Source organism: Chthoniobacterales bacterium, from assembly GCA_039930045.1.
GTDB lineage: Bacteria > Verrucomicrobiota > Verrucomicrobiia > Chthoniobacterales > DASVRZ01 > DASVRZ01.
Genome location: JBDSQB010000003.1, coordinates 230687 through 287035, shown reverse-complemented (window position 1 = coordinate 287035; position 56349 = coordinate 230687). Strand labels below are relative to the sequence as shown.

The window sequence follows — 56349 nt, the reverse complement described above, 5'->3', positions numbered from 1 at the left end:
ATGACACCGCAGCCGACTTGAAGCCGTATGGCCTCGACCAGCCGGTGCTAACCATCCGACTGAGTAGTTATTCCAGCGAGAACACGGCGGAAGCAGCCAAGGGAGAAACTCCGCTCGCGACCGTGCAATTTGGCAAAACCGAGGGCGATGTCGTTTACGCGCATCTCGCGGAGGAGCCGTTCATCGTTTCGGTTGGCGCGGGCATTCTCACCAATATCAATGCAACTCCCGACGCTTTCAAAAAACCTGAGCCACTCAAGCCATGATCGACATTCTTACTAACAAATCGCGAACCTTGCGCATCCAAGTCAGCCGCATGGGAGCGGAATTGGTTAGTCTGGCTCGGAAAAACGCCGCTGGAGAATGGGTCGGATTTCTCTTTCGCGATGGCGATTTGAGCAAAAACCCCAACGGCTGGAATAATCATTCCACAGTCATGGGCTACTACGTTCACCGGATTTTGAACGAGGTCTCCAGCTATCGCGGAATGCCCGTGAAAGGCAGCACGCACAGCTTTCTCCGGCACAAAATCTTCGCGGCTCCTGAGCTAGGCGAGGGGAGTCTCACCCATCATTGGAGTTTCAATGATATTGCGGCGGAGGAATATCCGTTTCGGGTCGATTTTGCGATCACTTATGCGCTCACGGACACGGAGTTGAAGGTCACTTTTCGCTTTGAAAACCGGGATGACTTTGAGACACACGTTTCCTTCGGACTGCACCCGGGTTTTGCCGTTTCTGATCTGACTTCCATGCGAATCATGCTCCCGCCAGGTCGCTACAAGCGCCATCTCGCCCCCGGAAATTTCCTCTCCGGTGAAACGGAAACAATCGATTTTCCCGGCGGCCTGATGCCGTTTCCCGTGGCGGAACTTCCCGGCTCCTTTCTCCTCGATCTGGCCGACGTGCCCCAGCGGATCTTCGTCGTGGAAGACCCCGTTTCCGGCCGCAAAACGACGCTCGATTATTCCCAGGCTCCCTATCTCACGCTCTGGTCCGACGGTGAAGCCTTCATCTGCGTCGAGCCCTGCTGGGGCCTGCCGGATCATCACGAGCAGCGTCCCTTCGAGGAAAAACTCGGCATCCAAACCATCGCCGCTCACGGAGTTCTGGAGAGGAGCTTCACCGTCCAGCCAGACTGCTAAGATTTTTTTTCACATCGCGAATATTGCATTGCCGCCGTGGTCCTTTAATCTCCGCCCATGACTGAAACTTGGGACATTCCCTCCGCCATTTCCCTTTATAATATCGACCGCTGGGGGACCGGTTATTTTAACATCAATGCCAAGGGCCATGTCGAGGTGATGCCCACTCGCGAGAAGTCGAGTTCGATTGATATCATGGAGGTGGTGGATGCGGCGAAGAAGCGCGGGCTGACGTTTCCGATGGTGATCCGGTTTCAGGATTTGCTGCGGCATCGGGTGGAGACGATCAACAAGGCGTTTCAGGGTGCGATCGCGGATGCGGGTTACAAGAATGTCTATAACGGCGTGTTTCCGATCAAGGTGAACCAGCTACGTGAGGTCGTGGAGGAAATCGTGGATGCGGGACTTCCATTCCACTTTGGGCTGGAAGCGGGGAGCAAGCCGGAGTTGCTGGCGGCTCTGGCGGCACATGAAGACCCGGAGAGTCTGATCATTTGCAACGGCTACAAGGATTCGTCGTTCATCCAGAATGCGCTGCTCGGCATTCGCCTGGGCAAAAAAGTCATCATGGTGGTGGAAAAACTGGAGGAGGTTCGGCAGATTTTAACCGTTTCCAAGGAAATGAAAGTCGAGCCGATGATCGGACTGCGAGTCCGCTTGCAGGCAAAAGGCTCGGGCAAATGGGCGACGAGCGGGGGCGAGAATGCGAAGTTTGGCCTGAGCACGGCGGATTTGGTAGCGGCGTCGGAAATGCTCAAGAAAGAAGGGCTGGCGCATTGTCTGCGGCTGGTTCATTTCCACGTCGGATCGCAGGTGCCGGACATCGGGGTGATCAAGCGGGCGGTGCGCGAGGCGACTCGGTTTTACGCCAAGCTGGCGAAGATGGGCCATCCGATGGGTTACATGGATGTCGGCGGCGGCTTGGGGATCGATTACGATGGAAGTCGAACGGCGTTCGAGTCGTCGATGAATTACACGACGCAGGAATATGCGCGCGACATTGTTTACAACATCATGGAGGTCTGCGACTCGGAGGAGGTGGCGCATCCGGTAATCGTGAGCGAAAGCGGTCGCGCCATCGTGGCGCATCACAGCATCCTGCTGGTGGAGGCGTTTGGGGCGATTGAGAAAAGCAAAACGAGCGCACCAGTCGAGTTGGAAGCGGATGACATCAAACTGGTGTCCGACGTTCTGGAAATTCAGCGAAATCTTTCCCGCCAGAATCGCATGGAGAGTCTCCACGATGCGGTGCAAATCCGCGATCAGGCACTCTCGATGTTCGACCTTGGCCTGTTGGAACTCGAGCACAAGGCGAAGATCGAGACGGTCTATTGGCAGATCGCGACCGAGATCGTGCAGCATTGCAAGGGACTGCGCTACGTCCCCGAAGAGGTGAAGGATCTGGAGACCGCCCTCGGCGACCAATACCTCTGCAACTTCTCCGTTTTCCAGTCGCTCCTCGACCACTGGGCGCTCGGGCAATTGTTCCCGATCATGCCGATCCATCACCTCGACAAACACCCCGAGCGCAACGGGACTTTGGTCGATATCACCTGCGATTCCGACGGAAAAGTGAGCAAATTCATTGACCTCGAAGACGTGAAAGGCACGCTGCCGCTGCACAAATTGCAGCCCGGCCAGCCGTATTATCTCGGGTTCTTTCTGATGGGTGCCTACCAGGACATCATGGGCGATCTGCACAACCTTTTCGGTCGCGTGAACGAGGCCCACGTCTTCCTCGACGAGGACGAGGAAGATGGTTTCTACATCGAGGAAACCATCGAAGGCAGCACGATCGGCAACGTTCTCGGCATGACGCAATGGAACACCAACGAGCTGATGCGCCTCGTTAAAGCCCAGGTCGATGCCGCAATTAAGTCCGACCGGCTCAAGCCCAACGAAGCCATGCGCTTGCTCGGCCACTACGAAAAAGGGCTGAAGGATTACACCTATCTAACCTTCCCCTAAGAAAATAATCCGCATCCCCGGGCGGCTCAGCAACGATTCCTTTGCAACCATGGAAAAGAAACGAGTCATCATCATCGGGGGCGGATTTGCCGGCCTCGCCACTGCGAAAGGTTTGGCCGACAAGGACGTCGATGTCACCCTCATCGACCGGACGAACCATCACCTTTTTCAGCCGCTGCTCTATCAGGTGGCCACGGCGGGACTGTCTCCGGCGAACATCGCCCAGCCGCTGCGGTTCATCCTGCGCGAGGCGGAAAACATCCGCGTGCTCTGGTCTGAGGTGACTTCCATTGATATCAACGCCCGGACGGTCACGACGAAGGACGACGCGTTTTCCTACGACTTCCTCGTCGTCGCCACCGGGGCCCGCCACTCGTATTTTGGCCACCCGGAATGGGAGCAATTTGCTCCCGGCTTGAAAACTTTGGAGGACGCGGTCGAGATTCGGCGGCGGATTTTCACGGCCTTTGAGGTCGCCGAAAAAGCGAAAACTCCCGAGGAACAGCAGGCTGCGCTGACTTTCATCGTTATCGGCGGCGGCCCGACCGGCGTCGAAATGGCCGGGGCTATCGGCGAACTTTCGCGACAGGCGCTGAAGCGCGATTTCCGAAAAATCGATCCGAGTGTGAGTCGTATCATCCTCATCGACGCCGCGCCGCGTGTCCTCGGGATGTTTGATGAAGACCTCTCCGCCGCCGCCTACGACGATCTCGCGGAACTCGGTGTCGATGTGCGCGTGCATCAGAAAGTGACCAACGTCGATGCCTCCGGCGTCACCGTCGAAGGCGAGCACATCAACGCCAACACCGTCATCTGGGCCGCGGGCAACGCCGCCTCGCCACTGGCGAAAATGCTCGGCGAAGTGGATCGTCCCGGACGCGTCCTGGTGCAGCCCGATTTATCCATTGCCGGTCACCCGGAAATCTTCGCGCTAGGCGACATGGCGCATTTCACTGACAAAAAAGGCCAGCCGCTGCCCGGAGTTTCGCCCGTCGCCATTCAAATGGGACAGCATGCGGCGAAGAACGTCCTCGCGCTCGCCAGCGGTCGGGCGACGACTCCATTCGAGTATTGGGACAAGGGCAGCATGGCCACCATCGGGCGCAACCGGGCCGTCGCCGACCTGCATTGGATTAAATTCACGGGCTTACCCGCATGGCTGGCATGGCTCTTCGTCCACCTGGCGTTTCTCGTCGGATTTCGCAATCAGTTCCTCGTTTTCGCCCAGTGGACTTACTCCTACTTCACCTTCGGAAAAGCGGCCCGCCTGATCACGAACAACTTCCAACCCGCCGTTCCGCCCAAAGTCGAATCGGCTCTCACCGAAATGCCGAAACTCGCCGACGCCGTTTAAAAAACTCAGTTTCTCTTCAGCAATCGCGTGATGCTCGCCGCCGCGTACGCCGCTCCAAAGCCGTTGTCGATGTTCACCACCGTCACGCCGCTGCCGCAGCTATTCAGCATCCCGAGGAGCGCGGCCAAACCACCGAAATTCGCCCCGTAGCCGACGCTTGTCGGCACGGCGATCACCGGTTTGCTGGTCAACCCCGAGACGGCACTGGGCAGCGCGCCCTCCATTCCGGCGACCACAATGATCACGTCGCAGGCCTCGATTTCGTCGCGAACGGACAGCAGCCGATGCAGGCCCGCGATCCCGATGTCGGTGAAAGATTTCGTGGCGTTGCCAAACGCCTCCAGAGTCACGCGCGCTTCCTCGGCGACCGGCAAATCGGACGTTCCCGCGCAGACCACGGCCACAGTGGCATGGAACTCGACTGTGTTTTTTTGCCAGGTAATGCAGCGGGCCAGTTCGTGGTAAATCGCCTCCGGCAGACGGCCAGCGACCGCTGCAAAATGCTCGCGACTCGTCCGCGTGCCGAGAAAAAGCCCGTTTTTCTCCACCAGCACCATCGCAATGTCGGCCACCTGCTCCGGCGTCTTGCTTTCGCAAAAGACCACCTCGGGAAATCCGCAGCGCGCTTCCCGGGCGACATCCACCCGGGTATGTCCGAGATCGACGAAATCCGTCATTCGCCCGCGCGTTTGATCCAGTAACGCATCGGGACCATGTCCGACGTGACGAACCCGTGTTTCTGATAAAATTTGATCGTCGCCTCGTTGATTCGATCGGTCAGCAGGGTGATGCGTAGGAAATTTTTCTGCCGGGCGAAGTTAAAAGCGTATTCGAGGAGCTGCGTGCCGTAACCCTGGCCGCGATGCTGCTGCCGCACGACCAAATCTTCGAGGAGGATGACCATTCCACCCTCGGCGGTGCTGATGGTAAAGAGCAGGTTGATCATGCCGATGATCGCGTTCTGACTCCGCAGGACGAAAATGCGACCGCGATTGGGCTGTTCGAGAATCATTTTCAGGCCATGCATCTGCAATTCGGTGTCGGGCCGGAAGTCGGGTTCCTGCGAAAACAGGTCATAAAGCAGCTCGGTGAGTTGCGGGATGTCCTCCAACACGGCGGGCTCGATTTGCGTTTGTGGAGTCATCGCATGCAGTTATGGCAGATGGCGAAGCCGGTGCAAAGCGCGGAATGCCTGCCGACGCGTAGGGGATACCATTCCGGCTGCGGGAGGAGTGTTTTCGGCACGGTTGGCGGCATTCCCGCACTCGAAATGGGCTTTTCCCACGAATTCGGCTCTGGCACGTGGGCGTTTCCCGGTTCAGGATGCGGGCGCATGAACAGCCTCCATTTATTGGGCATCGCCTTTGGCCTGGCCATGCTTTCCGGGCTCAATCTGTATCTCACCGTCTTCGCCAGCGGGCTGGCGATCCGCATGCATTGGATCACGTTGAGCGGCGACTTCCAGCAGCTCGCCTTCCTCGGCGACGACTGGATTCTCGGCATCTCGGGCGTCTTTTTCGCGCTAGAGTTTTTCGCGGATAAAATCCCTTGGGTCGATACGTTTTGGGACACGCTGCACACGGTGATTCGTCCGCTCGGCGGCGCGCTGCTGGCCACGCGCGTGCTCGGAGATGCCTCGCCGACCTTCCTTGTGATCGTCGGCTTGATGGCCGGAACGATGAGTTTCGCCACCCACAGCGCCAAGGCCGGGACTCGGATTATTGCCAACGGATCGCCCGAGCCATTCACCAACATCGGGCTCAGTCTCGGCGAGGATTTCGCGGTGCTCGGCGGGCTGGCGCTCTTGCACTTCAATCCGATTCTGGCGCTGGTGGTTTTTCTGCTCGTGCTGATGACGACGCTCTACTTCGCGCCCAAACTCTTCCGCGCCGTGAAGGCGAAGCTCTGGCTGGCCTACCGAAAACTCAATCTGCCCGCGTTCGGACGCGCCGAGGAAGGTCTCTCCGACGAACTCTCGGGCCGCGTCGCGGAAGGCTTTGCGGAACTAAATTTGCTCCACGAAAAAGTCCTTTGGTCCGTGCCGTGCCTGACTCGAAAAGGGCTGCCCGCCAACCATTTCGGCGCGCTCATCGCCACCGTGGAGGAACCGGGCCGCCTCTATTTCGTGGGCGAATCGCGGTGGAAAAAAGTGCGCGAGACATTGGAACTCGATGGCGGCACCGTGGAGCGGATTCCGGGTTTTCTCTTCGACGAAATCCGCCTGGCCGACGCTGTAAACAAGCGCCGCTATGCGTTTGCCTTTGATCGGAGTCGCAGTCGAATCGTCGAGAAAATGGCCGACTCGATCCGCAACCGGCTCGCCCCCATTTCCATGGAAGTCGAATGAAGGCCGACGCGGATTGGATGCAACTCGCGTTGCAAGAAGCACGCAAAGGCCTCGGAAAAACCTCACCGAATCCCGCTGTCGGAGCGGTGATCGTGAAAGACGGTCAGCTCCTGTCGAAAGGGTGGCACCGGCGCGCGGGTCGTCCGCACGCCGAGATCGAGGCAATTCGCGCGCTGCCCGACCCGGCTGCGGCTCGCGGCGCGACGATCTTTATCACACTCGAACCGTGCTCGACCCATGGCCTTACGCCGCCGTGTGTGGAGGCGATTCTGGCGCACGGTTTCGTCCGCGTGGTAGTGGGCACGACCGACCCTAACCCCGCTCACGCCGGACGCGGATTGGAGATTTTACGCCGTGCTGGAGTGGAGGTGGTGAGCGGCGTTCTGGAAGACGAATGCCGCAGGCTGAACGAAGCCTTCAACCATTGGATTGTGACTCGAATGCCGCTGGTCATCGCCAAATGCGCGATGTCGCTCGATGGCCGCATCACGCGTCCGCCCGGCGAAAGCCAGTGGCTCACCTCGGCTCCAGCGCGGAAACGAGCGCACCAGATTCGAGCACAAGTCGATGCCATTCTGGTCGGCGCAGAAACCGTTCGCCGCGACAATCCCCAACTCACCATTCGCGGTCTCGGCCCGCGCGCGACGCGACGCCAGCCCTGGCGCGTGGTCGTTTCGCGGAGCGGAAATCTGCCTGCGAGTTCCAATTTGTTCACCGACGAATGGAAGGAGCGGACGCTGGTTTTCGACGACTTGGACACGGCTCTGGAGGAACTCGGCCAACGCCAGGCGACCAGCGTGCTGATCGAGGGTGGGGGAGAAATTCTGGGAGCCGCCTTCGACAAAAAGCTCGTGGATCGCGTGGCCTTTTTCTACGCGCCCATGCTCGTCGGCGGCGACAAGCCAGCCGTGGCCGGACTCGGCGTCGAATCGAATGAAAGCGCGATCCAGCTGGAGCAGGTTAGCTATGAAAAACTCGGGCCCGATCTTTTTTGCCAGGCGAGCGTCCGCTATTAGCGCGAAAGACGAAATCTCTTTTGAATGAATTGAAAATGGCTCCGTCCATTTCTCTGTAACTCACTTCTTCACCATGAAAAAATTGATCCTTCTACTAGTTGCATTTACTGCCATGGCCAGCTTCGCCAGCGAAGCAAAAGCAGGGCTGAATCTCTCCATCGGATTGGGCCTTCCCGTGCGGGTCTATGATCGCTGCGATTATGGTTATCGCCGGACGTATTATCGCCCAGTGACCTACTACAACGACGAAGTCCGCTACTATCGCCCGCGCACCCGGGTGGTGTATTACGACGCGCCCGTTTATTACTCGCGGCCTCGGTATTACCGGTCTTACGGCTGCAGGTAAACGCGGCGGACGCTTGCACGAGGCGGGGTTCCGGTCCATTTTTTGACTGTGAATCCCATCATCCTCTTCGACGGCGTCTGCAACCTGTGCGACGGGTTTGTGCAATTCGTCATCCGGCACGATGCAGCGGGGCAGTTTCGATTCACCTCGCTGCAATCGACCGCCGGGGCGGAAATCCTCGAGAAACATCACCTTCCCACGCAGCAACTGTCGTCCATCGTCCTAAGCGTGGGCGACTCGCATTACACTCGGAGCGACGCGGCGTTGCAGATTTTGCGCCGCCTGTCGGCCCCATGGAAATGGATGGGACTCTTCCTCGTGCTGCCGCGTTTTCTACGGGATGCGATCTATGATTTTATCGCCCGAAACCGCTATCGTTGGTTTGGTCAAAAAGATGCCTGCATGATTCCAACGCCCGAGCTTCGGGAGCGTTTTCTCTAACACTAGCCATTTTGGAAAACGCCTCTGCCGGATCCGCTGATCCCAATCTAACTCGAATCTATTTTTTAGCCCGGACTTCCATTGCACTCGCGTGGATATACCACGGGCTGGTGCCGAAAGTCATCTGGCGCGACTGGTCGGAAATGACCCTGCTCCACGATATGAGCGTGGACATTCAATTCGTTCCCGCGCTCCTGCAAACCATGGGCATGGGGGAGATATTGTTTGGAGTGTTAGTACTAGCGATTCCTCGTCTGCGCTGGCCGCTCTGGGCCACCATTGGAATCATGCTCGGCGGAGTGCTGGGAATCGCCAGTCATTCCCCGGCGATGTTGCACGCGGCCTTCAATCCCGTGAGTCTAAACGGGCTGATGGTCGTCATGGCGGTGATTGCATTAATCTCGCAACCACCGCCGGTGACAAAAGCTAGCTAACTATTAGCGCAAGGCCTTGCCCTTGCGGCGCTCGGCGGCGACTTGGAGGACGCGCTTGGTCTTGTCGGTCAACTTTGTTTTCCGTTTGCGCAACTGGCCGGCAACTTTGTCCACGACCTTGTCGATCGCGGCATAGAGATCGTTTTCCTTGTCCTCGGCGTGAATGTCCGGGCCGGGCACAGCGAGGTGAACTTTGACGCTATAAGCCTTGGTCGCCGTCTCGTCATGCAGGAGCACGACGTGGGCCGCTACGATTTCACCGGCGAGATGTTCCAGATGCTCTACCTTTTCGGCGACGTATCCGTGAATGGCTGCGGTGAGTTTGAGATGACGGGGGCTAACATGGATTTGCATATAAGGAACTGTGGGACGATTTCCTCGTCTGACAACTGGTAAATATCCGCAAAGGCGAGATAATTTTACCAGCCGATCCCTTTGTGCAAGCAGTGCAGCGGTCTGCCGTCGATGAGGTTGATGACGTTGTTGGCGGAAAAAAGCGCCACATTGATCACGAAAGTCACCGCCGCCGCCGCGAGAATGAACGAGGGCTTGCGCCGGACGAGGTGGTGTCTAGCGAAAATGAGCAGCACCATCAGATTCACGACGAGCAGCGGATAATACAGCTTCATCGCGAGCAGGTAGGCGAGAGCGCGCCAGCTGTGCCATTCGTTTTGATACATCCCGCTTTCCTTCACAAAGGTGAGGAAAGTCATCGTCAGAGTGGCGGTGAGAAGCAGGAGATTGTAGGGGATCACCCGGCGGGCTGGCAGATAAGCGGCTTGACTGATCATTCAACTAAATGCCGCAAGTTACGTGCCTAACTCGGTGGCGTTGTGCGCCCGGTAATTTCCAACGAACGCCTTCCTAAATTCATCAAACTTCCCCGCCTCCAGCGCTGTCCGCACCCGTTTCATGAGGTTCAAATAGTAATGGAGATTGTGCAGGCTGAGAAGCCGCAGACCGAGGATTTCCTCCGCCTTGATCAGGTGCCGCAGGTAGCCGCGGGTGAAATTGCGGCACGCGTAACATTCGCAACCGCCTTCGATTGGGCCCTTGTCCATGATGAACTGCGCGTTCTTCAAATTAATCGTTCCCTCATCGGTAAACGCCGTCCCATTTCGTGCGATCCGCGTCGGCAGCACGCAGTCAAACATATCGATCCCGCGCGCAATCATCTCCACCATTTGCGGCGGCGTCCCGAGTCCCATCGCATAACGCGGCTTGCTCGCCGGCAGATAGGGCGTGCTGTATTCCACGGCCGCCATCATGCCCTCCTCTGGCTCGCCCACACTCACGCCGCCGACCGAGTAGCCGGGGAAATCCATCTCCGCCAGAGCCTCCGCGCTGCGCCGCCGCAACTCAGGAAACGACGAGCCCTGCACGATCCCGAAGACGCGTTGATGCGCCGGGGCATGTTGGGCCGACCAGTCGCGGCAGCGTTTCGCCCAGCGCAAAGTCCGGTCGAGCGAAGTCGCGGCGTAGTCATACTCGCAGGGATACGGAGGGCATTCGTCGAAACACATCGCGATGTCCGACCCGAGCGTGGCCTGGATTTGCATCGAAGTCTCCGGTCCGATGAAACACGGCGCACCGTCGAGATGACTCTGAAACGCGACACCTTCCTCGGTGATCTTCCGTAGTTTCGCCAGCGAGAACACCTGGTAACCGCCGCTGTCGGTCAGGATTGGCCCGTCCCAATTCATGAACTTGTGCAACCCGTCGAAATGCCGGATCACCTCCATGCCGGGTCGGATAAAAAGGTGATACGTGTTCCCCAAAATGATTTGCGCCTGAAGCGACCGCAACTCGTCAGGCGAGACCGCTTTCACCGTCGCCTGCGTGCCGACTGGCATGAAAATCGGCGTTTCGATCACTCCATGCGCCGTCGTCACCCGCCCGCGCCGGGCCATGGATTTTGGATCCGTTCCTAGTAATTCAAACATTGGCCGTGAATGATAAGGGCCGCTTCCACCCTCGCAACTCCATTCTTTCCCGGTTGCGCAACGCCGCGACTTCCCGCATTTTCCCCGTCCCGTGCCCGATTCTTCGATCATCAAAGAAACCCTCCTCCCGCTTTTTCTGCTGGCGGGCGAGTCCGATACCCTGCGCGCAGAATCCCTCGGCTTCTGGCGTGTCGGCGAGGAACGTTTCTGGCTGCCGCGCTTCACCTTTCGACGCACGCGGATCAAGAAAACACGCATTAAGATCGGCCTCTTCGCCACCATTCACGGCGACGAACCCGCCGGGCTCCACGCGCTCATCGCGTTCGTTAAATTGCTCTCCGAAGACCCGATGTTAGGACGCGATTACGACTTGCGCATCTATCCACTTTGCAACCCCACCGGCTTCATCGATGGCACGCGGCATTCGCGCAGCGGAGTCGATCTCAACCGCGAGTTTTGGCGCGGCTCGACCGAGCCCGAAGTCGGTCTGCTGGAGCACGAACTTCTCACGCAACATTTTGACGGCCTCATCGCCCTGCACAGCGACGACACCAGCGAGGGCGTCTATGGATTCGTCAAGGGCGCCATGCTCACCGAGCACCTGCTAAAGCCCTCGCTCGCCGCCGCGTCGCACCTTCTCCCGACTAACCTCTCCAACCAAATCGACGGATTTCACGCCGTCGAAGGCGTCATCCGCAGCGGCTACGCCGGCATCCTCTCCGCGCCGCATGATGTGAATCCCGCGCCGTTCGAGATCGTCCTGGAAACCCCGGCCCTCGCGCCACTCGACTTGCAGCGCGATGTCTTCGTTCTGGCGCTCAGCGAGATACTTGGCGAATACCGCAAGCTCATCTCCTACGGCGGCGATTTGTAGGTTTTCGGGAGCGCACGCGTCTCGCGTGTTCCCTTTTGCGTCTCGCGAAAGGGCCGGTTCTCGCCATCGGACGAGGCATCCGCTGGAACACGCGGGACGCGTGTGCTCCCGGAAGATGGCTAGTTTACACCCACGATTCGTGAGCTCACTTGGGCAATGTCGAGTCCTAACAACACGGCCGCCGCACGTTGATAGGTAGAAATCTGGCCCGCGTGCTTTGTTTGCAGACTCTGCGAATCGCCTTTTTCCGTCTTGAAATCGACCACGTCCGCCGCCACGGGAGTTCCATTCGTATCTAGGTGAATCAGTACCCGATCAAAAATGCCTGCGACCCATGCGTCATTCAGCACGCACTCAAATGCGCGCTCGCGCCAGAGCAGAAACGGACCGGCTGGCTTGGAGAAAACCGCTTTCACCTCAGGGCTAACCAACAACTTCCGCGTACTCGCTGGCAGCGCCGCCCCATCCTCCAGCCATTCGATCTGCGCCAGCGCCGAGTGGACTTCCGTTCCTATGCGCGCGGCTTCCGCAGAAAAGAAAACCGGGTTGGCTTTTGCCGAGGGGCCGAGTGAGTGCGGAGTCCCATGCAAAGGCTTCGGCAGGATGGGAATGCTAACATCCTCCACATCCGCAGTTTTTCCTAACAACGGTCGAGTTAGATACCAATCACGGTCTCCCAACTCATAGGAAGTCTCTGTGTAACCCAGACTCAGTTCCAGCAGCTTCGCAAAGTTTTTACAAGTGGAGTTCGGCTTGATCTTTTTGGTTAGCAAATAGAGTCCATGTCGGGGCCGCGTCATCGCCACATAAGCCGTGCAGAGTTCCCCGTAAGCCGACGTCGACAGCAAATCCATTCGCGCCTCGTTTAGCACCGGATCATTCTTGGAAATTTCACCACCGGGCAGCAGCATTCCCCAGAGTTCTCCGAGTCGATTCTTCTCCAGTGCGAGCGACCCTGCGGAGTCGTCCTTCGCCAGCGGTTCGGCGTCCAGACCAGAGACAATCGTCATGTCCAGCGTCAGACCTTTCGCCTGGTGGACAGTCATTACGCGAACCACCCCGGCTCCCTCGGGTTCCTGACGCTGATAGTTCTCGATGTGATGCACAAAACTTCCGATGTCATCACTCATTTGCCGGGTCGCATCGAACTGCGTGGCCGCTGTTAGGAAATCGTGCGCGCGCGATGTTAGAAATGGCTCAGATCTGAGTTCCATTCGATTCAGCCAGGCCTGTGTCGCGCCGGTAAAACCTTCCCGCGCAATCGTCGCCAAAGCCTGCTCCCGAAACTTAAACTCACCCTCATCTAACATCGCCGCCGCAAACATCCCGGAAAGCTTGTCCTCTGGCGACGCCACAAAACGAAACGCCGATAACAATGCGACTCCCAATGGATTGTCGGTGCACGGGTTCGCCTTGCCTTCCACCGCGACGGGAATGCCGTGCGACTGCAACAGAGCAGCCAGCGCCTCGACCGACTTGTTGCTGCGCTTCAATGCGGCGCAACTCCAGCCGCGTTCCCAAGGTCGCGTTTCCTGCAAAATGCTAACAATCTCCCGGTCTATCGGATTTCCAGTGTCCTCGTCGTCATCGTCCTTTTCCACCGGCTGCCAGCGCACATAGCCGGTGTTGTTAGACAGGTGTTCGGCCACTTCGTGCGCGACCCAGGCCTGAGTCCATTCACTGGTGGTTTTCTCCGGCAACTGCAACGGCTCAGACAGATAGGTTAGATGTCCGAAAACGCGATTGATCACCTCGATGATTTTTGGATCGGACCGATAGGAAACATCGAGCGGATCGGCCTTCACAATGCGTTCCGCGCCGGGACGATTGTAGTGCCTCGCAATCTCGAAAAACAACCGCGGATCGCCGCCGCGCCACGAGTAGAGCGCCTGCTTCGTGTCGCCGACATAGAAGAAGGAACGAGTGCCATCCGTATCTTGAATGATGTCATCGACCAGCCCGTGGAGAACCTTCCATTGCAGGCGGCTGGTGTCTTGAAATTCATCGAGCAGCCAGTGATCGAACTTCGTGTCCAATCGATAACCCACCGTTGCGCGCCAGTCTGGAGAATCCACCTGCGCTGCTAGTACGGACGTGATGTCGCTGAAGGTTAGTTGGCCGAGACTGCGCACGAGTCGATTGTAAGTCACCTCAAAAGCGCCGAGCACTCCATGCAGCGCACGGCTGCGGCGCAACAAATCTTCCAGTCGCGGCTTGATCAGCGCATGGAGTAGTTCACGGCGCGCCTGCGAGACGGCTGCATTCAGATAAACTCTCGCAGCCTTAGCTCCGCCGGTCGGGAGATATTCAGCCTCCGTCTCCTTGTCGATGGACGGTTTCTTTTCCACGAACGTCTTCACTTCCTTGCTCCAGCTGCGCTCGGGAGAACTCTCGCGCACGGCCTGCAAATTCTTTTCCCACGCATCCATCGCCTTCTGATCTAACATCGGGTGGGTGGTGATGATCGCGTCCCAAAGCGCGTCGGCAGCGGTGGAAACATCGCCCGCCTGTAGGATGGCGCAGCCGTCGGGCCAGATGCTGCTGGCGTCGCCCCAGACCGTGTCGGGCGGTGTAGTTAGAAACTTGTCGTGCAGCGTATTCACCGACTTGAGCAACGTGTCAAAAACCTGACGCTCACTTTGCTTGCGGCTCTGCTGGCGCACCAAATCGAGGAAGTCTTGAAAGCGCTCCTCGTTCTCTCCTTGCTCGCGAAAAAGACTGGCCAGCGTCTCGCGGCAGGCGGCTTGTCTCACTGTCTCGCTCAGGACGCTGAAGTCGCCTGCAAGTCCGGTTTCCAGAGGGAAGGAGCGTGCGATGCGGCCAAACAAACTATCGATCGTCCCCATGCAAAGCCGGTGCATCTGCGAGGTTAGAACGACTAGCAACTCGCGGCATCGTGCGGCGTCCAGCGCCATGTTAGTATCGCGCTGCAAGGTTTGGAGTGACGCAGGATTCGTTGCCGCGTCGGCCAGTCGCAGGAAGACGGCGGCCATAAATTCACCGGCGGCTTTTCTCGTGAAAGTGAGCGCGGCGATTTTCCCTGGCTCGACTCCCATGGCCAGCAGCGTGATTGTTCTAACTGTTAGTCGATACGTCTTGCCGCTGCCCGCGTTGGCGATGAGCATTTCGTGCTGGATCATGGCCGTCCTTTCAAAAACTCGATTGTGTTAGCATCGAAACATTTCTCGACAGCGCCATTCAGAAACAACCCACCCAAGGCGTCGCCCCAACTCGCGGTGGGCGACTGCGGCGGCCAGAAGATTCCGCGAGAGATGCGAGTCGCGATTTCCTCGGCGCAAGTGAGGGCGGACTCATGGGTCGCCGCGTCGAGTTCCAGTGGCATCACCTGCGTTTCCGACGGGTCGGCAGGGAGGAGAAAGTAGCAGGCTTGAATGGAACTCGACTCGTAGGTGAGCGCCGCGATGTGACGGTAGAGCGGGAGTTGCAGGTCGATCCAGGATTTCGCCTTGCCCGCAAAAACCACCTGCGATTGCGGGAGAAAATGATCGGGCTGCGGCGGTCCGAAATGTTTCTTCTCCGGCAGATCGGGGTTGCTGAAAGTCTTGTAATCCATCACGCGCCAGCCGTGCTCGGGATGCTGCTCGATGCGATCCACCTGGGCGGAAAGTTTCAGCGGACCCAATGTTAGATCGGTGAACTTCTTTTCCACTTCGAGGATTCTCCAGCCAGCGGCAAACTGCTTCGCCTGCTCACGGGCAAAGGCGCGGAGCCGGACCTGGCCCGATTCGAGTTGCACTCGAATGGCGGCGGTGGGCGAGGGGCCAAACATCCGGCGCGCCTCGGTGGCAAACTCTTCTAACACGAGCTTCTCGATCAACTCGCGCTTCGATTCATCGGGCGCTTTTCGGCCAAACTCTTCGACGGCGCGATGCAGCAAAATGCCGAAACGGCGCGCGTCCATCTCTCTCGGATCGGCGTCGTAGGTGTCGAGGCGCAGGACGTTTTTCCAATAGAACCGCAGCGGGCAGGCGAGGTAGTCGCGGCATTGTGTGGGGCTGATCTTCTCGTGAGTGAGACGGCGCTGATTTTCCGGAAGACTCCAGAGCCAGCCGTTCTCGCGCGAGGGCTGGCGGCGAATGTTAGGAGTGGCGGCGAAGACCATCTGGATGCGCGCGGGCAGGGCTTCGGCGGACGTGCGCAGGAGGAGTCGCGAGGGAAGCGCGGGCGAGCCCTCGGCGTCGAATCGACTGAAACTCAGCCGCAAGTTTTCCGTGCGGTGACGCGCGAGCAGGCAGGTTAGTAGATAGGCGTCGCGGGCGAGTCGGCGGGCGTTGTCCTGCAAGCCGAGCGCGGCGCGTTTCGAGTCGGGGAGAAATGGATGCTCGCCGACGGAGGTGGGCAGGCGGCCCTCGACGCAGCCGCAGACGGCGATGCGCTCGGCCTCCAGCCACGGCGTTTCGAGCCAGCCGGAGAGTTCGATGGAACCCTCGGGCGCGGCGGTGAAAACACGTTCCGCCCGCAACGCCCTGGATAAGGATGGGAGTCGTCCCTCGGGCCAGCGGAGATAGAGCGGCGAGTGCGAGAGTTCTTCCCAGATTTCGAGCACGCGCCGGGCGGCTTCAGTGCCGTCGGGGGAGCGTTCCCAGGCAGAGGTTAGGATTTCGGGGAAACTAACATCGCGGGAGTTGTCGAGCGCTCCTAACAACGAACGTGCCCAGTCTGTGGCGGGATTCTTTCTATCCGTTAGTTCATGGAAGGCGGCGATGAAATCCTGCGCCTGCTCCAGAGTTTCAGCGAGAGGCTCGGCGATAAGATGGTCACAGGCGGAGAGCAACTGAGTGGGATGCAACTCCACCCTGCCGCCGAGCCAGCGGTGGAAGTGGGGGAATTGCAGGAGGTTGCGCAGGACGCGGAGGTCGTGACCGGTGCGCCATTTTTCCCATTCGAGCGCGATCTTGGCGGCCTCTTCGGTGGCGAGGACGCGGCCTTCTGGTTGGAATGGAACTCCGCTGCGGCGGGTGATTTCCCCGGCGAGCTGGGCTCCGAGAGTTTCGTCGGCCAGAGCGAGCGCGAAGTCGCCGGGCGTGTCTGCTGCAGCGAGGAAATCGAGGGCGCTGGCGGCCTCCTCGTCGGCCTGCCGCGAGACGGCGATCTGACTCGACTCTACGGCGATGGGACACGTGGCCCATTCGTCGGGCAGCGGGCGGCCCCAGGCGTCCCAACCGCTTGAGACGGGGGCGGGTTTCCAGATGAGAATGGTGACAGTGGCGTTTCTGGCGAGGCCATCGAGATATTTGGCGGCGGCCTGGGCGAGGTCGGGAATGCAGGCGACGACCACGTGGCGGATGCCCGGAGCGGGCCGCGGGTGGGCGACAGAGTCGAGTCGCAGTGCATTCGGGTCGTGGAGTTGATCGGCGGCGAGCGTGCGCAGATAGGCGGCGTGGAGCGCGGCGAGTTGTTCCCAGCGGGCGGCGTCGGAGTCGCAGATTTTAGTTAGCAACGAATGCGCCGGGTCGAGTCCGCCTTCGGCCAGCAAATCGCCCAGATCGCAGAACATTCCCGCGACTCCGAGTCCGCCGGTTGCACTGGTGAGCACCGCCGGGTCGGGGAGGAGTTGATCGTAGTCCTCGGGAGCCGAGTCGCGCAGGACAGCAAGCCAGGCAGCCTCGCGTTCGGAGCGGGTGGCGATGGGCCGGTTTTCGGGCAGAAGCGCCTGCATCGGCTGGAGAAACGCAGGCGAGAGAACACCCGTGCCGCGCTCCGCTGCGAGGGTGGCGAGCGCCTCGCGAATGCGCCGACCGGCCCCCGACGTGGGCACCCAGACCTGGGTGTCGGCGAGGTCGATGGGCAGCGTGTTTATATCGGCCAAAAGGAACGCGGCGACCTGTCTCGCCAGCGGCTCTTTAGTTTCCAGAAACAGGACAGGCATCGCTGCGAGTCTATTCAGCGGAGCCGCGCGGACGCAAAGAATTACGGCGCATCGGGGCTTTCCCTGATTCGGCGATGAAGCTTGGTTTGGGATTGCGCAGCCCGGCGGGCTTTGTTAAGCACGGGCCGTTATTTCCAGCAGTTCTATGAAGGAAATCTATCGTCAAATCGAGAGCCTGCGTGCCCAGCAACGGTCCGCTGCCGGTCCGCATTTCAACCAGTTGAGCACGCCGCAGACCTGGCTGGAGTTGCTGCGATTTGCCTTCCGCTATCCTGCGGGGGATTTCAAGACGCAGATGCTTGAGGTTGCAGCGTTTGCCATTTCCGCCATCGAGGCGCATGAGCAGATGATGGCAGATGAGGAGAACGAAGAGTCTGCGGTCGAGTGGGAGTCGATTCTGGAGGGGAAAACCAGCGTCGCGTCGCTGCTGGGTTCCATCGACCATGCCGATTCATTCATTCGGCTGGAAACAAAAACGCGGCCCCGAGATGAATCAGGGCCGCGCGAATGTTAGGACTTCGATATTAACCTGGCCAGACTAGGGAGTCGGGGAGGGCGTCATCGAGGGAGCTGCGGCTGCGGAGCCAGTGCCGCCCGAGGCGCGTCCATTGGGAGCAGAACCCGAGGCGCCGGGCGAACTGCTCATGTCCGAGGAGTCACTGCTCGAAGTGGCATTCGATCCACCCGTTGCGTTGGCAGCAGAGCCGGTGCCGCCGGATGCACGTCCCGTGCTGGCCGAACCCGATGGATCGCTTCCCGCCGGACCGCCGGAGCTGGCTTTGTCGGTGGCATCGGAGCTGTCGGACATGGCGGCGTCTTTCTTGGAGTGCTCGGCCTTGTCTTCCGACTTGTCCATTTCGTCGTCATCCTTGTCCTTGTCTTTGGCAGCCGACTCGGAGTGGTAATGCTTCGGGGTGGCCGTTGGGGATGTCTGAGCCTGGGCAGAGATGCCGGTCAGTATTGCAGTTAGAACTAATAGTTGTTTTCTCATAGTGTTTCCAGATACGAGTCGTAGTCGCCTGTTAGTTGTATAAACTTAGCCATCGCACCTTCCTGAGTTACGAAGTTTCCCCGAGGGAAAACAATCATGAACCACCGCGATCAGGGTGTTTCCTGAGAGGAAACTCGTCGCGTCCGTCCTGATGCGGAATATCTGTCTAGTTATGCAGAAAAGCATCGTCACCGACATCCGCTACATCCACCCAGAACCCGGCATGGTGGGAAATATCCACTACCACGACGGTTGGGGCCCTGAGGCATGGCCCGAGGGAAAGTCGATCAAGGTAGTGAAGGTGAATAGTACAGGAGTCCTCGTAAAAGACACCGCGGGCCGGCAGACAGAGATCGCCCCTTATTGCTTGAACATGGGACGCGAATACGAGATCGACGGAGTCTGGCTGCCGGAGAATCATCCGCTCGTCCTCAACTACCTTGCCATTTGTCTCGCCCACGAGCAGGAGACTACTTATCCAGCCTCTGGCCAGCCCCAGATGATCACCTACAAACACATGCTCGAGGAAATCCTCGCCACCCACGGCTGGCTGCCCGCGACACCATCTCCCATCCGACAAATGCAGACCGCCTAGATGGGACTAGGCCACTAACAAAATGTAGTGTCGTTTTGTGATCGGCTGGAACTGATGCGCCCCAAGACCGAAGCTAGGAACGAGGGGGGCATCTTCATACACTCACACGCTGTTGGCAGCCGTATTATAATAGGGGAGAACCCTTCACCATGAAAAACATTACCCTTCCGTTGCCCATTCTATTCGGGATCGTTTCCACTCGCGCCCTGCTCGGGGCCGGGCTGGCCCTCCTGTTTGGAGATCGTCTCGACCGTCAGCAGCGTCGGAAGCTGGGCATCCTCCTTACCACCATTGGGGTGGTCAGCACAGTGCCGTTTGCCCGCCGCGCCCTTCGGCGCATCACCTAGCCACTCGTCCGCATCTCGCGCAGCGGCAGGCTGGAGATAGCTGGTGACTCTCTAACCAACAAAAAAGGCGTGCCCCCATCGAAGCACGCCTTTCTGTTTTTTAGATTTCCATCCATTCGAGTTAGACTGCCATCATCGAGGTGGGTACCGACCAATCGCTGGAGCCCGCCGTGCCGTTGGCGCAGGCTCGCACCCAGTAGGTTTTGCCGGGAGTGAGTTCGTTGATGGTCACACTGGCGGTCGTCGAGAGACCGAAGCTCTTCCATGGGCCTTCCGCCTGTTCCGCAGTCTCGATCGAGTAGTTGCGGGCATTGCTGTTGCTCTTGATGCGGAAGAGCAGATCGCCGCTCATACCGGTGTAACTCAGCCGTGGATTTTCTGGAGCCGACAACACACCGATTGGACCCGCCGCACGCACGGCATCGAAGCCGGAAGTGATCAGCGTGAGCACGTCCTCATTGCAATGGCAGGTGACATAAGCCGCCAGAGTGCGCATGAGCGTGAGCAACTCCTCGCGGGCCGCATTGCGGGTGGCGATGGCGATTCGGTCGCGATTCAAGGCAGTGACCGCTAGATCGCTGAGTTTGCTACTGGCCGTGGTCACCGCCGCCAGGGTGGGCGTGGGAGTGGGGTAGCTCGCATTGCCTGTCGTCAGAGTGACGACATTGGTGGCAAACGAGACGAGGTTGGGGTCGGTCAACTGGACAAAGCCCAGTGCGACCCGTGGAAAGAATCCATTTTGCTTTAACATATTTCTAACTTTCTATTTTTTGTGACAGCGGGTTCTAACTCCGCCGCAGGTTTTATTTTTTGCTGGAACCTGTTGGTTGCGATCCAGTGACAAAGCCGATCCCTAGCCCATGCCGTGCCACGAATTTTTGCGTTCGATGGAAAACAGGGCCGCAATGTTAGGAGCATTCGCTAGTACGTCTGACTAACATCAGAGTCGTCCCCGGCGAACAAGCTCAACCCTGGTCAGGGGGCTTGCTTAGCAGTCAATATGCCAGTGCGAATACTGTAAAAAGAAGAAGCCCCAAAAGCAGCCTTTTCTAACATCGCGGACAAACCGAAAAGGGGCCTTGCGAAGGCCTTAAAGCTTTCTTCTAAATAAATTTATTCCCAGCCAATATCGCCCTAACTGACAAAGTGGCATGAAAATAATGGCGTTATTACACGGGCAGAACCTTATTTTCGAGAAACTATTTCTCAGATTTGAAACGTTCCATTCCACAAAAAGCCTTTTAGCGGCGATTTTTGACCGTCGAGGTCGATGCAAATAGCCAAAAAATCGCTCCAAAATCGTTCGCTAACCCCAAAAAAAGACGCCGCAGGGACCGTTTGCCGCCAAGAAATACGGAGCATTCTCACGCGAACCCGGCGACTTCGCATGAGAACACGCCGACTTTACACGCGAACACGGAGACTTTGCATGAGAACACGGAGACTTTGCATGAGAACACGGCGACTCTGCACGCGAACACGGCGACTCTGCACACGAACACGGCGACTTCGCACGCGAACACGGCGACTTTGCACGCGAACACGGCGACTTTGCACGCAAACACGGCGACTCTGCACGCAAACACGACGCTTCCTCACGCGAACACGATGGCTTTGCTTGAGAACACGGCGCATCTGACTACGAACCTGCCGTATTTGCTTACCGGGCGCGGCTGTCTGGAACTTGAGTTTCCAGTATTCGCTTGTCTTTTCTTCCTCGTTTTCGATAAGCTGACTGCGGTTTGCTCCTATTAACTCATGTGTATGTCTGATTCCTTCGCGCAACCTGCCGGGAACCCTGTGCGAATGACATCGTGTGATGTGCAATCATGACCGCGCACGAACTTCAGACCCTGCTTCAATCAGCCCACGCACCGGCTCTCATCCACGTGCTTCCGGCAGTAATCTTCGCCGCTGCCCGCATCCCCGGTTCGCAGAACGCGTGCGTTTACGAGATTAGCTTTCTCGATCAAATCCAGGCACTCGTGCCCGATCCGTCAGCCTCGCTCATTGTTTACGGCGCGGGCGAGGGATCGCTGGACGCCACGACGGCTGCGGCAAAACTCCGCGCGGCTGGTTACACACAGGCGCAGTCCTTTGAGGGCGGACTCGCCGAATGGCAAGCCGCCGGTCTGCCTCTCGAAGGCCATGGCCAACTCCCGCAGCCGCCCATTCCCGATGGCACATTTCGCCTCGACCCCACCGGGAGCGTCATCCGCTGGATCGGCAGCAACCTCTTTAACTACCACCGGGGCACGGTGCAGCTCGCCTCCGGCAACATTGTTTTGAGTCAGGGCCAGCTCGTCTCCGCCCGCTTCACCGTGGACATGGCCAGCATCGCCAATGAAGACCTCGCCGACACCGCGCTCAATCGCCAGCTCATCGCGCACCTGCACACTGCCGATTTCTTCGACGTGGCGCATCATCCCACCGCCGAGTTCGTCGCCGCGAGTGTCGAGAAAATCGCCCTCTGCACCGACGGCACGCCCAACTATCGTCTGCGCGGCACCTTCACGCTGCGCGGCATCAGCCGCCCGCTGGAGTTCCCCGTCCTCATCGCCGCTGCGGAAGACGGCCAGAGCCTGACCGCCCAAGGTTCGCTCGAACTAGACCGCACCGACTACGGCAGCCAATACGGCTCCGGCAAACTCTACCGTTTCCTCGGCCAACACCTCGTCAACGACCACATCCATCTGCATGTCAAAGTCCACGCGGAGCGGCAGGGCTGAGGCACAAAAGGATAACACAACTGCACCCGTGTGCAGACACTGAGCATGCGCGCACAAGCACCAAGCATCTTCACGAGAACACGGAGCGTCTGCACGTAATCACCGAGCACTCGCCCGATAATGCCGCGCAACTTCTCGAGGACACGGCGCATCTTCCTGCCAAGTTGGAGCAACCGCCATCGAAGCTGGAGCAAATGACGGGCATTCTCATTGTAAAGAGGCATTTGTTAGCCAGCAAATATCCTTCATAGGTCGACGCGATCAGCAGGCGACTCCTCGGCATTATGGCAGAGACAAACCGACAGCGTGTGCGCTGTGACGACGTTCGACGATACGGTGTTGACGGATATGTCGACGGTGATGCGGCATCAACTGGGCGAGGAGCCGGATGCGGAGAATGAAGTCGGTGCGACAACATTTGAGTTGGGCAGGCGATCACATATCGGTCAAGATTCTGCCTCTGTGTGCCGGGTGCGGTGGGGGATTTACCGCTTAGTGGCGATCTCTGCTGGCTGCGCCTGCAAAGGTGGGGGAAGGAAAAAAACTAAAACTGAGACCTTAGGTTTCATCTTGGGAGATCGCCGAATGCAGGCTCGTCGAGAACTGTAGGTGCGGCTTTAATCTCGGCCTGCAATTCCAGGCGACGTTTATCTGTAAGCCCTGGATTGGTTAGTATTCTTCGAATTGCACCAAAGCGTAATGCTGCAAGAAACCGATTTGTTTTGCTTGATGCTTGATCTATACGCCGAAGCACCTCTTCAAGATTTCCTGACTTCAATTCCAGCTGACATTGCAGTGCAAAAGTAATGTTTGTTCTGAGTCTTGGGAACAGCTTGTCAATTTCGGCAAGGTGAGCCCTTGCTTCGTCTATTTTACCACCGCGGATCTCGCAGTAAGCCAAATGCGAAAGAGCTTCGTATCGAGGACGAGCTTCACCAGAAACTGAACGCATCCCCGCATCGATGGCCGCAGGTATGTCATCAGTAGCAACATAGTAGGTCGCCATCCGGTGCCAATAGAATTGGCCCGTATCAAATATCCGAAGTCTTTCAAGTTGTTGTCCAGCGGTCTTTAAGTCATCTAGCTGCATGGCTACTTTGACTGCCATGTCGATTAAGTAGGGATTGTCCGGTTGTAAATCAAATGCTTCCTTCAGACATTCATCGGCATTTCTTGAGTCTCCCGATATTAAATAGCAGGAGGCGAGTTCCCGCAGAACCGCAACATCATTCCGGCCAGCTTTGCGTGCTAACTCAAAGTGCGATATTGCTTTGCTAAAATAGCTCCGTTTTCGAGCGACAAAGCCACGAAGAAACTGGGTCGTCCTAGTCGGCATTTTTCGCCCCTCCATTGCAGAACAAAGAGAGTCACACTCACCCCACTCGTCGAGTTGTGCTAATGCGCGAACCAAGAGAACTGTTGCACGCTCAAGATCCGGCCTTAACTCCAACACTTTACGAAAACCCTCGACTGCAATAACGTAGTCTTGTTGATTGTAAGCCTGTTCTGCGAGCCTAAAAATATCCGCAGTTAAGTGGACCACTTTTTCAGCAAGTGCAGCATCATTGGCGTGGCGAGCAACGCGATAAATGACTCGCGAAAAAGGTAAGGAAACTTGCTCCTCATCATTTTGATCAAGCCATATGTGAAGGGCTACAGCAATCTTCTTTGTTTCCGATGTCTGGAAATATCGAGAATGCTTAAAGATCGCGTCGCGCAATGGATCAGAAATAGCGTAAAGTGCAGACAGATCAGGTGAGATCATTGAAAAGTCGATTAGCTTAACAATGGCTACTGATACAGCCTCTGCATCAAGTCCACAATGCCCACCTATTACTGGCAACGGTAATGGCGAGAAATTAGCGAGAAGCCGAAGTAATTCATTCTCCTGCTTAGACAGAGCATGTTTGGTAACATAAGCAACGAATGTTGCTATGCGAAAATCTACAAGTTCACTGGAATTTGCCAATATAGTTGCTACACCATATTCTTTTATTAGCTGGATAGCGAAATAGCAGGCAGGAGGATAGCCGCTTGCATGCCCGGCGATAGCCGTTAGTTGCGTTTGACTTAGCAGAATATTTATTCGTGCAGAGAGCGCTTGTAGCAACCTATAAACTTCAGCTTCGGGAAGTGATGGAATTCTCACAATCGAAACTGTCAAAGGTTCACTTCTGGTAAGTTTCCTGGATGTAATGAAAAAAAGGTATACATCACTTGCACCGCTAATTAAGTGGAAGAAAGGTTCGAGCGATTCGGCAAAGTCTCCGTTTTCGTTCAACAAACCTCCAGCGTCAACAAACATTGGCAGTGAACCCGTCGCAACGATAGCACGCAAATTACGTAATGCACGACTTGCCGCTTCATCATCCGAAAGACTTGCTATTTCATCTTGAATTGCTGCTAGTGATGTAGTGCCAGCGTAGGGTTCCGATTCGATTGCAAGTTTGAATGCGATATCGCGAAGGTCATCACCGCTCTCAATTGTAACTTCAGTTGTTGTTGGCATTCCCAAAACGTTTTGAGCCACACGCCTAGCGATAGAGCGACGTCCTATTTGTGGAAGCCCTACAAAAGCAAGAAAACGCCTTGGAATACCCGACTGTGTGTTAAGCAGTTCCTGCTCAGCCTGCGCAATCTCTCTTGTCCTCCCGATAAATAATGAATGCTTCTCGACGCGCAAAAGTTCGTTTAAGTGAAGACGAATCTCTCGTGCTGTTTGTTTGGGAGAACTTACCACGATCACTTTCGCACGTCGGAGCCACTCAGGAAGCTGTGATACCTGAACCGAGTCACCAAGCATGACAACCAAAACTCGATTCAGTCGCTTATGCACGACACTATAGAATGCTTCGGTTATTTCAAACTGGACCCAAATCGATTTAAGCGCTTCAGGGCTCGCGAAAAGAACGAAAAGGGTAGAGTCATCCAATCCTTTTTCGATTGAATCCTTAAACTCAATGCCAGATTGAAAGCTCTGCTTGTCGAATACACAAAACTGCCGACCCAATTGCGTTGCTACCGTTTCCACAAAATCTTTATTTTCTGATGAATGGGATAGGAAAGCTTTCATAAGTACATGTTGAAATGAGGTGGATTTAGAAACACAAGCTGTTCAATTACTCGGCGAATTGTAGGATGTTTGTCCGCACATCGTGTTTTTTAGGGCAATGCCCACTCTTTCGCAAACTATTAGATACGACTATTGTCAAGTTTGTGGCGTCCATAGTGGCAAATGTTCTTCGTAACTGTCTGACGCAGACGAATCGCATCATAGAAAGTCAGATACTAAATTTCCACAAAACGCGGTGGTTTTCCACGTGTACCGGAAATCTTTCCACCGAGGCATCCGAATCTCACTCTCGTTCCCAAGGTGAGGTTTTGGAAGTGTAAGCTACTTGGAGAAGCTGAGCTTAGTGGTCAGGGAAGGATTGTCGGCGGCTGTGGAAAACGGCTCTTATCTACTTCGGACTTTCGCGCGGAACTGGATTGGGCAAGAGTCACGGCATGAAGAAGACCATTCCCAAGAATACGATTTGCCTGTGGTACGATAAGGATGCGCTCGAGGCGGCGCGCTTTTATGCGGCGACGTTTCCGGATAGCGAGGTGACGGCGATTCATCTTGCGCCGGGGGATTATCCATCGGGCAAGGAGGGCGATGTGCTGACGGTGGAGTTTACTGTGCTCGGCATCCCCTGCATGGGCATCAATGGCGGGCCGCAGTTTAAGCACAATCTAGCCTTTTCCTTTCAGGTCGCGACGGATTCGCAGGAGGAGACGGACCGTTACTGGAATGCGATCGTGGGCAACGGTGGGGAGGCCAGCGAATGCGGGTGGTGTCAGGATCGTTGGGGTGTGTCGTGGCAGATCACTCCGCGCGTGCTGACCGAGGCCATAGCGGCGGGTGGGGCGGAGGCGAAGCGCGCCTTCGCGGCGATGATGGAGATGGGGAAGATCGATGTGGCGAAGATCGAGGCGGCGCGGCGGGGGTGAGGAAGACTGGTTGCGCTCTCATTTCCCCAATGGGGCTTCGGCTCGCTGCAAATGCTCCACGACACGCCGGTGGGAGTGGGTTGGTGTCCGGCTGAAGGATGACCTGTCCTGGCGGTTGCCGTGGGGTGGGGATATACGTCCAATGACGGGAGGAGGCGCGAACCAACTGCGACTTGTGGGCGATGTTGTGCGCAAGTTTTGAAGTACGATAAAAACCCCATTGATGACTGTGCCGACGAACCTCCCCCTAGGCTTTGACAGTCCAGAGCATTTTTTGTCTGCCATTATCGATTCGTCGGATGATGCGATCGTGACGAAGAATCTTAATGGCATCGTGACGAGCTGGAACAAATCGGCAGAGCGCATTTTCGGATATACCGCCGCCGAGATGGTGGGCCAGCCGATCCTGAAGGTGATCCCGGAGGATCGAAAGGGTGAAGAGCCAGCCATATTGCAGCGATTGCGCAATGGCGAACGGGTGGATCATTTTTCCACGAAGCGACTGCACAAGGATGGTCACCTCCTGGATATTTCGCTGACGATCTCCCCGGTGAAGAATCGCGCGGGCGAAATCGTGGGAGCTTCCAAGATTGCCCGCGACATTTCCCTACAGAAAGAGGCTGAACGGATTCTGGAGACGATGAATGATGAGACGGTGCGGCAGAACCGGCAGAAGGATGAGTTTCTGACGACGCTCTCGCATGAGTTGCGCACGCCGTTGCAATCGATCGTGGGTTGGGTGCAAATCCTGCAAGCGGGTGACCTCGCGGAGGGGGAGTTGGCGCAGGGCCTGGAGGTGATCGGCCGCGCCGCCAAGTCGCAGCAGCACATCATTGAGGATTTACTCGATATGAGCCGCATCCTGTCGGGAAAGGTGCGGCTCGACGTGCAAAGGATCGAACTCGGCACGGTGCTGGAGGCGGCGCTGGAAACCGTGCGCCCCTCAGCGCAGGCGAAGGGAGTAAAGCTTCACGCGGTGATCGATGCGGTGGCGTCCCCGATCTCCGGCGATCCGCAGCGCTTGCAGCAGGTCTTTTGGAACTTGTTGAGCAATGCGATCAAGTTTACCCCGCGAGGCGGACGCATCGAGGTGTTGCTCCAGAGAGTGGACTCGCATATCGAGGCGAGCATCACCGACACGGGGATCGGCATTGCCAGTGAATTTCTGCCCCACGTATTTGATCGGTTTCGCCAAGCGGACGCGTCCACGACACGCTCCCACGGGGGCCTCGGTCTGGGACTGGCGATCGTGAAGCAACTGGTGGAACTGCACGGTGGAAGTGTCTCCGCCAAGAGTCCAGGCTCCAACAAAGGGGCCACGTTCGCAGTGGTCGTCCCTCTGGCCGCGGTGACGGAGGCGCGATTTGAATCCGGCGGTCGCGGGGAGCGGGGCGGGAATGCCGGTGGACGCCCGCTGGCCGCGTTGCATGGGATCACGGTGCTCGTGGTGGATGATGACGAAGACTCCCGAACGATGGTGGCCAAGACGCTGGAGAAAGCCGGAGCGAACGTAACCACCGCAGGCAGCGCGGATGAAGCGCTGAAGGCCGTGGACGAAAAGCTCCCTCACGTGCTGGTGAGCGACATCGGCATGCCGGAAAAGAACGGCTACACTTTACTCGAAGAATTGCGGTCGCGGCCTGCCGACCAGGGCGGGAAGATTCCCGCCGCCGCTCTCACCGCCTACACCCGGGTGGAGGATCGAGTGCAGGCGATGTGCGCAGGGTTCCAGATCCTGCTGCCGAAGCCGGTGGATGCGGCGGAGTTGATTGCCACCGTCGCGGCCCTGGCCAAACAGGCGCGGTGAGGACGGAGTCGGGTAGATAAGACCTCGGGCAAAAGAGGCTGGATCGCGATTCAACGTGTTGGAGCCGGGGTCATTTTCACGCCCCGGCTCCTTTCGTAGCTGCCGGGCGACTATTCCAAGCCTAGCGAGGAGAGCGTAGGCTCGTCGATCACAGCGGTGCGGTAGAGGCCGTTATCGCCTTGATAGCCGACGAGAGCCTCGCGGGTGAGCGGCCCGAGCAGGCCATCCACTTCGCCTGTGTAGTAACCTTGCTCTTGCAAGATGGCTTGAACGTCGGCAATGACGCGATCCAGCGGCTCGGCGCGGTGACCGGCATAAATGGGGGCGTCGTAGGCATAATACTCGTGGGAGTTATCATAGCCCCAGGCCGGATACCAATAGCCCTCGTTGTAGTAGTAGTAGCCGCCGCTGATCAGCTCCACCCGCTGATAGTGTTTGCGGTAGTAGCCCTCATCGTGTCTCTCCGGGCGGTAGGAGCGATAGACTCCGTATTTCTCGCCCTGCCACTGATCGCTGCCCTCGAGTTGGCGGTGTTGGGTGAAGGTCACCGTCGGGACTCGATCCGGTTTCGGCTCCGCCCGGAAAGTGGCGTGCTGGGTTTTGATCTTCTCAATCGTGCGGGCGTCGGGCCTGGCGGCCTTGCCACGGTTTCTCGCTGCCGGTGGTGTGGCTGAGGTGTTTCTCTCGGGAGCCGCGCTGTCGTCTTTGGTCGCAGGCTTCGCTTCAGCAGGAGCGTCGTGGTTTTTCTTGTGCTTCCCTGCGGGGGCATCGGGAGCTTTTGATTCGGCTGTTGCCGCAGGCGCTTCGGGAGCGGACTCGGGGGCCGCAGGCGTTTTGGCGTGTTTCTTCGGAGCGGACTCCGATTTCGTGGAATGTCTCGCTTCAGGGGCCGTCTGGGCTGCCTCCCGGGGCGGAGCTTCGGGAGCCTGTCGTCTGGCTTCCCTGGCCGGGCGCGCTTCTTTAGTGGGGCGCGCCTCTTTAGCTGGGTTGGCTTTGTTGGCAGGCTGGGCTTCGGCGGAGCGTTCTTTGCCATGGCCCTTACCCGAATGCTTTGTGTCGGCGGCTGGCGTTTCCTCGGCTTGCTGGGCCTGGGTGACCGACGCCAGAGCGAAGGAGCCAAGCAGTATGGTTAGAAGTTTTTTCATTTAGAGGGTCCTGTTTCCCAGATTCTCGCAACGCAACGGGGTGAATGGTTTGTTACGCGAGCGGTCTGGTGAAGAAGAATCGCAGTCGCGCGGGCTTTTGGTTCTCCTTATTTAAAAAGGATGTTTTACTCTGACTGGGGCGGAAAATGGGAGCGGGAGACGAGTTGCTGGGCTTGCTGGATGATGCGCTGCGATTCGGCGACGGATCGGCGGAGGGTGCCGAGGCCTTGGTGGACGCGCTCGATCATGTGGTGCGTGGCTCCGACGGATTCGCGGGTGCGGACGAGGAGTTCGTCGATTTTAATGCTTCGCTGCGGGCTGCTCATGGATTGTTTTACGTCCTCCAAGGAGGGCAAGATGCAGGTGCGGTGACTACGGGGCTTTCGTCACTGGACTGGCTGCCGCGCTGGGAGTGGGCATGGCGGGAGGCGTGGGCGAGGGGGAACTGACCGGGGCAGGGGGGATGGCCAGAGCCGGAGCTGGCTGCGCATTGGGGTTACCTCTTTGGTAAGGGAAGTTGTCGGGTCGTGCCATGTCGTAACGAGGAACTGGGGGATTTAAAAAACGCTCCATGGCCGCAGCAAACTCCTTCGGATGAGCCGCCTCGATGGCCGCGAGGCGTTCACCGATGATCTTGGACGGCACGAGATCGCTGCCGCTTTTTAGCGCGGTCTGGTAGGAGATGACTGCGGGAAGATATTGACCGGCGGTTTCCTGGTTCTGACCCGCAACAAACGCGCTTAAACCACTGGTGTCTCCAGAGCTGAAACTCTGTCCACGCGATAATACCCGCAACGCCTCACGAGCACGCGTGGCGACATTGATGTCCGCCCGCTCCCTGGCCTCGGAAATCACGCGCTCTAGGAAATGCGACACGTCTTCGCCCGGCTTTGCGGCAGTGCCATCTGGAGCACCGACATAACGGGGAAGCACCAGCAAGAGCAGCTCGGCCTTGAGGCGCGAAATGAGGGCATTTCCCAAGTCGGAGCCATTGTTGCCAAAGCTATTGATTTCTACATTAACAGCGAGGCCGGCTTTGAAATCTTGATAGCTTCTATCCAGCGGCTGCAAGTTCTGGGTTAGAGCATTAAGCGCGTCCGGCTGGCGGTTCGTCCGATTAAGTCTCTGGCGTAAATCCCCCAGCTTTCTCAATGTGCCCTCCACATCAGCGAGCGACTTCGTTTCATCGATGATTTTTTGAAGGGCTTCCCTCGGATCTGGTAGCTCAGGCTCGTTGGATGCAGAGGTGCCGCGAGCATTTAAGGCGAGGAGCTCGGAACGGGGGATCAGGAAGATGCCGTTGGAATTGTTGAGCAGATTTTGCAGGGACTGACTGGCTGCTTCCCGGTTGCTGGTGCTTTTGGCCGCGAGATAGTTTTGCCAGTAAGTGACGAACTGCAGCGTCGGCTCGACCTGTGCATAAGCGGCTTGTAATTCCTCGGACTGTTGTCCGCGATTGTAACGCTGACGCAAGGGCGTGAGGTCAGCAATCGTGCCATCGAGGTCCGCCGCCGTTTTCGCAGCGCGCGTGTCTTTTCCGGCTTTCTCCAGCAGCGCAGCTATCTTGCTGAGGGCTGCCTGATTCGCCACGTCTTTTTCAGCGCGAACTTCCTGCCGGAGAGTCGCGTAGTTTTGAGTCACGGCCTCGGAGGTAAAATAAGCCATCATCTGCCCCATCGACTCCATCCACTGTGGACTGTCCGTGTTGGCCAGCATCTCCTGGATTCGCGGCAGCACGGACTGCTTGATATTGCGACCGCCCATCTCATTCGGGCTCGCGGATGGTTTTTCCGCTTTGGCTTCTGCGACGAGCGCGGTTTGAAGTTGCTTGAGCGCCTGCTGGCCTTTCTCGGTCAATGCCTCGGCGCGCATGGCGCAAAGCGTGAAAAGGGCCAGGGGAAGGAGGGAACGGATTTTCATGATACCCATTCCTAACAAACTCCAGACAACCCCAGCAAGGTATTAGCCCTGATCTTTCAAACAGACAGCGACCTCAGCTTCCCTGATGCGGATCGAAGTCCGCTCAAACGACAAAGTTGAACGCAGGCGGGGTTTAATGCCGCAGCCGCTTAATCGCCGTAGCCGAGGGGATTCCGGTGGTGCCAGGCCCAGGCGCTGGCGATGATGGTGTCGATGTCCTGATATTGTGGTTTCCAGCCGAGTTCGGTCTGAATCTTGCCACTGGCGGCGACGAGGCGCGGCGGATCGCCAGCACGACGTTCTTTCTCGATAACCTTAATGGGTTTCCCAGTGATCTTCTCGCAACTGGCGATGACTTCGCGAACGGAGGTGCCGCCGCCGGTGCCGAGGTTGTAGAAAGTGCTCGTGGTGGCGTTGAGGGCGAGCATGTGCGCCTGCGCGAGGTCGAGAATGTGAATGTAATCGCGAATGCAGGTGCCGTCGGGCGTCGGGTAGTCGGTGCCGTAGATCTCGACGTGATCCTTCTGTCCGAGGGCGACTTTGAGGATATTCGGGATGAGGTGGGTCTCGATGCGATGGTCTTCGCCGTAGGTCTCGGTGGCACCGGCGGCGTTGAAATAGCGAAGGGCAACGTAGGTGATGCCGTGGATTTCCCCATACCAGCGGAGGATCTTCTCGAAGATGAGCTTGGATTCGCCGTAAGGATTGATCGGCTTTTGCGGCAGCGATTCGTCGAGAGGCACGGTCTCGGGGATGCCGAAAGTGGCGCAAGTGGAGGAAAAGACGAAGCGCTTGACCCCGTGCTTCACCATGGCGTCGAGGAGATTGAGCCCGCCGCCGACGTTGTTGTGGAAGTATTTTGAGGGGTTCGTCATGGACTCGCCGACGAGGGCGTTGGCCGCAAAATGCATGACGGCATCGGGCTTGGCGGCCTGGATGGCGAGGTCGATGGTGGTGGCCTCCTGGAGATCGCCCTTGTAGAAGGTGGCCTGCGGATGCACGGCGCGCCCGTGGCCTTCGGTAAGGTTGTCGAAGATGGAGATGGTGTGTCCAGCGTTGATCATTTGTTCAACGCAGATGCTGCCGATGTAGCCGGCGCCGCCGGTGACGAGGATTTTCATGGTGGGAAAAAGTTAGAGGACTTTGCTCTCGAGGTCACGCACCATTCTGCGGACGTAACCGCGTTTCGCCCGTGGGCGCAGCGTGGCGAGACTTTCGGAAAAGCTGCCCATTTGCAGGACTTCGATGTGAACCTGGCGCACACCCCAGCGATTCATTTCCCTGAGGGAGGGCACGTAAAGGTCGATCGTGTCGGTGCCGACCAGAGCCGAGCCGTAGTCGTCCACGAGATAGGTGCGGCCATTCTCCGCAAGGCGAAAAACGGTGCCCGCCGGATAGCGCGACCAGTCGGCAGACGCGCTGTAGGTCTGGCCGCAACTGAGGCGTTTATTCAGGGCGTTGCGGCGGTTGCCGTCCTCCTGATGGCTGTAGGCGGTGGTGCGAATGACGCGGTGTTTGCCCGCAATGGCGGCGGTCGGGGCAGGGCACGGCTTGCTCGGGCGGCTGGCGCACGCGGGAAGCAGAATGGCGAGGAGAAGGGGCAGGTATTTCAAGGGCCGAACAGAAAAACGGTCTGAAACCGAAAGGTCAATCCTAAAATTTCCCGCCCCATCCATCCCGACTAACCGCTTGCCGACGCGGAGGAGCCGCATACACTGCTTTTCCATGAAACATTTTCTCTCCGGGCTCGCGCTCCTGACCACGGTCGTTTCGGCTTCGGCGGCTCTCAAATTAGGCGACAGCCTCACTCCCTATGAGGTGAAAAACACCCGTACGGGAGACACCTATTGCCAGGTCTGCGCGTATGGCGCGAAGTCGGCGAAAGTGGTCGCGTTTGGCAAGCTGGGCGACGCCGCTTTCTGGAGCGACCTGGAGCAGTTACAGGCGCTCGCGACGAAATATCCGAAGCTCGGGGTCTTTGCCCAGGTGATCGATTCGCAGGATGCAAAGGCGATCCAGGCTGAGGCGGTGAAACGGGGGGTGAAGTTTCCCATCGTCGTCGCGCAGGAGAAGGATTGGGATCAAAAGTATCAGGTGAAAGGCGTCAGCCGGACAATTTATTACGCGATCAAAGACAACGAGATCACCTGGACCGGAGTCGGTCTGGAGGCGGAGACTGCGGCGAAACTGGCACAGAAAGTCAGCGCCGACGCCGCGAGCTAGAGTCGGGTTAGATTCGAATCATGACGCATCGTGCGATGATCTGGTTGATCGGTCTGGTGGCGGCTGGAGTCGCGCTGCTGGGACGTCTCGGCGGGTTGTATCAGAGTTGGGAGGCGCACCTCTTGGCGGCGCTGCATCTGCCGGTCGGGCACGGGACGTTTCCGCTCTGGGTGGAGGTGCTTTGCACGGTGCTTTTCGCGTGCGGCACAGCGGTGATAGGAATGGAAGTCACGTCGTCGCGGTTTCGTCTCGGGCTGGTTTTGGCCATTCTCCTGCAACCCGTCTCTGCCGCCGCCGTCGGCGCACTCGCCGGCATGTGGGTCCCGCCATTCACCTGGCTCGTGGGAATCGTGGCCGCCTTGCTGGGAATCGCAGCCTACCGGTTTTCCACTGTGGGCAAACGCCAGCGACTCGTTCGCGAGGTTTTTGGCAAACATCTTTCCAGCGAATCCATCGCGCGCCTGCTCCTGCAACACGACGCGATCTCGCCAAAGACGCGTCCGGCGACTATTCTCAGCGCACGTTATCTGGGCAGCGACTGGAGCCGGGTGGAGGAAACGGCCCGCCGCCTGCGCGAAGCTTCGGCCTGGGTGGAATTGCAGACCGGCAACCGCCTGCTCGCCGTCTGGAACATGCCATTGGAACTCGGCTTGTCCGCAGTGAACGCCGTCGAATCGACTTTGAACCTTACCTCCGACTGGCAGGTCGGCGTGGCCACCGGAGAAGTCTTTGGCGAACTCCTGACGAATCACTGGCAAATGCGCGGCCCCGCTTTTGAAAAAGCCGACGCGCTCTGTCAGGCGAACACGACCTTCGGCTCGCAAGTTCTGGTCGATCTGGCCACCGCCGATCTGGTGCGCGATCAAGTCGTCCTGCGTCCGGTGGATTTTCTCACGCTGCCGTCGTCGGAGATCGGCGTGGAGATTTTCGAGCCGCTGGCGCTCACCCGGCTCGCTTCGGAGGAAGCCGTCGCGCGGCGGGATCGTTTCTGGGAGGCCGTCATTTTCTTCCGTCAAAAACGTTTCGCGGAGGCGCTGTCGGCGTTTCAGAAATCGGGCGACGATGCCGTAGTGCGTTACTATTTGAAGCGGCTGGAAAAACTCACCTCGCACTGAAGTGGCGCGCATCGATTATCCAGAGGCGATCCGGGCGCTGATCGTGCAGTTGAAGCGTTTGCCCGGCATTGGCCCGCGTGGTGCCGAACGCATCGCGCTCTGGATGTTGCGCTCGAAGGAGTCGAAAGCCAACGAGATCGCCGAGGCCATCGCGAAGGCTGCCACGACGATTCAGGCATGCACGAAGTGCGGCTTTTTCGCGGTCGAACCACTCTGCGAAATCTGCTCCGACACGGCGCGTCACGCGGGTCCGATCTGCGTGGTGGAGCAGGCGACCGACATTCTGCCGCTGGAACGAACCGGGAGTTTACGCGGAACGTATCACTCCCTCGGTGGTCGGCTTTCCCCGCTGGATCATGTGCGGCCCGAGGATTTGCGGATTGGGGAATTGCTCCACCGCGTGCGCGAGGAAAACCCGCCCGAGGTCATTTTGGCGCTGAATGCCGATGTGGAAGGCGAGGCGACGGCGAATTATCTGAGCGATCTGCTCCGAGAATCCGGGGTGCAGGTCAGCCGCATCGCTCAGGGAATCCCCGTCGGCGGCGGGCTGGAGGGAGCGGATGAATTGACTCTCACTCGCGCCCTCGCCGGACGCATTCGAGTCTAATTTCGCTTACTGCGGCGTGTTGTAAGTGTGGCGGATGTCCTCCGAATGCACGGCCCAGACGGCGTCCTCAGCGATGTTTGTGGCATGATCGCCCACGCGCTCGAGAAAACGGGAGATGAAAATGAGGTTGAGGTAACCTTTGATTTCCCCAGGATGCGCCGCCATTTGGTCGGTGACATTGCTGATGAATTCGCGGTTCATCGCGTCCAGCTCCTTGTCGCGTTTCTTCAGGGAAAGGGCGAGTTCCGTGTCGTCGTCAGTGAAGGCGCGGAGGCTGTCGCGCAGAATCGCGCTGGCGGCGTGAAACATCGGCTCGATGTCCTTCGACTCGGGCAGCTCGGCAAATTGATTCAACTTCTTGGCACGACGGGCAATGTTCACCGCCTGATCGGCCACGCGCTCGAGGTTGGAACTGAGTTTCATCGCACTCACGACGCGGCGCAGATCGGTCGCGACTGGCTGGTAACGCAGCATGATGTCGATGCCGTCCTTGTCCACCTGCTTCTCGAGTTGGTCGATCTCCTCGTCGTCGGCGATGGCGATATTGCAGAGATCGCTGTCGCGCCGGAGCAGGCCGTTGACGGCGTTTTGCAGATTCGCCTCCGCCAGACTGGACATCATCAGAACATCGTTGCGCAGACTCGTCAGCGCGGCGTCGAAATTGGCAATGATGTGGCGGGAGTATTCGGGCATGGTCGTGGAAAACTAACAAAGATAATCCGGCGGCACCAAATGAAAACCGCCTGAATGTGACAATCAGGTGACACCTCGCCCGTGAGCGAAATGCAACTCGACTCTGGGCTTTACGACTGCGGCTGTGGCGGACGCGCCTGAATCACGGGGACCGGGAAACGGAGCTTGAGGTTGCCATTGATGTGGATCTCGACTGTGTGCATGCCGTATTCAGTGAATTGCAGGCCGCCGAAGAAATGGACGTTGGTGGCGTGCGTTTCGAGGCTCTTCAACTCGAAATCAATCGTCGCTTCGCCGAGCACCTTCTGTTCGTCGGGAGAGAGAATGCGGGAGGTCTGCTTGAATTTGCCGAGGCCGCTGACCCAGCGAGTCCAGAGGCAAAGCTTGAAAATACCGAACGGCACTTGCGGCGCGGGGATGACGTTGATGACGCCGATGAGGGAGTTAACGCCGTTCATTTCCTGCCGGACATCTTCGCAGAGGAGGGCAGATTGGACGTCGGGGATGACAAATTGTGGGGTGATGTTCATAAGTTAAATCAGGTGAAAGCTAGCCAGCAGAAGCAGGAAAACGCCGACCGCGATCCGGTAAATGCCGAAGCCGACAAAGGTGTGACTCTGGACGTAGCGCAGCAGCCATTTCACCGCGACAAAGGAGACAGCGGCGGCGATGACGGAGGCCACAACGAGAACCGCCCAATCCGGTGACGGGCTGCCGGGCGCGGGGTGATGCAGAGCTTTGAAAATCTTTAGCGCGCTGGCTGCGAGCATCGTCGGAATGCCCACGAGAAAGGAAAACTCCGTCGCCAGTGGCCGCGCTGCTCCGAGGACGAGCGCGAAAAGAATCGTCGAGCCAGACCGGGATGCACCCGGGAAGACAGCGGCGAGAAGCTGGGCCAGTCCGACGGCGATGGCGACGTTCCAGGAGATCTGAGTCGCGCCTTTTTTTCCCCGAAGGAACATTTCCACGGCAATGAAAAGCACGCCGCCGATGAGCAAGGCGAGCGCGATCGGAGTGGCTTGCTCGGGGAGTTTGATTCCCTTCTTGTCAATAATGAAGCCGCCGACGCAGGTGATGAAAAACGCCGTGGCGATCTTGGCGATCAACGTCTGGCTGGCCGGTTCCCGCCAGCGGGTGAGCATGGCGAGACGATCCTTGAAGAGCGGCAGAACGGCCAGCACCGCGCCAGCCTGGATGACCACATTAAAGAGGTCGCTACGCAGGAAACTTTGCGGATCGAGCTTGAGCAAATGTTCGGCGATGAGCAGATGGCCCGTGGAGGAAATCGGGATGAACTCCGTGATTCCCTCGATGACTCCGAGCAAGACGACGACTAACCAATAAGGCAGGAACATTCAGATTTTCCTAGCTGCCATTGATTGCGCCAATGGTCAGCGGATAACTGCGAATACGCAGGACAGAAATGTTAGATGGCGTTTTCGCCGCGTTCCTCGGTGCGGATGCGGATGGCATCTTCCACCGGGAGAACGAACACCTTGCCGTCACCGATCTTGCCGGTGCGGGCGGCGTCCACGATCGCCTTGATCGCCTTGGCGACATTCTCGTCGGCCAGCACGATCTCAAACTTCACCTTCGGCAGAAAATCCACGGTGTATTCGCTTCCGCGATAAATTTCGGTGTGGCCCTTCTGGCGGCCAAATCCCTTAACTTCGCTCACAGTCATGCCCTCGACCCCGATTTCCGTTAGAGCCTCCTTTACGTCTTCCATTTTGAACGGCTTGATAATGGCTTCGATCTTTTTCATAGGAGTTCTTTTTACCGTGCTCTTGATTATTGGCAAGCCTTTCTCGTGGGGAAATGGCTAATTTTTTCCAGCACCGAGATATTCCTCGCGATGGGAGCTGATTTCCTCCACCACCAGCGGCAGCAGCAGATGCTCCGCCTTCTGAATGCGCGCATGGAGAGTTTCCGCTGTGTCGTCGGGCAGCACATCCACCTCGGCTTGGGCAATGATCGCTCCGGTATCGACGCCGTTGTCCACGTAATGCACGGTGCATCCGGTCACCGTCTCGCCCGCCAGGAGGGCCTGTTTCCACGCCTGCATCCCGCGATATTTCGGGAGCAGCGAGGGGTGAATGTTAATGATTCGACCTGCATACGCCTCCAGCAAGCCGTGTTTTAGGATGCGCATGAAACCCGCCAGCACCACCAGTTCCACCTGGCGTTCTTGCAACGATCTCACAAGTTGATTTTCCACCTCGGGCTCCAGCGATGCCTTGTATTTGCCGGGTTCGATGGCAATCACCGGCAGGCCTTCCGCGCGGGCAAACTCCAGAATACCCGAGCCCGCCACGTCGGAGGCGACGCAGACAAATTCCACATCCAGACCCGACTCGCGTTTCTTCTCCACCAGCGCCCGGAAATTACTCCCGGTACCGGAACCAAGCACGCCGATACGCAGCGGTCGAGGGGGAGTCAATTCAGGGGATGCTTCGGATATTTCAGACATTGGGGGCGGCATCATTCCGCAGAACCGCGCATCTTGGCAAGCGTGGACGTCGTCGAGCGCCCCGGCACCAGCGGCACGAAACCGATCTCGCACCCGATGGATTCCAGCACCGCCCGCTCCTCGGGATTGAGCGATTCCACCGTGTAATCGCCGCCCTTCACATACACATCGGGCCGCAGTTTTTCGATCAAGGCCGTCGCCCGCACCTCCGGAAAAATCACCACCGCATCCACCGAGCGGAGGCCCGTCAACACCTCGGCGCGGTCGTCCTCGCCATTGATCGGACGATTTTCGCCCTTGAGCTGGCGCACGGAGTCATCTCCATTCAGCCCCACCACCAGCGCGTCGCCCAGCTTGCGCGCGCCCTCCAAGTAACGCACGTGCCCGGCATGGAGCACGTCGAAGCAGCCATTGGTAAAAACCAGCCGCCGACTCTCGGGAAGTCCGAGTTTCAATCGAATCTGACTCGCCTCAGAAAAAGGAATGACCACGCTCATGGGAAAAAACTCATCCGGGTTAGACAACAATCAACCCCGCCCCGCGACAACTGTTTTCCGCGTCCGCTCGGCACGGCCTTCTTTCCCGACAACCCCGGTCGCTGGCCAAACAACCCAGGTCGTTTCCAAAAGCGACCTCAGTCGTTCTTCGAGCGACCGAGTCCGGCGCTTAAACGACCGAGGTCGTCCGCCCTGCAACCCAGGTCGTCGGGCCAACGACCTGGGTCGTTTCGCTGACGACCGAGGTCGTTTGGCTGGGAACCTGGGTCGTTTCATCGACGACCTGAGTCGTTTGCCCTGCGACCGGCCTTTTTGGCTGTCCTACCCGGTGTTTTCTGCCAGTCTCCTCGCCATGCTGCTCTTCAAACGCCTCGTCACTGCGTCCTTCCTCTTTATCTTTTTCGTCATCGTCCTTTTTCTCGGTTCCAGTCTGGTCATTGGGGGCATCGTGGGCGCTTCCGCAGCGCGGGAGGCCAGAGCCACCAACTCCGAAGAGGGTTACAAAATCGGACGGCGGGCAGGAGAAGAGGTGGGCCGCAAATACGGCGCGATCATGATTCTGGGCTCGGCCGTCGGAGCGATGGCGGGTGCCTGCGGACTCTCCTTTACCGGCGTCCTGCCGTGGTGCCGGCGGAAGCCGGATGAACTGGTTTAATCCCGGAAACGCCGGGGCGAGGCGAGATACCAGCACATGGGATACATGAGCAGAATGATCACAGCGAGCGTCGTCCACCAGACCCAGGTAAGAATGTAACCCAGCCACGCCACATAACCCAAAGGCACGGTGACATACAAAACACAGCCGACTAACACCGGAATTGCGCCGCGCCGGGCGAAATTAATCGTCCAGCCGCGCCATTTCTGCCGCTTGGGAACGATGATCCGCGGGTCCTCCGGGCAATGATAGAATAATCCCGCGCGCCAGTTGACGGGCGATTTCCAGAGTTCCTCCAGCCGCTCGGGTGTGATCTTCATGTTAGCAATTCGCAGACGGCCTGCGCCGCTTTGCTGGCGGCGCCACGTTCTCCTAACATCGCGATGACGTTGCGCAAATCCGATTCGAGTTGCAGTCGTTTCTGCGGATCGAAGAGGAAGGATTCCACCGACATGGCAATGGAAGTCGGATCGGCTTTTTTCTGGACGAATTCCGGGATGACTTCGCGCCCGGCGAGAATGTTAACCATTCCCAAAAACGGCACACGAATGACGCGGCGTCCGACTTCGTAGGTGAGGGGGCTCACCTTGTAAAGCAGCGCGTAGGGCAGGCCTAAAAAGGCGGCTTCCAGCGTTGCGGTGCCCGAGGCGATCAGGCCCGCGCCGCAGGTTTGCATGAGCGGATAGGCGTTGCGTAAGGTGACTTCGCAATGGGGAAAACCAGCGGTCATTTCGCGGATCAAGGTTAGTAATTTCTCGCTGGCGGCGGGAATGGCGAAGCGCAATTCCGGGTGGCGCCGATGGAGAATCCGACCCGCTTCTAACATAATGGGTAGTATCTTCCTAACCTCACGCTCGCGGCTGCCGGGAAAGAGTCCGATGGAAGTCAAATCACGACTAACATCGGGCAGTCGTTTTTTCTCCAGTTCATCTAACATCGGGTGACCGGCAAACTCGGTGCGCAGTCCGCTCGCCTCATAGAGTTCTTTCTCGAACGGAAACAGGCAGATCATGAGGTCGAGCCAGCGGGCCATCTTCGGAATGCGGCGTCGATTCCAGGCCCAGACTTGCGGGCTGATGTAGTAGATGATTTTTAACGCGGGAACTTTTGCACGCAGGGCTTTGGCTAGTCGCAGATTGAAGCCGGGGTAGTCGATGAGAATGACGGCGTCGGGTTGCAGTGCGCCGATCTCGCCGATCATGCGGTGAAATTCGCGGCGGAAGTAGCCGTAGTTTTTAATCACTTCCCAGAGCCCGACTACTGCGTGACTGGTCCATTCGAGGAAAGGTCCGCTGGCCAGCGACTGCATTTCAGGACCGCCCGCGCCGGAGAAACTAACCTCTCCTAACTGCGCCTGCAAAGCGCGCATCAACGACGCGCCATGAGCGTCGCCACTGAGTTCGCCAGCGACTAGATAGAGGTGTTTCATCACCAGATTCCTCGTTCCCAAGCTCCGGCTTGGGAACGCGAGTGTCCCCGAAGCTCTGCTTCGTCGGCTTGGTGGTCCATTGAGGCTCGCGAATCTTGCGTGTCAGGTGTGGCTAGGAAGCTGGAGCTTCCAAGACAAGTGCGTTCCCAAGCTGGAGCTTGGGAACGAGGGATTTCTAACTTGGTTTTCATTCCGGCAGCTTGTCGCCAAAAGGGGAAGCTTCGATGGCGTGCGTGATGCGAATCGCCAGTTCCAGTGCAGCGGCGGCCTGGTTGCCGGAGACGCGCGGCTGGATGCCTTGTTGCGCGCAAGTTAGAAAACTTTGCAACTGCCGTGTGAGGGCATCGTCGCGTTCGATGGGCACGACTTCGCGCACAATCTGGAAGCCGTCCTTGCGATAGATTTCGCCCGATTGTTCGCCGTAATCGAGCGATAGATAAGCGTCCTCCTGAAAGACCCGCAGCTTGCGCATTTTCTCAGGGCTGATGCGGCTCGCGGTGACATTGGCGACGGAGCCATTTTCAAAACGAATGCGCGCGTTGGCGATGTCCTCGCGCTTGCTCAAGACCGGGATGCCGACCGCATCGACCGACTTGATCGGCGACTTGATGAGATGCAAAATGACCTCCAGATCGTGGATCATGAGGTCGAGCACGACGCCGATTTCCACGCTGCGATTAGGGTAGGGAGAAAGTCGATGAGCCTCGATGAAGCGCGGGTGGTTGAGGTGTTTTTCGAGGACGGCCATCACGGGGTTGAAACGCTCAACGTGGCCGACTTGCAGGATGAGTTTTTTTTCCTTCGCGAGGGCGACCAGTTTCTGCGCCTGCTCGGTCGTTTCGGTGATCGGCTTTTCGATGAGCAAATGAATGCCGCGCTCCAGCAAAAACCCGGCGGTGTCGAAGTGAAATGGCGTCGGCGTGGCGACGGACGCGCAATCGACCAGCGTGGAAAATTCCTCCAGCGTCTCGACGGCGCGAGTTCCATATTGTTCGGCGACAGCGCGGGCGTTGTCGAAATTCGTATCGTAGATCGCGCTGAAAGTCGTTTCACCAGCGGCGGCGAGTTCGGAGTAAATGCGGGAATGGAATTTGCCAATGTGGCCAACGCCAACGATGCCGGAGCGGATTTTAGTCATAAAGTTACAAACCGAAGAGCGTGATTTTGCGGGCTGCCGCGTCGGCTAGAAGTTGGGCGCGTTCCAGCAAAAGCGTTTTGCCAGATTCGACTCCGATCGCAATCACGCCGGCGGCTTGGGCGGTTTCCAGGGTTTGCAAACCGATGACCGGCACATCGAAACGGAAGTCCTGATCCGGCTTCGACACTTTCACCATCACGGCGCTGCCGTTGCCCATTTTTCCACCGCGCTGGATGGCGTCGTTTGTCCCCTCAAATGCCTCGACGGCGAGCACGGTGCCGTTGCGAACGACGACCGTCTGCCCGATGTCGAGCCGGCTCACTTCCTTGGCGATGCGGAAGCCGTATTCGAGGTCGTCGATGGTGCGTTTCTTCAGTTTCGGCCCGGCGATGTGCCCTTCCGGCGCGAGCGAATCCTCCAGAAACGTCGTCGCTGATAACAATGTAACTCCGCTCTTGGCCAGCTCGTCGGCGATGCCGCCAAAAAGGCTTTCCGCGTTGCGCTCCTTCAGTCGTCCGAGCAAGAGCAACGCCTTAAAATCGGGCCGCAGATCAAACAAATTCTTCGGCGCAATCTGGCCGGCCATGATCACATCCTGAACGCCCGATTTCTCAAAAATCCCGATCATTTTCCCGAGCTGGCCGACGCGAATCCAGGTGATTTCGTCCACCTGCGAGGCGAGTTCGGGCCGCGTCTCGTTTTCAAAGGCGGCGACCACGATTCGCCTCACCCCGGCGGCGCGGGCACGTTGCGCCAGCTCAAAGGGATACGCGCCGTTGCCAGCGATAATGCCGAGGGATTCCATCAATTTCGCCCAAAATAGCGAAACCGTCGGCGCCCTGTCGAGCCCTCCGAACGTATCGCAGGTGATGCACATTCACTGGTTTCGCCGCGACCTGCGCCTGACGGACAACACCGCCCTCCACGCTGCCACGCAGAGTGGAATGGAAGTCGTCCCTGTTTACATCTTGAGCAACTGGCGGAAAAATCACCCCTGGACCGGTCTCGCGCGTCAGCAATTTCTCTGCGGCTGTCTGGAGTCTTTGGCAAAAAATCTCGCCACGATTGGAGGCCGGCTGATCGTCCGACAGGGCGGCGCGGTCGCGGAACTCCGCAAGCTGATCCGGGAAACGCGGGCGACTTCCATCTTTACCAACCGCGATCCCGATCCGTTTGGGCGGGTAACGGAGGTCGCCGTTGCGAAAATGGCGGCGGAGGAAGGCTGCAAACTCGTGCTCTGCCAGGACATCGCGATTCATGAGCGCGACGAAGTGCGCACCGGAACGGGCGGCGTTTTCCGGGTGTTCACGCCGTATGCCAAGGCCTGGCGCAAACTGCCGAAGCCCGGATCGCTGCCGAAGTTGAGCACCATCCGAACACCGGAAAACATTTCCTCGTTGCCGTTGCCGACGCTGGAAACCCGGGGTCTGGCCGGTCGCGTGAACATCGTGGAGGCAGGCGAAGATTCCGCCCGCACTCGACTGAAAAATTTCCTCGGACGCAAAATTTTCCAATACGATGCGACTCGCAACCTGCCTGAGATCGACGGCGGTTCGCGACTTTCCCAAGACTTGCGCTGGGGGCTGATTTCGCCGCGCGAGGTTTATTGGAGGAGCGCCGAGGCTGCGGCCCGAGGCAACGCCGTCGAGCGGAAAAGCGCGGAAGTCTTCATCAACGAACTGATCTGGCGCGAGTTTTACCTGCAAATCCTCTGGCATTTTCCCGAAGTTCTGGAGTCGGATTTCAACCCGAAATACGCCCAAGTCGAATGGAAGTCGGATGACGCCGCGTTCGCCCGCTGGTGCGCGGGAGAAACCGGTTTTCCCATCGTGGACGCGGCGATGCGGCAGTTGAATGCGACCGGGTTTATGCACAACCGACTGCGCATGATTACGGCGATGTTTTTGACCAAGGACCTGCACATTCACTGGCGCGAAGGGGAGCGGTATTTCATGCAAAAACTGGTGGACGGCGAGATCGCCTCGAACAACGGCGGCTGGCAATGGAGCGCCGGAACCGGGGCCGATGCCGCGCCGTATTTCCGCATTCAAAACCCGTGGCTGCAGACGGCGCGGTTCGACGGAGAGGGGAAATTCATTCAGCGCTGGCTGCCGGAGCTGGCGCAGGTGGAGCCGAGGAAATTTTGCGAACCGCCGGGTCTGCCGCTGGCGAGAAATTACCCGCTGCCGATGGTGGATCATCACCGCGAACGCGATGTGACTCTGGAGCTTTTCCGGCGTGGCTTGGATTTTTGAACGGGCTGCATTCGAGTAAGACCGAAATCGAACTTGGCCGCGAAATATTAGCATCGGCCTCCGGTGCGGGCCCCCCTCCCACATGAAAGCTCTCTCCCCGAGTCTACTGGCGGCGCTCCTTTTTGCGGGCACCGCATTCGCTGAAAAGCCTCTGACTCAAACGCAGCAATCGCTGTTGCAACCGGAGCACGAGACGGCCATCGCGCCTGCTGGTTTGTCCATCGATAGCCTCGCCACGGGCGATTGGGGCGGTGCGCGGACGCGGCTTTATCGCTCGGGAGTCGATGTCTTTGGTTTCTACAACAACATCATTTCCGGCAATGTGACGGGCGGCCGCAGCTCGGGCCATGCGACCTACGATCACGACATCTGGCTCGGAGTGAAGTTTGATCTCGACGTGCTTTTCGGTTGGAAAGGTGGCCAGTTTGTCATCAGCGGCATCAACCGCGAAGGCGAGGATCTGACGAACAAATATATCGGGAGCATTTACTCGACTCAGCAACTCGTCGGCGGCCAGCGGACGTTCCTCTATCAGCTCTATCTCCAGCAGAAACTTTTCGACGATAAACTCACGCTCAAGCTCGGACGTTTCTCCGCTTCGGACGATTTCAACTCGTCGCCGCTCTACGGCTATTCGCTGAACAACGGCATCAACGGCAACATCCGCAATGTGCTCTTCGACACGCGTTTTTCCGCCTACCCATTTCCCGTCTGGGCGGGCGCGGTGCTCTACGATCCGTCGCCGGCGTGGCACTTCAAATTTGGGCTTTTCCAAACGTCGCAGGACATGTTTGAAAACGACGATCACGGCTTGAATTTCAGCCTCGGCGGCAACGACGGCTACACCGCTATCCTGCAAGTCGGCTGGTCGCACGAGTTTTTCAAAACCACCAATCCCAATGCTGGTTCCGACGGCAAAAACGCCATCGCGCCGTCGTCGGAAGTGAAGGGACTTCCCGGTCATTATTGGGTCGGATTTACCTACTCGCAGTGGGATCAATATCAGCGTTTTGGCGGTGGAACGAAGGATGTTTCCTACGGCTTCTATGCGCACGCCGACCAGATGCTGACGCAGGAAAGCTGGGGCAGCGACCAGGGTCTGACCGCCTTTGTGGCGAGTGGCTATTATCCGCAAAAGGAAATCGCGATCGTGCCGTTTCAGGTGAATCTCGGGCTGAATTACAAAGGGCTTTTCCCCGGGCGCGATGACGACCATACGATGCTTCATTTCATCTACGGCCGGCTCAGCCGCGACTACGCCCGGAGTGTGCGCGTGCCCGGACGCGGCGATCCGGAATCAGAGAAAATCGTCGAACTGGCGCACCGTTTCCAAGTCACCAAATGGAGCTACTTCCAGCCCGACGTGCAATGGGTGATCGACCCCAGCGGCACGGGCGACATACCGGACGCGGTCGTGATCGGCGCGCAGATGGGACTTACATTTTAACCTACCCGACCTATGAATCCATCCGCCAAATCGCGTAAAATGTTCGTCACCGATGACGGGCGCAACGTCTGGTTTACGTTCGTCCTGCTAGTGCTGCTCTTCGCGCTATGGGGCTTTTGCAACGGCATGATCGATGTCATGGACAAGCATTTCCAAGAGGAGTTGCATCTCAGTCTGGCCCAGTCGGCGAGAGTCCAGATGGCGCATTATCTCGGCTATCTGCTGATGGCGATTCCCGCCGGCTGGCTGGCCTCGCGACTCGGCTACAAGGGCGGCATCATCACCGGTCTGCTGATGGTGGCAGCGGGCGGGTTCTGGTTCATTCAAGCGACGCACATCGCGCAATTCTGGGCGTTTCTCCTCGGGGTTTGCGTCATCGCCGCCGGACTCACCTTCCTCGAAACCGTGGCCAATCCCTACACTACCGTGCTCGGTCCGCTGGAATATTCCGCGACGCGCATCAATCTAGCGCAATCCTGCAACGGGATCGGACTCGTCTTTGGCCCGATTGTGGGCGCGCAGTTTTTCTACGCCAAAAACGCCGCCGGAGAGAGCACCGGCAGCGAGACTCTTTGGATTCCCTACGTTTTCATCGCGGTCATCGTCCTCGTGTTGGCGGTCGTTTTCTTTTTCGCCCCGATGCCCGACATCAAAATGGAGGACGACTACCACATCGACGCCGAGGCGAGCGCAGCCCAAGCCAAACCAACCGGCTGGCTCACGCCGTGGCTGCAACCGTGGAAACATCCGCACTTCGTCATGGCGGTGGTGGCGCAGTTTCTCTACGTCGCCGCGCAGGCCGGAGTCTGGAGTTATTTCATCAATTACATGACCACCCAGACGCCGCCTGTGCCCGCCTCCTGGGAGACCTCGTTGCGCGACGCGCCGGGCTTTTTGCGAGGGCTTTTTGAGACGAAACACGGAGCGCTCGTTTTTAGCGACAAAGGCGCTTCCACACTGGCGTCCTTTGGCTTCATCTGCTTTCTGACCGGTCGTTTTACCGGCGCGGCCATTTTAAGAAAAGCCGCGGCGCATCGTGTGCTCGGTCTTTACGGATTGCTCAACGTCGTCGCCTGTTTCCTGATATTTCTCAAACTCGGCTGGGTCTCGGTGGCGTGCGTTTTCGTGAGTTATTTTCTGATGTCGATCATGTTTCCCACGATCTTCGCGCTCGGGATTTTTGGGCTGGGCGAACAGGCCAAGAAAGCGTCTTCCTTCATCGTCATGGCCATCTTTGGCGGAGCGGTCGTGCCGCAAATCATGGGCCACGTCGGCGATGCTTATGGCATGTCGCGGGCGTTTATCGTGCCCATTCTTTGCTTCGCGGTCGTCGCCGCTTACGGATATTTGTGGCCGCGGTTGAGCGGTCACGAGGCCATGCACGGAGTCTCCACCAATCGCGGGCACTAGGCGATGAGTGCGGACTTTGATTTGGATCATAGCCAACTGGTCGAAGATCCGCGTCTCGCCGCAATGGCTGGAGAATTGGCAGCGCAGTCGAAGATCGATTCGAGGGAAAGTTTCAACAGCTATTGCCGCGCAGCCTGCCGACTTTGGGCCGCTCATTTTCCAGAGAAACTCGGGCAGACGACGGAGAAATTTGCCGAACTGGTTTTGTGCATCAGCCGCAAATTGCCGGGCGTCATTCCCACCTCTTGGGGCGGAGCCGTGGTTACCCGGCACGAGCCGCCCAAAGTCGAAAAATATCTCGTGATCCGCCAGGGCGGCTATCTCGCGCTCGAAAAACACGAGCAAAAAGACGAGCACCTCAAGGTCCAGGAAGGCGCGGGTTTGATCCTGTCGCGGAGCAGCGCGGATTGTCCGCTGACCGTCGAGGCACTGGAACCGGGTCGCCAGTTTCACTTCGAGCCGGGGATGGAGCACTGCATCATCGGCACCGAGGATTTGCTCGTTTTTGAGCGTTCGACTGATCCAAAGGGCATGGATCAGGACCTGATTTTTCTTTATGAACCCACTGCCGCCCCCAAGTTATGAGCACTGAATTTTACGCCTTCGGAGAAATCCTCTGGGACTGCCTGCCTTCGGGGCGTCACGCGGGAGGCGCGCCCTTCAACGTCACCGCGCATCTCTCGCAACTCGGCGCCAGTGCGTCGCTCATTTCCGCGATCGGACGTGACGCACTCGGCGACGAAATCCTCCAGGTCGCCATCGACAAAGGCGTGAACATCGAGTTTGTGGATCGCGCCCGGATAGGACTCACCACGGGCATGGTCATCGTGACTTTGGACGAAAAAGCCAACGCCAGCTACGAGCTCGTCCAGCCTGCCGCCTGGGATGAAATCAAAGTCCCGCCTGCCGCGCTTGAAGCTGTCGCCGAAAGCCGCGCGCTGATCTACGGCTCGCTCGCCGGACGTTCGCCCTACAATCTCGATCAACTCGACAAACTCCTCGATGTGGCTGGCCCGCTGAAGTTTTTCGACGTGAATCTGCGGCCTCCATTTGCCAATCCCACGCTGGTATTTGCGCTCGCTCAGCGAGCCGACGTCATCAAGCTAAACGACGACGAAGCCGGTCAGCTCGCCTCCTGGATTTCCACCGGTGAGATGGCGCTCCACACGCCCCGCGACGCGGAATCACTCGCCGCCGCCTGTGCCATCATTGCCGAAAAGACCAATACCCGCCGCATCTGCGTCACGCGTGGTCCCTCCGGTGCCGCGCTTTGGGACAACGGCACTCTCGTCTGCGCTCCCGCGCCGGAAGTCACCGTGAAGGACACTGTCGGCGCTGGCGACGCCTTCATGGCCGGGCTGATGGTCGGCCTGACCCGTGGAAATGAACCTGCGCTGACGTTGAAAAACGCCTGCCGCCTCGGCGCGTATGTCGCCTCCCATTTCGGTGCAACTCCGCTTTTGCCGCCCGAGATCATCGCGGAATTTCAGAATTCCTAGCGCCGGATTTCGGCATCGACAGGCCATTTCTCCTGCGATACCTCTTGCCGGGTAAATTCGCGTTTTATGATCCAAGATTTCGCCGACTGGCTCAGCCCGATGTTAGTGAAAGAGCTTCGGCAGGGAATGCGCTCGCGGGTGCTGACGTCGTCCCTTTTCATTCTGCAAGGGCTGCTTATTTTTAATGTTATCATCGCCTTTACGGTGGCGGAAAATGGCAATGACACCCAAAGCGTGACGACGTTTTTCTGGACGATTCTTTCGCTGCCGCTGCTGATGATTCTCCCGCTCTCCGCGCTCGGCAGTGTGGGTAACGAGATCAAAAACAACACGCTGGAACTCATCTTTCTCACCCGCCTGAATGCCTGGCGCATCGTCTTCGGAAAATGGATCGCCATCGTCACGCAAGCCGCCCTCCTCGCGGTCACAGTGCTCCCTTACATCGCGCTGCGCTACTACCTCGGCGGGGTGAACATGCTCAACGATTTGCTCACCGTCGGGGCGATCTTGGTCGTCTCTGCCGTGCTCACCGCCGTGACGGTCGGCGTCTCTCCCTATCAATCCAAAATCATCCGGATATTCCTCTTTCTCGGCTACTTTTTTCTCCTGCAAGTCGGCGGTTCGTTTGTGGCCGTCTTGCTCATGGGTGGCGGCTCGCGCGGTGTCTTGCGAGGAGTGGGTTTGCCCAGTGGCGTGATCCTCGGCGGCATCGCCCTGCTGCTCCCGATCCTGATCCTGCTGATGTTGGGAATGGCCGCCTCGCGCATCGCTCCGCTGGCGGAAAATCACGCGGGTCCGCGCCGTCTGCTGGCCTTGTTGATTCTGCTGGTCTGCGGCGTGGCCAGCCTCTTCGCAGTGGACGCCGAATGGCTGATCATTGTGGGTCAGGTAGCGATCACACCCATCTGTCTCGGGGCGTTGTCGGAAAATGAAGTCGCGCTTTCCAGCCTGTATCGACCCTTTGTAAAACGTGGGTTTCTCGGCCGATTCGCCGCCCGCTTTTTCACGCCCGGCTGGAACACCGGCTTCTATTTCACCATGCTGGTTCTCGCCATCCTCGGCGTCTTCTGGTGGAAAGCCGGCTGGTTTAACGCCTCGACTGCCAGCCCATATCGCTACGTTTCGCTGATTGCTTTTGCCGCTACCCTCTTGCTGCCGCCCGCGCTCACCCCGCGCTCCATAAAAAAACGCTGGATGCCGTATCTCATTCTCTTCACGTCGTCCGGGCTCGTGATCTTTGTGTTGTCGATCATTGGCGGCGTCGCTCATTCACATATCCTGCAAGCTTCCGTCATCCTGCCACCGATCGGCATTTTCGCCCCTGCCTTCGACGACTTTGGAGGCTTCGGAAAAATGCTCACGCTCTGGATGAGTTTCCTCGCCGCCGTCTCGCTCATTCTCCTTTTAGTCAAATCGCGCGCGCCGTTTCGCTCTTTGAAAACGCTCCTCGCCGAGGCGTCGCGTTCGTTGCCGAATCATGATGCCTGATCGCGAGGAGCGGCGTGCTATTCACTCGCGAATGCAGGCGGCGGCGGGGCGGATGCGACTCCCATTTCGCAGCCGCACATGGCGGGGCCCAAGCGGTTCATGGCAGGGAGCGGGGGCGGGGAGTTCCATCGATTTCCAGGATCATCGCGCCTACATGCCGGGCGACGATCCGCGTCACATCGACTGGCAGGCGTATGCGCGGAGCGGCCAGTATTCGATGAAATTATATCGCGAGGAAGTCAGTCCCGCCGTCGATCTTGTGCTCGACATTTCGAGTTCCATGTTTATCAGCGCGGCGAAGGCTAATCGCACGCTGGAGCTGTTTTATTTCTGCCTCGAAAGCGCCCGTCAATCCGGCGCGGCCGTCCACGTTTACGTTCTTAACGGAGTCGAATCCGCCCGCTGGCCCGTCGAATCCGCCCTCGGCGGCGGGGACTGGCTCGCGTTGAAATTTCAGAAAACGCACTTCGCGCTTCCGTGGCGTCAAGGCTCCCTGCGCGTTCTCATTTCCGACCTGCTTTTTTCTGGCGCACCGAGTCCGATGCTCACCGCGCTGAGCGCCGCGCGTGGCACAGGGATCATCTTCGCGCCCTTTACTCAGGACGAGGCCGAGCCCGATTGGAATGGCAACATCCAGTTTGCCGATTGCGAGTCGGAACAGAGTCGAGTCCAACTCGTCTCACCCGGTCTGCTTACGCGCTATCGTGCTGCCTACCAGCGCCATTTCGCCCTCTGGTCGCTGGAGGGGCAGCGTCACCGCGTCGCCCTCGCGCGGGTCGGTGATGCGGGTGATTTTCACGCCGCCCTGCGTCACGAGGCCCTGCCCAAAGGCGCCGTGGAGATGTGCGGATGAGTGGGCTTTTCTTTGCCAATCTGGCCGGACTCTGGGCGCTGATCGGAGTTCCAGCGGTATTGCTGATCCATTTTTTGCAGCGCGAATCCCGTCGCGTCGTCACGGGCACGCTCTTTCTCCTCGAACAACTCGCGCCTGAAAGCGCCCAGGGGCGGCGCTTCGATCGTCTGAGAAATTCCGTCAGTCTCTGGCTGCAACTGCTCGCCATTTTGCTCATCACCTGGCTGCTGGCCGAGCCGCGCTGGATTCGCCATGACTCGGCTCAAACCGTGGCCATCGTCCTCGACGACAGCGCTTCCATGAGCGCATTTGCGGACGACGCGCGGCAGGCGCTCGCAGACCGGGCCAGCTCTCTTTCCAGCGCCGCCGCGCACACCGATTGGACGCTGCTCGATAGCCATGGAACTCGACTCTACCACGGCCCCAATTCCACAGGTTTGCTCGCCGCTCTGAAGAACTGGAAACCCACTGCGCCCGAGCACGATCCGGCCCCGGCATTTCGCACTGCGCAAAGCCTCGTCCGCCAGAAAGGTGCCGTCCTTTATCTCACCGACCACGCGGCCGCCGTGCCGCCCCGTGTGGAATGTCTTGCCGTCGGCCGCCCCTTCAACAACGTCGGCTTCACCGGCCTCCGCGCCGACGCCGCCGGGTGGCAGGTGCTCGTGAAAAACAACAGCGACCAGCCCGCGACGCGCACCTGGAAATTGGACGGTCAGCCACGCGGCACAGTCGAGTTAGGGCCGAATGGCATGGCGGAATTGACCAGTCAATTTCCTGGTCTCGTCGAACGCTGCACGCTCCAATTAGAGGCGGATCGCTTCACCCTCGACGACACGCTTCCGGTGCAGCGTCCGTGTCCGAAACAGCTCGGCATTTACTCCGATCCGGGCACTCCCTTCGACGATTTTTTCAAGGCATTCGCCGCCAGTATTTCCGATCGCTCACCCACTGGTCGCGACCTCCGGCTGGTGCGTTTCGATCCGCTGTATCCGAAACCGCTGGAGGGCGGCAGCATCGTCTTTGTCGATCAACCCGGAGTGCCCGGCAAGCTTCTGACCGGCTCCATCATCGCGGAAAATCATCCGCTGGTGCACGACCTCGTCTGGCAGGGTTTGCTTGTGAACGAGACCTTGGTCATCACGCCCGAGGCGTCGGATGAGCCCCTCGTTTCGCAGGACGGACGCCCGCTTTTATTCCTGCGCCGCATTGGTAAAAGCCGTTCGCTAATGGTGAACTTCGACCTGCGCTATTCCAATGCCACCCGGCTGCCCGCCTTCGTTCTCGCGCTGCATCGCTTCACCGAAATCGTGCGCGCCGAACGCTCCGACACCGAGTCGCTCAACGTCGAGACCCGCCAGCTTCTCCCCGACGATTCCCGCGCCCCGGAAGTGCCCGGTTTCTTTGAGCGTCCGCAACTGAAAGCCGCCGCGCATTTTGCCGATTCGCGCGAAACCGATTTTCGTCAGGCATCGTCGTCCGATCCGGTCCGCCGCATCGTCACCGAGTTGCGCCAGCGCAACAGCGAGGAAGACTTTCTCACTCCCGTCTGGGTCCTGCTTTTGCTCGCGACCATCGCCGGGAGCTGGCTGCTAACCGGGCCAAAAACGAGGGGAGTTGCATGAGATTCCACGCTCCCGAATGGTTCCTTCTCGTGCCCGTTTTCGTCGCCGCCGGATGGTATTGGCGACGATTGGAGTTGCATCTTTATCGGCGCATTTTGCTTCTGATTTTACTCCTGCTCGTGCTCGTGCAGCCGCAATGGAAACGCCTCGGCGACGGCCTCGATCTCTGGGTGCTGGTGGATCGTTCCGCCTCCGCTGCCGATGCGCTGGAACCCGCCCGTGCCGAGATGGAATCGCTCATCGAACGCTCCCGCGGCACCAGCGACCGGCTCCATTTCATCGACTTCGCCGATCTCGCGCAACTTCGTGGCGATGCCGACGAAATCCCCGAATCGCGCCGCCAGCAGACGCTCACTGGGCTCGCCATCGAGCACACGCTGGCCCATCTCGACCCGGATCGCGCCGCGCGTTTGCTCGTCATCACCGACGGATTCAGCACCGAACCGCTGGCCCATTTGCGGGAACGTTTGCGCGCGGAGCAGGTCGCGCTCGATTATCGAATTATCAACCCGCTCCGAGCTGGCGACTGGCGTCTGGCCCGACTGGATTTGCCCAGTCGCGCGCAGCCCGGCGAGCCGTTTCTGATGGAAATCGAAGTCGCCGGTGACCCCGACGGCACGATTCCTTGCGACATCGAACGCGATGGACAAAAGATCGGCAGCGCAGACGTAAAAGTCGAAAAAGGCATTGGGCATTTGCGTTTCACCGACCGACTGACGCGTGCCGGTTCCGCCAAATACACCGCTCGTTTGCGCCCAAAAACCGACAGTCGTCCGGGTAACGATTTTGCCGAGCGCTGGATTGAGATTGCCGGTGGTCCGCGCGTCTTTTTGCTGACCAAATTCGCCGATGATCCGCTCGCCGGAGCCCTGCGCGCGCAAGGGTTTACAGTCGAGTTGCAGTCGAATCTGAAGGACGCTAACATCGGCCGACTGACCGGTTGCCGCGGGGTGATTTTGAATAATGTAGCGGCCTACGAATTGCCCGCCGACTTCCTCCAGGCGCTGCCGTTTTATGTGAATCAACAGGGCGGCGGCCTGCTCATGGCGGGCGGCAAGCAGAGCTTCGGCGCGGGCGGTTATTTTCAATCGCCGGTCGATGATTTGCTCCCCGTTTCGATGGAACTCCGGGCCGAGCACCGCAAGCTCGCGGTCGCCATGGCGCTCGTTCTCGACCGCTCCGGCAGCATGGGCGCGACGGTGCAGACGAGTCGCGGTCCATTGGAAAAAATGGATCTCGCCGACGAAGGTGCCGCGCGCTGTGTGTCGCTCCTCGGCGGTCTGGATGCGGTCACCGTTTTCGCCGTGGACACCGAGCCGCACAAGGTCGTGCCGCTTACGCAAGTCGCTGGACATGAGAAGGATATCACCAGTGTGGTGCGGCGAATCGCCAGCGGTGGCGGTGGTATTTGTGTGCCGACCGGCTTGAAGGCGGCGCGTGAGGAATTGCATAAAACGCAGGCTGGCCAGCGTCATGTGGTGGTTTTTGCCGATGCGAACGACGCCACACAGGAGTTGGGAAATTATCAGGCGCTGATCGCCGACATGGTGAAGGAAGGGATCACGATCAGCGTCATCGGCATGGGCTCGCCAACCGATTCCGGCGGGAAATTTCTCGAGGAAGTCGCCACGCTGGGCAAGGGACGCGTCTTTTTTAACGCTGACCCGAATGAGCTTCCCGCGCTTTTTGCCCAGGAGACTGTGGCCGTGGCGCGCTCGGCTTTTCTCGAAGATCCGACTCCCATCGCGCCCGCACCCGGCTGGATGGAGATAGCGGCGCGTCCGCTTGCCTGGCCCGCCCAAGTGGACGGCTACAACCTGAGCTATCTCAAGCCGGGAGCCTCGGTAGGGCTGCTCTCCAAGGACGAATACGCGGCCCCGCTCACCGCATGGTGGCAGCGCGGCGCGGGCCGGGTGGCGGCAGTTTCATTTCCCTTGGGCGGGGCGTATTCCCAGAGCGTTCGCGCCTGGCCGCAATATGCCGATTTCGCCCAAACTCTCGGACGCTGGCTGGCTGGCGAACAACTCCCGCCGGGCATTGGCCTGAAGCAGGAAATCGACGGAACCGAGTTGCATCTCGATCTGTTTTACGACGAAACATGGACCGCTCGAATCGCCGCGAAGCCGCCGCAGATTTCGCTCAGCAGCGGCGTGGAAAGCGCCGTGAGAGAACTCGTCTGGGAGCGAATGGAGCCAGGCCATTTCCGCTGCACGACCAGTTTGGAGCCGGGAAAATTTGTCCGCGGCGCGGTGCGGGTGGGGGAATTCACCCTGCCTTTTGGCCCCGTTCTCGCAGGCAGCAATATCGAATGGACCTTTGATCGAAACCGTTTGACGGAACTTCGGGAGCTTTCGCGAGCTAGTGGTGGCGTGGAGCGCCTGGACTTGAGCCGCGTCTGGGAAGCTCCGCGGAGGGTCGCCTGGCGCGATCTGCGAGCCTGGCTCCTGATGGCGCTGCTGCTGGCATTCATCGGCGATGCATGGGCCACTCGCTTCGGGTGGAAGCGAAGTTAGCGAGCATTCGGCTTAAATTCGCATTTATGGATATCATAAATGCGACTATTCAGGACCTGGTGTTGGTATTTGCCTCGCAGTTACCCTGCAAAAAGGGATCAGGCATGGTTCGGGCTTAATAGAAATCATGAAGATCATCCTCGTTTTACTATCCATGAGTTTCTTATTTGCGAATAGCGAAGCTTCCGATGCCAATGTCTCTCGTGAAATGGTTCGCGCCTCTTTGATCGCCCGCCAAAGCAGTCTTTCTCACTCGTCTGGCTACTGCTGGAGATTTGTAAAAAAAGCCCTGGTCGCCTCCGGCGCTGTCTCTTCTTATCCGAAAACGAATCTGGCCTGTGAGGCCGGCAAGGAACTTGTTGAAGTCTACGGCTTCAAGAAACTGCGCGTTTCCTCCCCATGGAAAGCGCCCGTCGGTTCTGTCCTCGTCTATGCCGCCAACCGGAGATATCGCGCCGGCCACGTGGAGATTCGCGGCAGCAACGACTTCGTTTCCGATTATCGCGGACGCCGCCCTGCCGCTTTCAAATTCCTCGGCGCCTACGCCCGGATGGAATCGTAAGTCATTTTGCGGCCTCGGCAGATGAGCCACCTCTAAAATAGGCATCGCTTTCTGCTGACGGATAAAACCAGGTTGGACTTCAGCGGCGATTAATTATAAAATCATCTATGAAAATCACCCTCATTATTTGTCTGTTAATGGCGTCGTTTCTCTTCACCGGTTGTGAGACCGTGGTCGAAAGCCGCCGCCCCGTCCGAGTCTATGACCGTCCTGCTTACTACGAAAGCGGGCCGCGCAGAGGCTACTATGACAACGATTATCGCCACCACGACCGTGTTTACGAGCGCGATGTCATCATCAACAACCGCCGCGATGTCATCGTGCGTGAGCAGCCCCGGGTTTACAACCGTCGCACCCGCGTCGTAGTCGCCCCGCAACGGACTTCCCGCACGATTGTCCGACGTGACGCTCCTCGTGATGATGACCGGAAACGCGATAGCGACCGGAAAAAGAAACATCGCGATCACGACGACGACCATCGTTAAGCGCGATTAACTCAACGAAACGGCCCGGCCCTGACAAAGCCGGGCCGTCTTTTTTTACAGTTTGAGCGCATTGGAAGTGTTGTGCTCCTCGTGGCTACGCGTTA

The 56349-nt window shown here is 58.4% G+C and carries 57 protein-coding genes (1 of these 57 running past the window's edge); 32 read left to right on the top strand and 25 right to left on the bottom strand.

The annotated features are described in order from the left end of the window. The 4 genes in view from ABIT76_04390 to ABIT76_04375 are tightly spaced (at most 57 nt apart) and all read left to right on the top strand, a layout consistent with a single transcriptional unit that may run on beyond the window. Window positions 1–266 carry the end of a DUF4340 domain-containing protein gene (locus tag ABIT76_04390; protein MEO7932381.1) on the top strand. Its footprint begins 1138 nt before the window's first position, so only the last 266 of its 1404 coding nucleotides appear in the window; its start codon lies off the left edge, out of view; its stop codon occupies window positions 264–266. Beyond that, window positions 263–1144, top strand: coding sequence for a hypothetical protein (locus ABIT76_04385; protein ID MEO7932380.1), 882 nt, complete (start codon window positions 263–265; stop codon window positions 1142–1144). The genes ABIT76_04390 and ABIT76_04385 overlap by 4 nt, the downstream gene beginning before the upstream one ends. A gap of 57 nt (window positions 1145–1201) precedes the next feature. Continuing rightward, window positions 1202–3112, top strand: a complete 1911-nt coding sequence (gene speA / locus ABIT76_04380; GenBank protein ID MEO7932379.1) for a biosynthetic arginine decarboxylase — start codon at window positions 1202–1204, stop codon at window positions 3110–3112. A 49-nt stretch (window positions 3113–3161) separates the two neighbouring features. Continuing rightward, window positions 3162–4466, top strand: a complete 1305-nt coding sequence (locus tag ABIT76_04375; GenBank protein ID MEO7932378.1) for an NAD(P)/FAD-dependent oxidoreductase — start codon at window positions 3162–3164, stop codon at window positions 4464–4466. Between the two features lie 5 nt (window positions 4467–4471). Here the strand turns inward: ABIT76_04375 and larB are convergent, their stop codons facing one another. Next, window positions 4472–5143, bottom strand: coding sequence for a nickel pincer cofactor biosynthesis protein LarB (gene larB / locus ABIT76_04370; GenBank protein ID MEO7932377.1), 672 nt, complete (start codon window positions 5141–5143; stop codon window positions 4472–4474). Further along, window positions 5140–5610, bottom strand: a complete 471-nt coding sequence (locus ABIT76_04365; protein MEO7932376.1) for a GNAT family N-acetyltransferase — start codon at window positions 5608–5610, stop codon at window positions 5140–5142. Before ABIT76_04365 ends, larB begins: the two co-directional genes overlap by 4 nt. Window positions 5611–5799: 189 nt before the next feature. On the opposite strand from ABIT76_04365, the gene ABIT76_04360 reads away from it, so the two are divergent. The 5 genes from ABIT76_04360 to ABIT76_04340 all read left to right on the top strand — a co-directional run bounded on the left by ABIT76_04360 (window position 5800) and on the right by ABIT76_04340 (window position 9050). Further along, window positions 5800–6813: a DUF4126 domain-containing protein gene (locus ABIT76_04360; GenBank protein MEO7932375.1), complete on the top strand. Its 1014-nt coding sequence runs from the start codon at window positions 5800–5802 to the stop codon at window positions 6811–6813. Next, on the top strand, window positions 6810–7829 hold the full coding sequence (gene ribD / locus ABIT76_04355) for a bifunctional diaminohydroxyphosphoribosylaminopyrimidine deaminase/5-amino-6-(5-phosphoribosylamino)uracil reductase RibD (GenBank protein ID MEO7932374.1): 1020 nt from the start codon (window positions 6810–6812) through the stop codon (window positions 7827–7829). Before ABIT76_04360 ends, ribD begins: the two co-directional genes overlap by 4 nt. 73 nt (window positions 7830–7902) lie before the next feature. After that, window positions 7903–8175 (top strand): hypothetical protein, encoded by a 273-nt coding sequence (locus tag ABIT76_04350; GenBank protein ID MEO7932373.1) that lies wholly within the window; start codon window positions 7903–7905, stop codon window positions 8173–8175. Window positions 8176–8223: 48 nt separating this feature from the next. Then, window positions 8224–8616, top strand: coding sequence for a thiol-disulfide oxidoreductase DCC family protein (locus ABIT76_04345; GenBank protein MEO7932372.1), 393 nt, complete (start codon window positions 8224–8226; stop codon window positions 8614–8616). Window positions 8617–8627: 11 nt separating this feature from the next. Then, the gene (locus ABIT76_04340; GenBank protein ID MEO7932371.1) at window positions 8628–9050 is read left to right on the top strand and encodes a DoxX-like family protein; all 423 of its coding nucleotides are present in this window, start codon (window positions 8628–8630) and stop codon (window positions 9048–9050) included. 3 nt (window positions 9051–9053) lie between these two features. Here the strand turns inward: ABIT76_04340 and raiA are convergent, their stop codons facing one another. The 3 genes from raiA to tgt form a co-directional block, all read right to left on the bottom strand. Continuing rightward, on the bottom strand, window positions 9054–9404 hold the full coding sequence (gene raiA / locus ABIT76_04335; GenBank protein MEO7932370.1) for a ribosome-associated translation inhibitor RaiA: 351 nt from the start codon (window positions 9402–9404) through the stop codon (window positions 9054–9056). A gap of 65 nt (window positions 9405–9469) precedes the next feature. Continuing rightward, window positions 9470–9841: a hypothetical protein gene (locus ABIT76_04330; GenBank protein ID MEO7932369.1), complete on the bottom strand. Its 372-nt coding sequence runs from the start codon at window positions 9839–9841 to the stop codon at window positions 9470–9472. 18 nt (window positions 9842–9859) lie between these two features. Then, window positions 9860–10993, bottom strand: a complete 1134-nt coding sequence (gene tgt / locus ABIT76_04325; GenBank protein ID MEO7932368.1) for a tRNA guanosine(34) transglycosylase Tgt — start codon at window positions 10991–10993, stop codon at window positions 9860–9862. Window positions 10994–11084: 91 nt separating this feature from the next. Between tgt and ABIT76_04320 the strand changes: the two genes are divergently transcribed. Beyond that, on the top strand, window positions 11085–11867 hold the full coding sequence (locus tag ABIT76_04320; protein MEO7932367.1) for a succinylglutamate desuccinylase/aspartoacylase family protein: 783 nt from the start codon (window positions 11085–11087) through the stop codon (window positions 11865–11867). A 119-nt stretch (window positions 11868–11986) separates the two neighbouring features. Here ABIT76_04320 and ABIT76_04315 read toward each other — a convergent pair whose 3' ends face one another. Then, entirely contained in the window at window positions 11987–15007 is a 3021-nt protein-coding gene (locus tag ABIT76_04315) for a UvrD-helicase domain-containing protein (GenBank protein MEO7932366.1), read from the bottom strand. After that, on the bottom strand, window positions 15004–17757 hold the full coding sequence (locus tag ABIT76_04310) for a PD-(D/E)XK nuclease family protein (protein ID MEO7932365.1): 2754 nt from the start codon (window positions 17755–17757) through the stop codon (window positions 15004–15006). Before ABIT76_04310 ends, ABIT76_04315 begins: the two co-directional genes overlap by 4 nt. Before the next feature lie 145 nt (window positions 17758–17902). Here ABIT76_04310 and ABIT76_04305 point away from each other — a divergent pair, with 145 nt between their 5' ends. After that, complete coding sequence (locus tag ABIT76_04305; GenBank protein MEO7932364.1) at window positions 17903–18271, top strand: hypothetical protein; 369 nt, start codon at window positions 17903–17905, stop codon at window positions 18269–18271. Between the two features lie 24 nt (window positions 18272–18295). On the opposite strand, the gene ABIT76_04300 is transcribed toward ABIT76_04305, so the two are convergent. After that, window positions 18296–18748: a hypothetical protein gene (locus tag ABIT76_04300; protein MEO7932363.1), complete on the bottom strand. Its 453-nt coding sequence runs from the start codon at window positions 18746–18748 to the stop codon at window positions 18296–18298. Between the two features lie 172 nt (window positions 18749–18920). On the opposite strand from ABIT76_04300, the gene ABIT76_04295 reads away from it, so the two are divergent. Both ABIT76_04295 and ABIT76_04290 read left to right on the top strand, forming a co-directional pair. Further along, entirely contained in the window at window positions 18921–19343 is a 423-nt protein-coding gene (locus ABIT76_04295; protein MEO7932362.1) for a hypothetical protein, read from the top strand. Between the two features lie 149 nt (window positions 19344–19492). Beyond that, complete coding sequence (locus ABIT76_04290) at window positions 19493–19690, top strand: hypothetical protein (protein MEO7932361.1); 198 nt, start codon at window positions 19493–19495, stop codon at window positions 19688–19690. A 121-nt stretch (window positions 19691–19811) separates the two neighbouring features. Here the strand turns inward: ABIT76_04290 and ABIT76_04285 are convergent, their stop codons facing one another. Continuing rightward, window positions 19812–20441 (bottom strand): fibronectin type III domain-containing protein, encoded by a 630-nt coding sequence (locus ABIT76_04285; protein ID MEO7932360.1) that lies wholly within the window; start codon window positions 20439–20441, stop codon window positions 19812–19814. Between the two features lie 674 nt (window positions 20442–21115). On the opposite strand from ABIT76_04285, the gene ABIT76_04280 reads away from it, so the two are divergent. Both ABIT76_04280 and ABIT76_04275 read left to right on the top strand, forming a co-directional pair. After that, the gene (locus ABIT76_04280) at window positions 21116–21445 is read left to right on the top strand and encodes a hypothetical protein (GenBank protein MEO7932359.1); all 330 of its coding nucleotides are present in this window, start codon (window positions 21116–21118) and stop codon (window positions 21443–21445) included. Between the two features lie 74 nt (window positions 21446–21519). Further along, window positions 21520–22419, top strand: coding sequence for a YceI family protein (locus ABIT76_04275; protein MEO7932358.1), 900 nt, complete (start codon window positions 21520–21522; stop codon window positions 22417–22419). Between the two features lie 565 nt (window positions 22420–22984). On the opposite strand, the gene ABIT76_04270 is transcribed toward ABIT76_04275, so the two are convergent. Beyond that, the gene (locus ABIT76_04270; GenBank protein ID MEO7932357.1) at window positions 22985–25492 is read right to left on the bottom strand and encodes a TIR domain-containing protein; all 2508 of its coding nucleotides are present in this window, start codon (window positions 25490–25492) and stop codon (window positions 22985–22987) included. Between the two features lie 434 nt (window positions 25493–25926). Between ABIT76_04270 and ABIT76_04265 the strand changes: the two genes are divergently transcribed. Together ABIT76_04265 and ABIT76_04260 are read left to right on the top strand one after the other, a co-directional pair. After that, window positions 25927–26412, top strand: coding sequence for a VOC family protein (locus ABIT76_04265; GenBank protein ID MEO7932356.1), 486 nt, complete (start codon window positions 25927–25929; stop codon window positions 26410–26412). 274 nt (window positions 26413–26686) lie between these two features. Further along, entirely contained in the window at window positions 26687–28219 is a 1533-nt protein-coding gene (locus ABIT76_04260) for an ATP-binding protein (protein MEO7932355.1), read from the top strand. A 110-nt stretch (window positions 28220–28329) separates the two neighbouring features. On the opposite strand, the gene ABIT76_04255 is transcribed toward ABIT76_04260, so the two are convergent. From ABIT76_04255 to ABIT76_04235, 5 genes are all read right to left on the bottom strand, one after another. Further along, entirely contained in the window at window positions 28330–29364 is a 1035-nt protein-coding gene (locus ABIT76_04255) for a peptidoglycan-binding protein (GenBank protein MEO7932354.1), read from the bottom strand. A 125-nt stretch (window positions 29365–29489) separates the two neighbouring features. After that, window positions 29490–29690 (bottom strand): hypothetical protein, encoded by a 201-nt coding sequence (locus ABIT76_04250; protein MEO7932353.1) that lies wholly within the window; start codon window positions 29688–29690, stop codon window positions 29490–29492. 46 nt (window positions 29691–29736) lie between these two features. Then, entirely contained in the window at window positions 29737–31284 is a 1548-nt protein-coding gene (locus ABIT76_04245; GenBank protein MEO7932352.1) for a hypothetical protein, read from the bottom strand. A gap of 149 nt (window positions 31285–31433) precedes the next feature. Beyond that, window positions 31434–32405: a UDP-glucose 4-epimerase GalE gene (gene galE, locus ABIT76_04240; protein MEO7932351.1), complete on the bottom strand. Its 972-nt coding sequence runs from the start codon at window positions 32403–32405 to the stop codon at window positions 31434–31436. A 12-nt stretch (window positions 32406–32417) separates the two neighbouring features. Then, window positions 32418–32897: a 3D domain-containing protein gene (locus tag ABIT76_04235; protein MEO7932350.1), complete on the bottom strand. Its 480-nt coding sequence runs from the start codon at window positions 32895–32897 to the stop codon at window positions 32418–32420. Between the two features lie 112 nt (window positions 32898–33009). Here ABIT76_04235 and ABIT76_04230 point away from each other — a divergent pair, with 112 nt between their 5' ends. From ABIT76_04230 to recR, 3 genes are read left to right on the top strand one after another with little or no spacing between them, the layout of a single operon-like run. Then, window positions 33010–33507 carry a hypothetical protein gene (locus ABIT76_04230; protein ID MEO7932349.1) on the top strand — a complete coding sequence of 166 codons (498 nt, stop codon included), beginning with the start codon at window positions 33010–33012 and terminating at the stop codon, window positions 33505–33507. A 20-nt stretch (window positions 33508–33527) separates the two neighbouring features. Continuing rightward, on the top strand, window positions 33528–34622 hold the full coding sequence (locus ABIT76_04225) for a hypothetical protein (protein ID MEO7932348.1): 1095 nt from the start codon (window positions 33528–33530) through the stop codon (window positions 34620–34622). A gap of 1 nt (window position 34623) precedes the next feature. Then, window positions 34624–35229: a recombination mediator RecR gene (gene recR, locus ABIT76_04220; protein MEO7932347.1), complete on the top strand. Its 606-nt coding sequence runs from the start codon at window positions 34624–34626 to the stop codon at window positions 35227–35229. Between the two features lie 6 nt (window positions 35230–35235). Here the strand turns inward: recR and phoU are convergent, their stop codons facing one another. The 6 genes from phoU to ABIT76_04190 form a co-directional block, all read right to left on the bottom strand. Continuing rightward, window positions 35236–35922, bottom strand: coding sequence for a phosphate signaling complex protein PhoU (gene phoU, locus ABIT76_04215; GenBank protein MEO7932346.1), 687 nt, complete (start codon window positions 35920–35922; stop codon window positions 35236–35238). A 110-nt stretch (window positions 35923–36032) separates the two neighbouring features. Next, a complete protein-coding gene (locus tag ABIT76_04210; protein MEO7932345.1) occupies window positions 36033–36452 on the bottom strand; it encodes a hypothetical protein in 420 nt (139 codons plus the stop codon). A 3-nt stretch (window positions 36453–36455) separates the two neighbouring features. Then, window positions 36456–37277, bottom strand: a complete 822-nt coding sequence (locus tag ABIT76_04205) for an undecaprenyl-diphosphate phosphatase (protein MEO7932344.1) — start codon at window positions 37275–37277, stop codon at window positions 36456–36458. A 71-nt stretch (window positions 37278–37348) separates the two neighbouring features. Further along, window positions 37349–37687, bottom strand: a complete 339-nt coding sequence (locus tag ABIT76_04200; protein ID MEO7932343.1) for a P-II family nitrogen regulator — start codon at window positions 37685–37687, stop codon at window positions 37349–37351. A 57-nt stretch (window positions 37688–37744) separates the two neighbouring features. Beyond that, on the bottom strand, window positions 37745–38362 hold the full coding sequence (gene purN / locus ABIT76_04195) for a phosphoribosylglycinamide formyltransferase (GenBank protein ID MEO7932342.1): 618 nt from the start codon (window positions 38360–38362) through the stop codon (window positions 37745–37747). A gap of 41 nt (window positions 38363–38403) precedes the next feature. After that, the gene (locus ABIT76_04190; protein MEO7932341.1) at window positions 38404–38889 is read right to left on the bottom strand and encodes an adenylyltransferase/cytidyltransferase family protein; all 486 of its coding nucleotides are present in this window, start codon (window positions 38887–38889) and stop codon (window positions 38404–38406) included. A gap of 250 nt (window positions 38890–39139) precedes the next feature. Between ABIT76_04190 and ABIT76_04185 the strand changes: the two genes are divergently transcribed. After that, entirely contained in the window at window positions 39140–39544 is a 405-nt protein-coding gene (locus ABIT76_04185; GenBank protein MEO7932340.1) for a hypothetical protein, read from the top strand. On the opposite strand, the gene ABIT76_04180 is transcribed toward ABIT76_04185, so the two are convergent. The 4 genes from ABIT76_04180 to lpxI form a co-directional block, all read right to left on the bottom strand. Then, window positions 39541–39864 (bottom strand): DUF5808 domain-containing protein, encoded by a 324-nt coding sequence (locus ABIT76_04180; GenBank protein MEO7932339.1) that lies wholly within the window; start codon window positions 39862–39864, stop codon window positions 39541–39543. The two genes, ABIT76_04185 and ABIT76_04180, sit on opposite strands and share 4 nt — an antisense overlap. Continuing rightward, a complete protein-coding gene (lpxB, locus tag ABIT76_04175) occupies window positions 39861–40973 on the bottom strand; it encodes a lipid-A-disaccharide synthase (protein MEO7932338.1) in 1113 nt (370 codons plus the stop codon). Before lpxB ends, ABIT76_04180 begins: the two co-directional genes overlap by 4 nt. A 187-nt stretch (window positions 40974–41160) precedes the next feature. After that, window positions 41161–42111, bottom strand: coding sequence for a Gfo/Idh/MocA family oxidoreductase (locus ABIT76_04170; GenBank protein MEO7932337.1), 951 nt, complete (start codon window positions 42109–42111; stop codon window positions 41161–41163). Window positions 42112–42115: 4 nt separating this feature from the next. Beyond that, entirely contained in the window at window positions 42116–42916 is an 801-nt protein-coding gene (lpxI, locus tag ABIT76_04165; GenBank protein ID MEO7932336.1) for a UDP-2,3-diacylglucosamine diphosphatase LpxI, read from the bottom strand. Window positions 42917–42980: 64 nt separating this feature from the next. Between lpxI and ABIT76_04160 the strand changes: the two genes are divergently transcribed. The 11 genes from ABIT76_04160 to ABIT76_04110 all read left to right on the top strand — a co-directional run bounded on the left by ABIT76_04160 (window position 42981) and on the right by ABIT76_04110 (window position 56245). Next, complete coding sequence (locus ABIT76_04160) at window positions 42981–44366, top strand: deoxyribodipyrimidine photo-lyase (protein MEO7932335.1); 1386 nt, start codon at window positions 42981–42983, stop codon at window positions 44364–44366. A gap of 82 nt (window positions 44367–44448) precedes the next feature. Next, the gene (locus ABIT76_04155; GenBank protein ID MEO7932334.1) at window positions 44449–45813 is read left to right on the top strand and encodes a carbohydrate porin; all 1365 of its coding nucleotides are present in this window, start codon (window positions 44449–44451) and stop codon (window positions 45811–45813) included. Between the two features lie 12 nt (window positions 45814–45825). Continuing rightward, window positions 45826–47223, top strand: coding sequence for a sugar MFS transporter (locus ABIT76_04150; protein MEO7932333.1), 1398 nt, complete (start codon window positions 45826–45828; stop codon window positions 47221–47223). 63 nt (window positions 47224–47286) lie between these two features. Next, entirely contained in the window at window positions 47287–47808 is a 522-nt protein-coding gene (locus ABIT76_04145; protein MEO7932332.1) for a hypothetical protein, read from the top strand. Then, complete coding sequence (locus tag ABIT76_04140) at window positions 47805–48722, top strand: carbohydrate kinase (GenBank protein ID MEO7932331.1); 918 nt, start codon at window positions 47805–47807, stop codon at window positions 48720–48722. The genes ABIT76_04145 and ABIT76_04140 overlap by 4 nt, the downstream gene beginning before the upstream one ends. A 66-nt stretch (window positions 48723–48788) precedes the next feature. Then, complete coding sequence (locus tag ABIT76_04135; protein ID MEO7932330.1) at window positions 48789–50210, top strand: hypothetical protein; 1422 nt, start codon at window positions 48789–48791, stop codon at window positions 50208–50210. Continuing rightward, a complete protein-coding gene (locus ABIT76_04130) occupies window positions 50200–51063 on the top strand; it encodes a DUF58 domain-containing protein (protein ID MEO7932329.1) in 864 nt (287 codons plus the stop codon). Before ABIT76_04135 ends, ABIT76_04130 begins: the two co-directional genes overlap by 11 nt. Beyond that, window positions 51060–52685, top strand: coding sequence for a BatA domain-containing protein (locus ABIT76_04125; protein MEO7932328.1), 1626 nt, complete (start codon window positions 51060–51062; stop codon window positions 52683–52685). Before ABIT76_04130 ends, ABIT76_04125 begins: the two co-directional genes overlap by 4 nt. Continuing rightward, complete coding sequence (locus ABIT76_04120; GenBank protein ID MEO7932327.1) at window positions 52682–55198, top strand: VWA domain-containing protein; 2517 nt, start codon at window positions 52682–52684, stop codon at window positions 55196–55198. Before ABIT76_04125 ends, ABIT76_04120 begins: the two co-directional genes overlap by 4 nt. 127 nt (window positions 55199–55325) lie before the next feature. Next, window positions 55326–55760: a hypothetical protein gene (locus ABIT76_04115; protein MEO7932326.1), complete on the top strand. Its 435-nt coding sequence runs from the start codon at window positions 55326–55328 to the stop codon at window positions 55758–55760. Between the two features lie 107 nt (window positions 55761–55867). Next, on the top strand, window positions 55868–56245 hold the full coding sequence (locus ABIT76_04110; protein ID MEO7932325.1) for a hypothetical protein: 378 nt from the start codon (window positions 55868–55870) through the stop codon (window positions 56243–56245). The last annotated feature ends 104 nt before the right edge of the window (window positions 56246–56349 follow it).

Excerpts from the sequence above, each read along its gene's own strand:
- ABIT76_04385 (MEO7932380.1), top strand. The coding sequence starts at position 263 with ATGATCGACATTCTTACTAACAAATCGCGAACCTTGCGCATCCAAGTC.
- speA (MEO7932379.1), top strand. The coding sequence starts at position 1,202 with ATGACTGAAACTTGGGACATTCCCTCCGCCATTTCCCTTTATAATATC.
- ABIT76_04375 (MEO7932378.1), top strand. The coding sequence starts at position 3,162 with ATGGAAAAGAAACGAGTCATCATCATCGGGGGCGGATTTGCCGGCCTC.
- larB (MEO7932377.1), bottom strand. The coding sequence starts at position 5,143 with ATGACGGATTTCGTCGATCTCGGACATACCCGGGTGGATGTCGCCCGG.
- ABIT76_04365 (MEO7932376.1), bottom strand. The coding sequence starts at position 5,610 with ATGACTCCACAAACGCAAATCGAGCCCGCCGTGTTGGAGGACATCCCG.
- ABIT76_04360 (MEO7932375.1), top strand. The coding sequence starts at position 5,800 with ATGAACAGCCTCCATTTATTGGGCATCGCCTTTGGCCTGGCCATGCTT.
- ribD (MEO7932374.1), top strand. The coding sequence starts at position 6,810 with ATGAAGGCCGACGCGGATTGGATGCAACTCGCGTTGCAAGAAGCACGC.
- ABIT76_04350 (MEO7932373.1), top strand. The coding sequence starts at position 7,903 with ATGAAAAAATTGATCCTTCTACTAGTTGCATTTACTGCCATGGCCAGC.
- raiA (MEO7932370.1), bottom strand. The coding sequence starts at position 9,404 with ATGCAAATCCATGTTAGCCCCCGTCATCTCAAACTCACCGCAGCCATT.
- ABIT76_04330 (MEO7932369.1), bottom strand. The coding sequence starts at position 9,841 with ATGATCAGTCAAGCCGCTTATCTGCCAGCCCGCCGGGTGATCCCCTAC.
- tgt (MEO7932368.1), bottom strand. The coding sequence starts at position 10,993 with ATGTTTGAATTACTAGGAACGGATCCAAAATCCATGGCCCGGCGCGGG.
- ABIT76_04315 (MEO7932366.1), bottom strand. The coding sequence starts at position 15,007 with ATGATCCAGCACGAAATGCTCATCGCCAACGCGGGCAGCGGCAAGACG.
- ABIT76_04310 (MEO7932365.1), bottom strand. The coding sequence starts at position 17,757 with ATGCCTGTCCTGTTTCTGGAAACTAAAGAGCCGCTGGCGAGACAGGTC.
- ABIT76_04305 (MEO7932364.1), top strand. The coding sequence starts at position 17,903 with ATGAAGGAAATCTATCGTCAAATCGAGAGCCTGCGTGCCCAGCAACGG.
- ABIT76_04300 (MEO7932363.1), bottom strand. The coding sequence starts at position 18,748 with ATGAGAAAACAACTATTAGTTCTAACTGCAATACTGACCGGCATCTCT.
- ABIT76_04295 (MEO7932362.1), top strand. The coding sequence starts at position 18,921 with ATGCAGAAAAGCATCGTCACCGACATCCGCTACATCCACCCAGAACCC.
- ABIT76_04290 (MEO7932361.1), top strand. The coding sequence starts at position 19,493 with ATGAAAAACATTACCCTTCCGTTGCCCATTCTATTCGGGATCGTTTCC.
- ABIT76_04285 (MEO7932360.1), bottom strand. The coding sequence starts at position 20,441 with ATGTTAAAGCAAAATGGATTCTTTCCACGGGTCGCACTGGGCTTTGTC.
- ABIT76_04275 (MEO7932358.1), top strand. The coding sequence starts at position 21,520 with ATGACCGCGCACGAACTTCAGACCCTGCTTCAATCAGCCCACGCACCG.
- ABIT76_04270 (MEO7932357.1), bottom strand. The coding sequence starts at position 25,492 with ATGAAAGCTTTCCTATCCCATTCATCAGAAAATAAAGATTTTGTGGAA.
- ABIT76_04265 (MEO7932356.1), top strand. The coding sequence starts at position 25,927 with ATGAAGAAGACCATTCCCAAGAATACGATTTGCCTGTGGTACGATAAG.
- ABIT76_04255 (MEO7932354.1), bottom strand. The coding sequence starts at position 29,364 with ATGAAAAAACTTCTAACCATACTGCTTGGCTCCTTCGCTCTGGCGTCG.
- ABIT76_04250 (MEO7932353.1), bottom strand. The coding sequence starts at position 29,690 with ATGAGCAGCCCGCAGCGAAGCATTAAAATCGACGAACTCCTCGTCCGC.
- ABIT76_04245 (MEO7932352.1), bottom strand. The coding sequence starts at position 31,284 with ATGAAAATCCGTTCCCTCCTTCCCCTGGCCCTTTTCACGCTTTGCGCC.
- galE (MEO7932351.1), bottom strand. The coding sequence starts at position 32,405 with ATGAAAATCCTCGTCACCGGCGGCGCCGGCTACATCGGCAGCATCTGC.
- ABIT76_04230 (MEO7932349.1), top strand. The coding sequence starts at position 33,010 with ATGAAACATTTTCTCTCCGGGCTCGCGCTCCTGACCACGGTCGTTTCG.
- ABIT76_04225 (MEO7932348.1), top strand. The coding sequence starts at position 33,528 with ATGACGCATCGTGCGATGATCTGGTTGATCGGTCTGGTGGCGGCTGGA.
- phoU (MEO7932346.1), bottom strand. The coding sequence starts at position 35,922 with ATGCCCGAATACTCCCGCCACATCATTGCCAATTTCGACGCCGCGCTG.
- ABIT76_04210 (MEO7932345.1), bottom strand. The coding sequence starts at position 36,452 with ATGAACATCACCCCACAATTTGTCATCCCCGACGTCCAATCTGCCCTC.
- ABIT76_04205 (MEO7932344.1), bottom strand. The coding sequence starts at position 37,277 with ATGTTCCTGCCTTATTGGTTAGTCGTCGTCTTGCTCGGAGTCATCGAG.
- ABIT76_04200 (MEO7932343.1), bottom strand. The coding sequence starts at position 37,687 with ATGAAAAAGATCGAAGCCATTATCAAGCCGTTCAAAATGGAAGACGTA.
- ABIT76_04190 (MEO7932341.1), bottom strand. The coding sequence starts at position 38,889 with ATGAGCGTGGTCATTCCTTTTTCTGAGGCGAGTCAGATTCGATTGAAA.
- ABIT76_04180 (MEO7932339.1), bottom strand. The coding sequence starts at position 39,864 with ATGAAGATCACACCCGAGCGGCTGGAGGAACTCTGGAAATCGCCCGTC.
- lpxB (MEO7932338.1), bottom strand. The coding sequence starts at position 40,973 with ATGAAACACCTCTATCTAGTCGCTGGCGAACTCAGTGGCGACGCTCAT.
- ABIT76_04170 (MEO7932337.1), bottom strand. The coding sequence starts at position 42,111 with ATGACTAAAATCCGCTCCGGCATCGTTGGCGTTGGCCACATTGGCAAA.
- lpxI (MEO7932336.1), bottom strand. The coding sequence starts at position 42,916 with ATGGAATCCCTCGGCATTATCGCTGGCAACGGCGCGTATCCCTTTGAG.
- ABIT76_04160 (MEO7932335.1), top strand. The coding sequence starts at position 42,981 with ATGCACATTCACTGGTTTCGCCGCGACCTGCGCCTGACGGACAACACC.
- ABIT76_04155 (MEO7932334.1), top strand. The coding sequence starts at position 44,449 with ATGAAAGCTCTCTCCCCGAGTCTACTGGCGGCGCTCCTTTTTGCGGGC.
- ABIT76_04150 (MEO7932333.1), top strand. The coding sequence starts at position 45,826 with ATGAATCCATCCGCCAAATCGCGTAAAATGTTCGTCACCGATGACGGG.
- ABIT76_04145 (MEO7932332.1), top strand. The coding sequence starts at position 47,287 with ATGGCTGGAGAATTGGCAGCGCAGTCGAAGATCGATTCGAGGGAAAGT.
- ABIT76_04140 (MEO7932331.1), top strand. The coding sequence starts at position 47,805 with ATGAGCACTGAATTTTACGCCTTCGGAGAAATCCTCTGGGACTGCCTG.
- ABIT76_04135 (MEO7932330.1), top strand. The coding sequence starts at position 48,789 with ATGATCCAAGATTTCGCCGACTGGCTCAGCCCGATGTTAGTGAAAGAG.
- ABIT76_04130 (MEO7932329.1), top strand. The coding sequence starts at position 50,200 with ATGATGCCTGATCGCGAGGAGCGGCGTGCTATTCACTCGCGAATGCAG.
- ABIT76_04125 (MEO7932328.1), top strand. The coding sequence starts at position 51,060 with ATGAGTGGGCTTTTCTTTGCCAATCTGGCCGGACTCTGGGCGCTGATC.
- ABIT76_04120 (MEO7932327.1), top strand. The coding sequence starts at position 52,682 with ATGAGATTCCACGCTCCCGAATGGTTCCTTCTCGTGCCCGTTTTCGTC.
- ABIT76_04115 (MEO7932326.1), top strand. The coding sequence starts at position 55,326 with ATGAAGATCATCCTCGTTTTACTATCCATGAGTTTCTTATTTGCGAAT.
- ABIT76_04110 (MEO7932325.1), top strand. The coding sequence starts at position 55,868 with ATGAAAATCACCCTCATTATTTGTCTGTTAATGGCGTCGTTTCTCTTC.